Raw genomic sequence first — 54684 nt, 5'->3', positions numbered from 1 at the left:
CCGATCCGATGGCAAACAGCGCGATATCCCAGCCCGTAAAATCAAAGGTATCAAGGTCTTTCGTCGTCAGCGTCTTGTCACCGAACGACACTTCCGTTCCCAAGCTGCGGCGGCTTGCCAGTACGGCAATCTCGTCAACGGGAAACTGGCGTTCAGCCAGAATGTTCAGCATTTCGCGGCCCACGTTACCGGTGGCGCCCGCGACGACGACACGATACCCCATGATGGTCTCCTTTTCGGGTAGGTGGGTGGCCTTTATACCCAAAGCCTATCGGGGGAAAGGGGGCTCAGTCCGCGCTGTCCCGACTGAAGGCATAGAGCAACAGACCAAGCGCAAGCGAGATGGCAAGAAACACGAAAATCGCCACATAGGGCGCTTCGGGCGCGCCGCCTGCATATCCCGCGTGGATACGGCCCGAGGCGAACTGCATGATCCCCACACCGCCAATGCCGAACAGGTTCATCAGGGTTACTCCGCGCCCCGTGAGATGCGGTGGAAAGAACCCGCGCGCATGGGCGATAATGACCGGAAAGCTGGTCCCAAAAAAGCCGATGGCGGCCATGATGGCGATGGACGTCCACGGGTTCGTGCCGCTGAACAGCGCCAGCAGCACCAGCAAAGCCAGCGCGACCATGTTGCCGGCAAACACCACCCATTTGCGGGTGCCGAAAATCCGGTCCAGTGGGCCATAGGCAAAAGTGCCGAAAATCATCGCGATGCTCATCACAAGGGTGGCGACACCGATCTGGGACACAGTGAGGGCGAACACATCCGCCAGATAGGGGCCGATCCACAGCCCGCGAATGGCGGCAATCGGGGCATAGTTCACAAACATCAGCGGCAAGAGCAGCCACAGCACCGGCATCCGCAGCAGATCAAGCAGCGATCCGCGCTCTTCTCCGGCGGGTTTGTCGGGATCGCGCACGGTGGTTAGCACGCCGATGGCGACAAGGGCGCAGGCCGCGGCCAGCACCCACATGGCCGCACGCCAGCCCATCGTCTGCGCGGCAAAGGCCATAGGATAGGACGACATCAGGTTGCCAACCGTGCCGACGCCGATCATCACTGCCGCAAGGGTGGCAAAGCGCGCAGGCGCAAAGCTGCGTGCGAAAATGTAGAAGCTGGCCATCAGGACAGGCGAACAGCCGACCCCGATCAGCAACATGCCAGCATGAATCCACAGCGGCCCCTGCGCCAGCGCGAACAGGGCCGCGCCGCCGCCCCCGCCGATCAGCAGCAGCCATCCGGCAGTGCGGCGCGGACCGATCGTATCAAGCGCCCAGCCCACGGGAATCTGCATCGCCGCAAAGGACAGGAACCAATAGCCCGAGGCGGTAGCAAGGATATCGGGCGTCAGGCCCAGCTCAGCCTCAAGAGGGGCGGTCAGAACCGCCAGAAAGGCACGGAAAAACTGGCTCAGCACATAGGCGAGCGCCAGCAGGATTAATCCCAGTTGCATGACGCCCCTCCCATGGTGTCCGGCATATTTGCCGTGTTCGTGTCATGGCGGCGCCGTTTGCACAAGCGTCATTGCCGCTTTCTCCGGCTGTGCTAGATTGTGGAGCGACATAAGAGGTGTGCGATGTTTTATGACCATGTGCCGAAACGGGCCGCCTTTTCAGACATGGCGCAGCCGCGCTTTTACACCGCGCTGCCGGATGACTGGGTCGTGGGCACCTCTGACATCATCGGATCGACCGAGGCGATTGCACAAGGCAAGTACAAGGTCGTGAACATGATCGGGGCCGCGGTGATCTCGGCCCAGATCAACGCGGCCAAAGTGCGCGCCTTTCCCTTTGTTTTTGGCGGCGACGGGGCGGCCTTTGCCCATCCCGCAGAGTTCGCAGAAGAGGCCCGCGCGTCACTGGCGGCAGTGCAGGTTTGGGCGCGTGAGGAATTCGGCATGGGCCTGCGCGTCGGCCTGTTCAGCATGGCCGATATTCGTGCAGCGGGACGTGATGTGTCGGTTGCGCGATATCAGGTGTCACAAGGTGTGGACTATGCCATGTTCGCGGGCGGCGGCGTTCTATGGGCCGAGGCGCAGATGAAGGCGGGCGCCGATACCGTGCCCCCTGCACCTGCCGGTACGCAACCGGACCTTACCGGCCTTAGCTGTCGGTGGAGCCATATGGAATCGCAAAACGGCACCATTCTGTCCCTGCTGGTCCAACCCCGCGACGGGGTGTCGGATGCGGATTTTGCCGAAGTGGCCCAAGCGGTGCTGGATACGGTACAAGATCTGGAACGCGGCGGGCATCCCGCGCCCAAAGAAGGGCCGGGCACGGGCTGGCCCCCACCCGGGGCGACGCTGGAAGCCCACGCCACGCGTGGCGGCCTGAGCGTGAAAAAGCGCAAGCGGCAGATCCTGATCGAAACGGCGATTGCGTGGCTGTTGCTGAAGACCAAGCTTAAGATCGGCGGCTTTGATCCCGCGCACTATCAGCGGACCGTCGCGGGCAACGCGGATTTCCGCAAATTCGATGACGGGCTGAAGATGACGATTGATTGCGACGCAGACACGCTGGCCCGACTGGAACGGGTGCTGGAAGCGGCGCGCAAGGCGGGCACAATCAGCTACGGGATGCACACCCAAAGCGAGGCGATGATGACTTGTATCGTGCCGTCCATCATGGACGACACGCATGTGCATTTTATCGACGGCGCGGCGGGCGGTTACACTCGAGCCGCCGTAGGCATCAAAGGGGCATAGCGTCCGTCAGCGCGCTTTACTTCACCTTTTCTTTCCACGTTGCGGCCAGCGTGCGCAGGGATTTGGCAAGCATCAGCAAATCGATCCCCGTCGCCACAAAGCGTGCACCCCAATCCAGACAGTCCTGCGTGAACTCGGGCGTTGTGGCCAGCACGCCGGGGGCTTTGCCCGATGCCTCGATCCGCGCAAAGGCGTCTTTCATGGTGGCCTGCACCTCGGGGTGGGTCAGCTCACCCATGTAACCCATGTCCGCCGAAAGGTCTGCAGGGCCGATGAACACGCCGTCGATGCCTTCGACCGCGAGGATCGCGTCAAGATTTTCGATACCTTTGCGGTTCTCGACCTGAATAAGAAGGCAGATCTGGTCGTCAGCGGTGTGGCCGTAATCCGTGATCTCGCCAAAGCGGCTGCACCGCGCGCCGGAATAGCCGACACCGCGCCCGCCTGTCGGGGGGTAGCGGACATCATGCACCAGTTGCGCCGCCTGTTCGGCGGTTTCGACCATGGGGACAAGAACGGTTTGCGCGCCCGCGTCTAGCACCTGTTTGATGATCCAAGTCTCGCCCGTGGGAACGCGCACGGCGGCATGGCTGTCAGAGGCCTGTAGCGCCATCAGTTGCAAACGGATGCGGGTGATGTCGTAGGGGGTGTGTTCGCTGTCGATCAAAAGCCAGTCGAACCCTGCCGTGCCTGCGATTTCGGTGGAGAGCGGATCACCTAGGCTGAGCCAGCACCCGATGGTGGTTTCCTTGTTCTTCAGGGCGGCTTTGAACGGGTTGTGGGGGGCGGGCATATAGGTCTCCTCTTGGTTCGGGGACACAGTAGCCACGCAATCGCCCCGATGGCTACTGGCGAAATGCGGCGCATGCGCGCCACGCGATGTTTTGCATCCGCCTCCGGCGGCCGCGATTTTCCGCTCCGCTCGGGCAGTATTTAGGGCCAAAAGAAGGGTGGGGTGGTGTCAGATGACTTTGATAACGTCTTTTTCCACCGCAAGCATGTAGCCGCGCCGCGCGATGTTCTTGACCAGCAATTCGCTGACGATCTGGTTGCCCAATGTGTCGCGGAGCCGTTTGATCCGTGTGGCGCCTGCGGCCTCGTCACAATCTGCGGCGGTGCGTCCCGATATGACACCTTCGATCTCGGAGCCTGAAAGCACGTCATCGTCCATGCGCGCTTCGGCCAAGACCGACATGGTTTCCATAGCGGCGGCGGTCAGTTTGAAGCCGAGGTTGTTGAGGTAGACGGTGTTTTCCTCGCGGCTGATCAGCAGGGAGTTCACCTGAATGCCCGCGCGTTCGATCTGGGCCATGCGGCGGTTGAAGCCGACCAGTGAGACGAGGAAGGCAAGCGCGGCGATCATCATGGCGCTGGCAAAGACCAGAAGCACAAAGATCACCATGCGGTAGCTGGCCAATGTGTCCGAGAATGCAGTGCCGGATTGGGCGAGAATTTCGAGCAGTTTGATTTCGGCGGGGCTGGTCAGGTCGGAGTTTTCGACAAAGATGCGTTCGACGCGGGCATCGAATGCGCCCGCGTCCGGCAGGGCCAGAAACAGCAGCAGGGCCGCACCGATCAGCAGGGCCAGAATGCCTGCAATACCGAATGTCACCAGTTTGCCGCCCGCGCGGCGCATGTCAGAAGCGGAGGTAGTATTGCCCTGCACTAGCTTTCCTTTGATCGAGGCCTTCGGGGCCGAACACGTTAAGGACCTGAAGAAGGGTCCAGCCTTGGGCGGCAAGCCGCGCTGTCAATTGCTGGCGCGCGGCGGCCTGACTGCATTGTCCCGAGATCTGCGCCACACCGTAGTGCAGGCGCAGTGGGGCGTCCTGTTTTGCCTTGTAATCGGCATAGCAGTCGGCCTGTGCAGCCGCAGCCATCGCAAGGATCAGGGTAAGGGAGAGTGTAAGCGTTTTCATGGGCTGACCCTGCGCCGGATCGTGCCGATATTCAATAACAACAGGGGTTTCGGCGCGGTGTTATTGGATAGCAGGGGGGCGTTATTGCCTGTCCGGCGCGGGTGGGCCGAGGGTGGTGTCATCCACTTCACCCCGTCGATCGGAGGTTCCGATCCGCGCCAGTAAAAGGACTGTTCCTTATGACCCTTCGCATCCACCGCCCCTTTATTGCAACCATTGCCGCCCTTGCGGTGGCGATCACCGGTTTTTCCGCCGCCCCTGCCCGTGCAGGGGATGACGATGTGGCCAAGGCGCTTGCCGTGATCCTTGGGCTTGCCGTGGTTGGCACCGCCATCAACAAGCGCAAGGATGACCGCAAGGCCCGCCAGCACGTGCCGCAGCATCAGCCGCGTACCCATCCCCGTACGGTGCAGCCCAAGCATGGTCATGTGCAACCGCGCCCCCTGCCGCGCCATGTGAACCGCAAGCTGTTGCCGCAGCAATGTCTGTTCAACCTGCGCACCGTTCGGGGCCGCGACATTCAGGCCTTTGGGCAGCGTTGTTTGCAGCAGAACTACCAGTTCACCAATTCCCTGCCGCAGCAATGTAGCCGCGCGGTGCAGACCCGTCGCGGGACCGGCTATGCCTATGGGGCGCGGTGTCTGAACCAGCAGGGATATCAGTTGGCCCGTCGCTAAGAGCGGGACAAGCGGCAGCGCCCCGTTCTGCGGGTGGTGCCAGACTGGGAAGGGCGGTGTTCGGGCACCGTCCTTTTTTATTTCTATGCGCTGGGCCGGTTGATAGGGAGGTGTGTGCATATTTCTGGAACAATGATGGTGGGGCGGCGTGCCTGATTTTGACATGGAGGCCCGCATTGGCGGGCGCGTGGCGGGTGTGGACGAGGTGGGGCGTGGCCCATTGGCGGGGCCGGTAACGGCGGCGGCTGTGGTTCTGGACCCTGCATTCATTCCTGAAGGTCTAGACGATTCAAAAAAGCTGTCTGCCAAGCGGCGTGAACGCCTGTGGCTGGAGATACTGGAACATGCGGATGTATCTGTTGCCCATGCGACGGTGCGCGAGATTGAGGAGTTGAACATTCTGCGTGCCTCGCATCTGGCGATGGAGCGCGCGATTGCCGGATTGCGTCAGCGTCCTGACCATGCGCTGGTCGATGGCACGATGATTCCGCGCGGGCTGGACATTCCGGCGACGCCGGTTGTGCGCGGGGACGCGCGTTCTGTGTCCATCGCGGCGGCCTCAATTGTGGCCAAAATATGTCGGGATCGGATCATGGTGGATTTGGCGCAACAGCATCCGGGTTATGGGTGGGAAACGAACATGGGATATCCGTCAAAAAGCCACAGATTGGCGCTGCAAAATCTTGGGGTGACCCCACACCATAGACGAACCTTCAAGCCGGTCCACAATATGTTGTGACAAGCATTTTTCTTAAGTGATTGATTCAATAAAGAATTTGACCGCGAATCGCCTTTGACTCATCTTGGATGCAACCAACGAGCACAAAATGTGCCGGGGACAGAGGCAGAGAAAATGACGAAACATATGAAGAGCGCCGAGGCGCTTCCGTTGAACCAAATTATTGCAGGCGACTGCATTGATGTGATGAACAGTCTTCCGGCGAATTCTGTTGATCTGATCTTTGCCGATCCGCCTTATAATCTGCAGCTGCGGGGCGATCTGCATCGCCCTGACAATTCCAAAGTGGACGCGGTTGACGACCATTGGGACCAGTTCACGTCATTTCAGGTCTATGACCAGTTCACCACCGCATGGCTGAAGGCGGCGCGCCGCCTGTTGAAGCCGGATGGCGCGATCTGGGTCATCGGCAGCTATCACAACATTTTCCGCGTCGGTGCGGCCTTGCAGAACGAAGGGTTCTGGATCCTGAACGACGTCGTATGGCGCAAGTCGAACCCGATGCCGAACTTCCGCGGCAAGCGCCTGACCAACGCCCACGAAACGATGATCTGGGCCGGCAAATCCGAGGCTAGCAAATATACCTTCAACTACGAGGCGCTGAAGGCGCTGAACGAAGGCATCCAGATGCGCAGCGACTGGGTTCTGCCGATTTGCACAGGGCATGAGCGTCTGAAGGACGAGGCGGGCGACAAGGCCCACCCGACGCAAAAACCCGAAAGCCTGCTGCACCGCGTTCTGGTCGGATCGACCAACCCCGGTGATGTGGTTCTGGACCCGTTCTTTGGCACTGGCACCACCGGTGCGGTCGCCAAGATGCTGGGCCGCGAATATATCGGGATTGAGCGCGAGGCCGCCTACCGCAAGGTTGCCGAGAAACGCATCGCGTCGGTCCGCAAGTTCGACCGCGAAGCACTGACTGTCTCAGCCTCCAAACGTGCCGAGCCGCGTGTGCCTTTTGGCCAGTTGGTGGAACGCGGCATGCTGCGTCCGGGCGAAGAGCTGTTTTCCATGAACAAACGTCACAAGGCCAAGGTCCGTGCCGACGGCACCTTGATCGGCGACGATGTCAAAGGGTCGATCCATCAGGTCGGCGCCCATCTGGAAGGCGCGCCAAGCTGTAATGGCTGGACATACTGGTGCTTTAAACGCGACGGGCAGGTGGTGCCAATCGACGTCCTGCGCCAACAAATCCGCGCCGAGATGCACGACTGATATGCGACTTTATATCCGAACCGCTGCGATTTCTCTGACCATGTCGCTGCGCAGCACTGCACAGCCCATGAGCACGCAAGTCTCGTCAAAACGCACGGTTTCCTGAACACCGCCAGGTGCCTGCGGTCTTGACCCAAGACTGAACCGAAGGCACTTCACCTTAGCCCCGCCTTGTATTTGGCGGGGCCTTTTTGCGTTTGCAGTCCCGATTATATGGCGTGCCCAAGGGCGCACGGGCCTAGCGGGGCAGCGGGTTGGTCGCCTTGTTATAGGCCGTCCAGTCGGTGATCTCGGGATAGTACATCTCGCGCCATTTGCGCACGCGCGGGTTCATCATCTGCCGCCAGATGCGCGGGATCATCGCGGCAATCGACATCACCGGATAGCCATAGGGCAGTTGCGGCGCGTCTGCCTCGGTATAGTTTTGCAGAACCGGAAAGCGTCGGTCGGGCTTGTAGTGGTGATCCGAGTGGCGTTGCAGGTTGATCAGCAGCCAGTTCGACGCCTTATGCGCAGAATTCCACGAATGGCGCGGCTGGACGTGTTCGTATTTGCCTGCGCCCAGATGTTTCCGTGTCAGCCCATAATGTTCGATGTAGTTCACCAGCTCAAGCTGCCAGATCGCCGTGCCTGCCTGTGTCAGGAACAGCGCGACACCGACCCAGCCGCCAAGGATCAGGGCGAAAACGAGGAAGGTCAGTTGCAATGCCGCGTATTTCCAGAACGGGTTTGACAGGTCCGTCGCAGGCAGGCTTTTGCGCGCTAGCATCGACTTTTCCGCATTCCACGCGCTGGCGAGAGACTGGCGCAGAACGCGGGGATAGAACCTGTAGAAACTCTCGTTTAACCGCGCCGTGACGGGGTCGCGGGGCGTGGCCACATAGCGGTGATGCACCAGCAGGTGTTCGGACCGGAAATGGGAATAAAGCACCATGGCCAGCAGGATATCGGCAAGCCAGCGTTCAATCTTGTTCTTCTGGTGCATTAGTTCGTGGCTGTAGTTGATGCCCACCGTGCCGGTCAGCACGCCGACGCCAAAAAAGACGGCGATCTTCTCGAACGCGTTCAGGTGTTCGGCAGGGGCGACATAGGCGATCAGCGCAAACAGCATCACGAATTGCGCAGGGGCCCAGATGATCGTGATGGCGCGATACCAGAACAGATCGTCTTCGGCTGTTTCGGGGTCGGCATTGTCGGTGTTCAGGCCCACCGCAAGGTCAATCACGGAAAACATGTACCACGTGGCGGCGGGCAAAAGCAGCAGCGTCCACCCCCCGAAGATCGCACTGATTACCGCCAGCGGCAGCAAAAGGAAGGACAGGGCAAAAGGCAGCGCGTTTTGCAGTTTGGCCACGGTAGAGGGGGGCAGGGTCATGTCACATCCTTGGTTGTGCTGCGCGAATATAGGATGCGCGCCCCGTCCCTGCCAAGAGCGACGCAGCGCCGCGTCTAGCTGCCGGTCACAAGATCAAGCGCCTTGCGCATCACCGTGGGCAGGTCAGAGGGACGAAATGCCTCGCGCGGGACAAATTTGCCTGCCGTGTCCGGCGCGTTTTCGGCGCGGGTCAGCATGACGTCCAGTATCAGGTGGAAATGGGTAAAGGTATGGCGCACCTCGCCCGCGACCTTGGCCCATTCTGCGGCAAAAGGCGGGGTGTCGGGGCGGGGCAGGGCGGCATCGATCCAATCGGTGCTGGGCCAGCCGCGCATGCCACCCAACAGGCCCTTGTCCGGTCGGGTCTCAAGCAGCCACGCGCCGTCCGTGCGTTGGCACAGATAGACTGTGCCATGGCGGACGGGCTTAGGCTTTTTCGGGGTCTTCTTGGGCAGTTCCCGCGCCGTGCCTTTGGCGCGCGCAACGCAGGGGGCGTACCACGGGCAGATGCCGCAAGCAGGGGATGTGGGCGTGCAGATCGTGGCACCCAGGTCCATGACCGCCTGCGCATAATCGCCGGGACGTGCCGCCGGGGTCAGGCGTTCGGCATGGGCTGTCAGGATCGGCTTGGCCGCGGGCAGGGGCGTGTGTTCGTCAAACATGCGGGCCATCACCCGTTCGACATTGCCGTCCACGACCGTGTGGCGCAGATCGAACGCGATCGAGGATATGGCCGCGGCGGTATAGGGGCCAATCCCCGGCAGTTTCAGCAGGGCAGCGTGATCTGCTGGAAAAACACCGCCATGTTCATCGACCACGGCGCGGGCGCATTTCAACAGGTTGCGGGCGCGGGCATAGTATCCAAGGCCCGCCCACTCGCCCATCACATCGGCATCCTCTGCCGCCGCCAGCGCGTCAACCGTGGGCCAGCGCGCCATGAAGCGCTGGAAATAGGCGGTAACGGTGGCCACGGTGGTCTGTTGCAGCATGACCTCGGACATCCATACGGCATAAGGATCGGGCCGCTGCCCTGCCATTTTATCGGCAGGGGCGGTGCGCCACGGCATGGCACGGGCATGTGTGTCATACCACGTCAGCAGGCTATCGCTCAGGTCACGCAAGAGTTATGGTTTCCTTCAGTGTCTTGGGTGGCTCATGCCTCCCCGTCCGCTATGGTCGCGTTTGAATCACAAGGAACATAGTTATGGCCCCGCGCCGCGCCACCACAAAAGGGTTCAAACGCACAGCAACATTGCTGACGGGCCGGATTCGGACGGCCAGCGAAAGCCGTGGTTTTGCGCAAAGCAGGCTGTTGACCGACTGGGCCGAGGTGGCAGGGGCGGACATCGCCGCCATCGCCCGCCCTGTCGAGGTGAGCTATGGCCGTGGCGGCATGGGCGCGACGCTGACCCTGCTGACCACGGGGGCGCAGGCGCCCATGCTCGAAATGCAAAAAGAACAACTGCGTGCGCGGGTCAACGCGGTCTACGGCTATAACGCCATCGCGCGCATCCGCATCACGCAAACGGCTGCCACGGGCTTTGCCGAAGGACAGGTGGCGTTCCAGCACGCCCCCAAGGACAAGGGGCCAACGCCCCCCGCACCCGAGATGCAACAGGCCGCCAGCGCCGTTGTCGCACCGGTTGCGGATGAAGGTTTGCGGGCCGCGCTTGAGCGGCTTGGCGCACATATACTGACAAAAGAGAAGCAAGGAAAACGTACATGAAACGTATTATCGCAGTGGCTGTCGTCGCCATCGGTGTTGCCGGATATTTCTGGTCCACGACCGGCACCTCGACGCCGCAATCCCCTGATCAGGCGCTCCAGTCGCAACAGCTGCTGGGGGCCGCCACCGCCCAGACAGCCGAAGCCGAAGTCGACACATCGACCGTCAAGGAAATGCAACTGGGCAATCCCGACGCCGATGTGACCGTGATCGAATATGCCAGCTATACCTGCCCGCACTGTGCGAACTTCCACGCCGGTAACTACAAGCAGCTCAAGGCCGACTATATCGACACCGGCAAGATCAACTTCATCTACCGCGAAGTCTATTTCGACCGTTTCGGCCTTTGGGCTTCGGCCGTGGCCCGTTGCGCAGGTACGCCTGAAAGCTTCTTCGGGATTTCCGATCTGCTGTACACTTCGCAGGCCGAATGGAGCCGCGCAGGCGGCGGTGATCCGGCAGCCATCGCAGAAGAACTGCGCAAGATCGGGCGTCTGGCGGGGCTTGAAGGCGACGCCATCGAGGCGTGCCTGACCGATGGCGACAAGCTGCGCACTCTGGTGGCGTGGTATCAGGAAAACGCCGAGGCAGATGGCATCCAGTCCACGCCCAGCTTTGTGATCAACGGCAAGACCTATAACAACATGGCCTATAGCGAAATGTCGGCGCTGATCGACGAAGCGGCAGGCAGCTGATGGCCAGTTCGGGTGCGGGGCCCCTAGCGGGGCTGCGCGTCGTCGAACTGGCGCGGGTACTGGCCGGTCCTTGGGCAGGCCAGACCCTTGCTGACCTTGGCGCGGAAGTGATCAAGGTCGAGGCCCCGCGTGGCGATGATACCCGCCAGTGGGGCCCACCCTTTGTGACACGGGACGAGGACGTGTCAGCCGCCTATTTCCATTCGACCAATCGCGGCAAATCCTCGGTCATCATTGACTTCAAAGACCCCGAAGGGCGCGAACGGCTGTTTGAGTTGCTGGATGGTGCCGATATCCTGATCGAGAATTTCAAGGTCGGCGGGTTGGCGAAATACGGGTTGGACTACGACGCGATCAAAGACCGCTTTCCGCGTCTGATCTATTGCTCGATCACCGGATTTGGCCAGACCGGCCCCTATGCGCCGCGCGCGGGCTATGACTTTATCATCCAAGGCATGTCCGGTCTGATGTCGATCACCGGCGCGCCAGAGGGGCAGCCGCAAAAGTCCGGTGTGGCGATCACGGATATCTTTACCGGCGTCTATGCGACGACGGCCATTCTTGCCGCCGTGCACCAGCGGACAAACACGGGGCGGGGGCAGCATATCGACATGGCGCTGCTGGATGTGGCGGTGTCTGTCACATCCAATCAGGCGATGAATTATCTGACCAGCGGTGTCGCACCGGGGCGGATGGGGAACGCGCATATGAACCTGACGCCCTATCAGGTCTTCGATTGTGCCGATGGCCATCTGATCATCGCCACCGGAAATGATGCGCAATACCAGCGTCTGTGCCGCCTTCTGGGGCTGGACGAAATGGCGCAGGCACCCGAGTTCCTGCATAATTCGGACCGGATCGCGCATCGTGACGAGATGACCGCACGGCTGACCGCCGCCACGGTGTTGCGCACGCGGGATGATCTGCTGGCGGCTTGCGAGGCCGAAGGCGTGCCCGCAGGGCCCATAAACGACATGGCCGATGTGATGGCCGACCCGCAGGTCATAGCGCGGGGTATGCAGATTAATCCGGGCGGTGTGCCGGGTATCCGCACGCCCATCCTGTTTTCGGACGCGGACCTGTCGCTGGACCGCCCTGCGCCCAAACTGGGCGAGGACGACGCCTGAGGCTGCTGTAAAAAGGCGGCGCTGCGCGCCACACGATGTTTTGCATCCGCCTCCGGCGGATGCGATGCGCGCCGCGCGGGGGATTTTTTTAGAACAGAGAAGGGTCAGGTGCGGGGTAGCGCCTTGATCCGTTCGTCCAGCGCGCTGGCATCGTCAAAAGTGAGGCGGACGGGCAAGGTGATGACCTTGCTGCGGAAAGTGGCGGGCAGGCGGACTGCGTCTTTTTCGGTAGTGACCAGTTGGGCCCCTGTGGCGCGCGCTTCGGTTTCGAGACGGGTGAGAAAGGCGGGGGAGAGCGGTTGGTGATCGCCCAATGCCTCGGCCCGTTGAAGGGTCGCGCCAAGCTGGCGCAGCGTGTCGAAGAATTTCTGCGGTCGACCGATGCCTGCAAAGGCGATCAGCGGTGTGTCGGTCCAGTCCATGCCTGTTCGCAACGGCGCAAGTGTGGCGCGCAGGCGGTGCAAGCCGTCGGGCAGTAGTGTCGCATCAAACGCGGTTTGGGCCGCGTCAGAGCCGATGGACAGGAGCAGGTCAGCCCGTTGCAATCCGGTTTGTGCCGGTTCGCGCAGCGGGCCCGCGGGCATGCAAAGCCCGTTGCCAAAGCCGGTTTCAGCATCGACAACCACGATGGACAAGGTGTGTGCCAGTGCCGGATTCTGAAAGCCGTCATCCAGCACAATCACGCTCGCGCCAGCCTCTTTCGCCTTTTGCGCCCCTGCGGCGCGATCACGGGATATCCATGTGCGGGCAAAGGCCGACAGCAGCAAGGGTTCGTCGCCGACCTGCGCGGCAGAGTGTTTTGTGGGATCAACCTCGACCGGGCCTTGCAGGGTGCCGCCATAGCCGCGGCTGACGATGTGGGGGTCGTGGAATGCATCGCGCAGCCGTTCGACTAGTGCCATGACAGTGGGCGTCTTGCCTGTGCCGCCAGCGTTGATGTTGCCGACGCAGATCACCGGAATGCCGATATCAGTGCGCGGCCCTTTGGCAAGTCGCCGCGCGGTCGCCTGCCCGTAGAGCGCGCCCAGAGGGGCCAGCAGCCGTGTGCGCCAGTCCTGCGCGCCCTTGTCCGATGTCCAGAAGTGCGGTGCGCGCATCAGTTCGTTCCGTTCTCTTCGCCGTCAAGCTGTGACTGGACGAGGTCGATGATACGGTCAAGGCTGTGCGCGCCTTGGGTGACCACATCCCATCCGGCCATCGCCATTTGTGCCGCCTGATCCGGTGCAATCAGCTGCATCACGGCGCGTCCGAGGGTCAGTTTGTCTTTGACGATGCGCGCGGCCTTGGCCTGAACCAATCGGGTGAAGGCGGCGGCGTGTTCACCCACATAGGGGCCATAGATCAGCGCGGTGCCATGTGCCGCCGCAGCGTATGGGTCGCAGACCGCGTGGCCCTGTTTCAGCGACCCGCCGAGGAATGTCACCGGCGCTAGGCGCAACCACAGGCCCAACTCGTCGTCAGCATCCGCGATCAGAACCTGACAGGCCTCGTCCGGCATCTGGCCCGCGCCCCAGTTGGCGGCGCGCAGCCCTGCGGTATGGGACAAGTCCATGAGGTGCGCCGCATCGGCGTGCGAGGTCGTGTGCAGGATCAGCAGCAAGCGGTGCGAACTGCGCACGGCGATCCGGTGTGCGCCAAGGATGATCCGCCCCTCTTCGCGCGCAGTGCGGGCCGAAAGCCATGTGGGGCGTCCGGCAAGGGCAATGCTCATCTCGGTGATATCGCTGTCGGCGGCGGGCAGCATTTGGCCAAAGGGTTGCAGCGGTGTGGCCTGTTCGATCTGCGGCAGGGCGCGCCCAAGCTGGGCGAGGCGCAGATGGGCGTCGGAACCGCGGGCAATCACGTGGTGGAACACGGCCATCACACGCCGTTGCACCTCGGGTAGCCAGCGGTCGCGCCGTCCGTCAAAGCCGTCCTTGGCCCCGTCCACCAGCATCATGTAAGCGCCACTTTTCGCGGCGGCGAGGATCAGGTTCGGGCGCAGGCCGCCCCATGCCCAGATCACCACATCGGGTTTCCAGTGCGCGACGAATTGCGCGGCCATATCAGGGTGGTCCCCGTCAAGGGGTTCGATATGTACAGAATCCGACGGCGTCCCGTCAAAGCCGCCCTGATGCGCCGTCAGCACAACATGGGTGCCGTGGCGCATCGTCACCAACCGCAGGGCAAGGTCATGGATGGCGCGGTTATTGCCCGTCTCGCCCGCGTGGATCCACACGACTTCGCCCTCGGGGCGCGCGCCCGCAGGCGCATAGTCCGGGGCCGTGCGTCGACCGGACAGCGTCCGGTAGGCCGTCAGCCCCAGTGATCCGCGCATGGTCGTCCTAGCCCAGTTCTTCGGTCGGGGCGACGGCGTTTTCTTCGTCGCGCAGGCGGTGCAGGTGGGCGATGAAATACCGCATATGGGCGTTGTCGACCGTGCGCTGCGCCTCGGATTTCCACGCGTCATAGGCGGTGTCGTAGTTGGGGAAGATGCCGACGATATGCAGATCGTTCACATCCTTGAACACGTTCTTGGACGGGTCCACCAATTCGCCACCAAAGACGAGGTGCAGGCGTTGGGTCATGGGATAATCCTTTGGAATACTAGGTCAGGGGACGATACGGACCAATGTGCGCATCTGGGCAAAAGGGGTCAAGCGGGCGCGGGCGAAAGCAGTGCCACAAGGTCGGAATGAAGCGGCGCGCCCGCCGCCACGACGCCGTTCAGGGCAGGGCGCGCGTTGTTGAATCGCAGCTTGGCTCCGGTGCGGTCGGTGATGGTACCGCCTGCCTCGGCCACGATCAGCGCACCTGCGGCAATGTCCCATTCCCAGCTGGGGCGCAATGTCAGCATGCCGTCAAACCGCCCTTGCCCCACCAGTGACAGGCGATAGGCAAGCGAGGGGCGGTAATGGCGAACGACCTGAGGCGGTTCGGCCTTCCAGTGGATCGGATCGAAATTGGGGCGCGGCGACAGCACTTTGCTGGCTTCTGACAAAGGTGCATCACTGGTGTGCAGCGCGGTGCCATTCAGTGTCGCGCCCATGCCCTGTCCGGCGGCATAGAGCTTGTCGCGCATCGGCAGATAGACGGCGGCCGCTGTAACCTGTCCGCGATGGGCGACGGCGATTGAAATGGCCCAAGTCTTGCCGCCCTCGACAAAGCTGCGCGTGCCGTCGATCGGGTCGATGATGAATACAGTGTCGTGATCCAGCCGCGTGGCATCGTCGTCGGTTTCCTCGGACAACCAGCCATAATCGGGGCGGGCGGTACGCAGTGTCGACAGCAGCACGTCGTTCACGGCCAGATCGGCCTCGGTCACCGGCCCTGCGCCATCGGGTTTGTCCCAGCGGCGCGCCGCCGGACCGACAAAGCTGGCGGCAACGCGCCCCGCGATCCGCGCGGCGTCGGTCAGAAGGGGCAGATCAGTTGCCGGCAAGGGTCATTCCCGACACCAGCAGCGACGGTACTACGCGGCTTAGATGCGTCCGCGCATCGTTGGCGGGCACCAATGATCGCAGCATCTCGGGCAGGCTGCCAGCGATGGTGCATTCGTTCACGGGATAGGCAATTTCGCCATTCTCGACCCACAGTCCCACTGCGCCACGTGAATAATCGCCCGTATTGGGATTGATCGTCGATCCGATCATCGAGGTGACGAGCAGGCCTGTGCCCATGTCGCGGATGAGGTCGTCGCGGCTGGCAGTGCCTTGGTCCAGCGCGACATTCCAGTTCGACGGGCTTGGCGGCGAGGACGTACCGCGTGCCGCGTTGGCGGTGGACGCCATGCCCAACTTGCGCCCTGTGGCCAGATCCAGTGTCCAGCCGGTCAGAACGCCGTCCTCGACAATGGTGCGGCGGGCAGTGGCTAGCCCTTCGGCGTCGAACGGGCGGGTGCCGTTGGCGCGGGGGCGGTGGGGGTCTTCGATCAGGTTCAGCCCCTCGGGCAGTACCTGTTGGCCCATCAGATCGCGCGCCCATGACGATCCACGCGCCACGGCGCTACCGTTCGCAGCAGCCAGAAGGTGGCCGATCAGCGTCGCGGCGATGCGTTCGTCAAACAGAACCGGATAGGCACCCGTGGGCGGTTTGCGCGCATCAAGCCGAGCGATGGCGCGTTCGCCCGCGCTTTTGCCAATATCGCCTGCATCGCGCAGATCGCCCTGAAAAATGCGGCTGTCCCCGTCATAGTCGCGCTCCATCCCAGTGCCTTTGCCCGCGATGGCGACACAACTGATGGCGCGGTCAGTGCGGCGATAGCCGCCGGAGAACCCGTTGGACGCAGCCAGCCACACATCGCGCGCGCCATAGGCGCCGGTGGCCTGTTGCACCTGCTCCACCCCTGCGACGGCTAGTGCGGCGGCTTCGGCCTGCAAGGCGTCCTGCTGCAGGGCGGCGGGGTCGGGTTCGGGCGTGGGGTCGTAAAGTTCCAGCGCGTCGATGTCCCAATCGCTGGCAAGTTGAGACGGATCGGCAAGGCCCGCATAGGGGTCTTCGGGCGCTTCATGCGCCATCGCGACAGCACGGGCGGCCATCTCGGTGATGGTGCGATCTGAAATGTCCGAGGACGACACGTTTGCCTGCCGCTGCCCGACAAAAACGCGCAGTCCTAGATCAATCCCTTCGGAGCGTTCGGCATGTTCCAGCGTGCCAGCGCGCACATCGACCGAGACCGATGTGCCCTGAACCGCCATCGCATCGGCGCTGTCCGCGCCTGCCGTTTTCGCCGCTTCGATCAGCCGCGCCGTAAGGGTGGAAAGGTCAGATGGGGTCACTGTGTCTGCTCCGCTGGCTTGGTCATGAGGTAGCGGCGCAGGCGGTGACGTGCAAGGGCGGGCCCGTCCAGCCCGCCCTTTTCACAGAACTCAGCGGATGCGCTGCCCGTTTGCCAGCACATGGCCCGCGCCGTTCACCTCGATCCGCGAGGACAGCGTGTCCGGCGCATCGCCCGGTACGGCAAAAAGGCCCATCATCATACGCGCACCCATCGCCTGTTCCTCGGGCAGCAGGCCGATGCCGACCAACTTGTCGAGCAATCCGTTGCCACCAGTCAGCGACAGGTCGATCCCGCCCAAGGGGCGCGGCATGCCGTCGAATGTCACCGTGTCGCTGTTGTCAAAGGTAAAGGAACCGTGCCCCGTCAGCTTGGCCCCCGCCGCATCGAATTGCAGATCGTTCAGGGTCAGTGCCGCCAGTTCACCCGGTGCGGCCCCTGTCTGTTCCAGTACTGCGGCCTGCGCGGGATCAAGGAAATCAAACAGCACCTTGGCCCGCCCCGACAGGTCCACCAGCAACGTCGCAGGATCGCGCGGCAACTGCCCCGAGGGGTCAAACAGCCCCCAGATCACGTCCGACACTTTCAACTCGCTGAGCGAAACGGTCATGCCGAAATCCTGCGGTTCCGGCCCCTTTTGCAGCGGCATCAGGAAACTGGTCCCGACTTCCGCGGCGGAAAAAGACAAGGGCAGGGGGAATTCGGTGACCAACATGTTAAAGTTCACATTGCGCTGCACCACGTCATAGATCAGCCCCGCAGGCCCCATGGCGATGCTAAACGCGCCGCCGTCCGAGGTGCTGTTGGCGGTGCCGCTGCCCTCTGGCCCGTTAAACGACAGATCATAGCTGCCGCCCTTGGTGGTGATCACGCCCGTCACGTCCAGCCCGTCATCCAGCATGGCGTTCATGTCCTGCGGATCGCTGTCCAGCGGCAGAACGCCGTTGCCGTCCAGCACGACCTCTTGCAGCGCGCCTTTCATCTTGAACGCGCCTTCGCCCTCGGGGTCTGCAAAGGCAAAGTCGTAATCGACCGAGGCCGCCGTGATCCGCTGGTCGATCTGGCGCATCTCGTCCACGCCCGTTTGCACGGTGTAGGACAGGTCGTTCATCTTGACATCGACCTTGGCCACCGTGGCCGGAATGACAACGCCGTCTACCGTCAGCGTGTCCATCACAAGGGCGGCGGTTGTCGCGCTGTAGTCATAGGTCAGGTCACCCGGATCGCCCGCAGCAGTCATCACCGGATCGGTCTGGGTTACGGTCACGGTCACATCGACCTTCTCGCCGGTTTCCGGTGCCATCTGCACCTCGACCGAGGTTGTTTCGGGCAGCTCAATCGCCACAGTGCCATCGCCCTGTTCGACAAAGCGGATGTCGTCCATGCCGACGCGGGTGGTGCCATCCGCGCCCTCGGGGCCGAACGGCATCTTTGCCACCAGGCCGCTGATCGTCAGGGTGCCACCGCCGGTGTTTTCCGAGGCGCTGACCTCGTACCCCGAGGCGGTCATATAGGCCTTCCAGTCGGCCCAGACATCGGCAGCGGTCAAATCGGCAAACGCGGCTGTGGCGGGCAGGCAAAGCGCTAGGGCCGTGCCCTGCGCAAGACGGGAAAAATAAGCCATGATCGAGAATCCTTTTGGATGGAATTTGCGGCCATCGTCCGGCAGCAGGGCAAAAGCGTCAAGGGCAGACGCTGGACCTCTTGGTGCGCTGGACGTACCAACGGTCCAAAGCACAGCATGCAAAGGAAGGCAAAGCACATGACGGATATGACAGGACAGACAGTGTTGATTACCGGTGCAAGCCGCGGCATCGGGGCGGACACCGCGCGGGTTTTCGCCAAGGCAGGCGCGAATGTCGCACTGATCGCCCGCAGCGAAGGGGCCATTAACGAACTCGCCGAAGAGATCGGCGCGCAAGCCATCGCGATTCCCTGCGACATCAGCAACTATGCCGAGGTCGAAGCAGCCGTGGACAAGACCGTCGCCACCTTTGGCGGGCTGGACGTATTGATCGGGAATGCGGGGGTGATCGAACCCATCGCTCACCTGTCCGAGGCCGACCCAGAGGCTTGGAGCACCGTGATCGACATCAACCTCAAGGGCGTCTTCTATGGCATGCGCGCGGCGTTGCCCGTGATGCGGGCCAAGGGGCGTGGGTCGATCCTGACCATCAGTTCCGGCGCGGCCCACGGTCCGGTCGAAGCATGGTCGCATTACTGCGCGTCCAAGGCCGGTGCGGCGATGCTGACCGCCTGCGCCCACGAAGAAAACGGCGCCGCCGGTATCCGCGCCATGGGCCTCAGCCCCGGTACCGTTGCGACCCAGATGCAGCGCGAGATTGCGGCCAGCGGGATCAATCCGGTCAGCAAGATCGCGTGGGAAGATCACATTCCCGCCGACTGGCCCGCCCGCACCCTGCTGTGGATGTGTTCATCCGAAGCGGATGCGTGGGTCGGCAAAGAAATCTCGCTGCGCGATCCCGACATCCGCAGCAAGGTCGGCCTCGCGTGATCGAGGTCGAAACACGGGACGGGGTGACAACACTCACCCTGAACCGTCCCGACAAGGCCAACGCGCTGACCGAAGCGATGCTGGAACAGTTGGTGGGTGCGGTGAACGACGCGCAATCCAGCGCGGCGGTTATCCTGACCGGTACGGGCAAGGTGTTCAGCGCCGGTGCCGATCTGGATGCGGCGCGGGCGGGGCTGGCGACGTCGGACCTGTGGGAAGAACTCTCGGGTGCGATTGCCGCGCTTGAGGGTGTGACCATCGCCGCGCTGAATGGCACGGTTGCGGGCGGTGCGACCGGCATGGTTCTGGCCTGTGACATGCGGATTGCGGTGCCTAGTGCCAAGTTCTTTTATCCGGTGATGAAGCTCGGCTATCTGCCGCAACCCAGCGATCCGGCGCGCATGGCCGCCCTGATCGGGCTGTCGCGGACCAAGATGATCCTGCTGGGCGGGCAAAAGATCACCGCCGATCAGGCACTGGCCTTCGGGCTGGTGGACGAGGTGACGGCACCGGACGATCTGCTGGACCGCGCCCGCGCCCTGTGCGCCGATTGCGTCGCTGCCGATCCGGCCACGGCGCGCGCGATCAAGGCGATGTGCCCCTGACCTATCGTGCGAGCCGCGCCTACCTCTTGCGCTGCGGGCCGGGTATTTTCGACGCAAATCCCGGCGGGCGCTTCGCCACCCATGCGGCAAACTTTGCCAGCCGTGGATGCGCTCGCAGCCGTTCAGGCGTCGCATAATCTCGCGCCAGTTCCGCCTCTGTCAGGGTGGCGTGTATCTCGCGGTGGCAGATGTGATGTAGCAGAACCGTCGGCCCACCCTTGCCACCTTTCAGCTTGGGGATCAGGTGATGCACGCTTTGCGGGGCATCAGGCGGGATCGGACGGTCACAGATGGGACAAATCGGGTCGGGCATATTGCGTCAAACCTTGCGTGAACGGGCCAACACGTGACAAGTGGCCTGTGACGCGACCAAGGCAAGGGGGACGCCTGTGGAATTCGATCTGGAAAGCCAGCCCGAGATTGTTCAGACCATAGCAGGCTATGGCGTGCAGGGGTACGATCTGGCCATGTCTTGGCTGCTCAGCCCTGCGGCGTGGTCACAGTTCGGGTTGTTGATCGTGGCCTATGTCGCGGCTGTTCTGGTCACGCGCCGCCTGCGCCCGACGCTGGCGAACCTGCTGGATCCGGGCGATAAGGACAACATGTTCGCGCAGGCCCGTCGATTTGTCGCGCAGTTCCTTCCGCTTCTGCTGCCCCTTCTTGCCTATGCGTTCACCGGTATCGGCGAAAGCGTGGTGCGGTCGCTGTTTGACAGCGGTGCGGTGATCGCCTTTGGCAAGCGCGTGTTCTTGTTTCTGGCGGCGCGCGCGCTGGTGCGCGACATCATCAAGGATCCGTTCCTACACATGCTGGGCCGCTTTGTCCTGATCCCGATTGCGGCGATCTATGCGCTTGGACTGCTGGATACGGTATCCGTGGCACTGACCGAAACCGTGGTCGGCGTGGGCAATATCCGCTTTTCCCTGATGAGCATCGCGCGTGGGCTGATTGCCGGTTCGCTGCTGTTCTGGCTGGGCCAATGGTCGAATTCGCAAACCGCGACGCTGATCTCGCAGCAAAAAGAGATGCGCCCGTCGATCCGACAATTGCTGATCAAGACGGTCGAGTTTGTGATCTTTGCCGTCGCCTTCCTGTTGTTGATGAACATCATGGGCATCAATCTGTCGGCCCTTGCGGTGCTGGGTGGTGCGATTGGTGTCGGGCTTGGTTTTGGTCTGCAAAAGATCGCGTCGAACTTCATCTCGGGTGTGATCCTGCTGGTCGAAGGGCAGGCCACAGTGGGCGACTATGTCGAACTTGACGGGGGAGAGGCGGGCACAATCGTCAAGATGACCGCCCGCGCCGCGATCCTTGAAACCTATGACGGTCGCTGGATCGTTGTCCCGAACGAGGATTTCATTACCACCCGCGTGGTGAACTATTCCGACAGCGGGTCGGCCAACCGGTACGAGGCCGAATTTTCGGTCAGTTACGATACGGACATCAACACGGTGCCCGCGATCATCGAAGCGGCAGTGGCGACCCATCCCGAAGTGCTGGACGCGCCCTATCCACCTGATTGCGAACTGCGCGGTTTCGGGGAAAGCGGCATAGATTTCGCGGTGGAGTTCTGGGTGAACGGCATTGATGACGGACCGAACAAATACACATCCGACGTGCTGTTTCTGATCTGGAACGCGCTGCGCGACAATGACATCACCATCCCCTATCCCCATCGCACTATCGAAGTGTCGGGCGCATTGCGGACACAGTCGGAATGACGCGCGTTGCCGTGATCGGGGGTGGCCCCGCCGGATTGGCTGCGGCCGAGGTGATGGCCGGTGCAGGCCTGTCCGTCACCGTGCACGATGGCAAACCGTCACTTGGACGCAAGTTTCTGATGGCGGGCAAATCGGGCCTGAACCTGACCAACGCCGCCCTGATGGCCGAGGTCGCCGCCGAGTATCAAGAGGCCGAACCATGGCTGGCCGAGGCGCTTGGCAGCTTTGACAATCAGGCCATTGTCGACTGGGCCGCAGGACTGGGGCAAGAGATGTTTGTGGGCAGCACAGACCGCGTGTTCCCGCGCGCGATGAAAGCCTCGCCCCTGCTGCGCGCATGGCTGGCGCGGCTGGACGGCATGGGGGTCGCACGGCGCACGCGCTGGCGTTGGACCGGATGGGATGGCGATGCGCTGACCTTTGACACCAGTGACGGTCCGCAACGCGAGGAATTCGATGCCGTGGTGCTGGCCTTGGGCGGCGCAAGCTGGGCGCGGCTTGGCAGTGACGGCGCATGGGCGGCGCAGTTGGCAGCCAAGGGCGTGGATGTCGCGCCCTTTGGCGCGGCCAATGCGGGGCTGTCGGTGACATGGTCCGAGCATATGTTCCGTCTATTGGGCCAGCCCGTCAAAGGGGTGGCGTGGCGTTCGGGCGCGTATAAGTCGCGGGGAGAGGCAGTGTTGTCGCGGCGCGGTCTGGAAGGCGGCGGTATCTATTCCGTGTCACGGGGCGTGCGCGAAGGTGCACCGCTGTATCTGGACTTGATGCCGGACCTGAGCGTGGACGAGGTCGCGGCCCGCGTGGCGCGCCCGCGTGGCAAGGCGAGCTTTGCGAACCATCTGCGCAAGGCACTCAAGATGGATCCGCTGCGGCTGGCACTGGCACAGGAGTGGGGCAGGCCGTGGCCCGATGATGCCCTCGCCATTGCACGGCGGCTCAAAAAACTGGTGGTGCGCCATGACGGCTTGCGCCCCATGGACGAGGCGATCTCGACCGCAGGTGGGGTGCGCGCAGCGGCGATGGATCACCGTTTCATGCTGCGCGCCGTGCCGGGTGTGTTTTGCGCGGGCGAAATGCTCGATTGGGAGGCCCCGACAGGTGGCTACCTGCTGACCGCCTGTCTTGCGACAGGACGGTACGCGGGGCAGGGCGTAGTGTCGTGGCTGGCCGAAGGCGGCGCGCCCGCCTAGTGGTCGCCCGCCGCGCGGAACTGGGGCCGTGCGCGCAGTCGTTTGGAATAGTCTTTCAGCGGGGCGGGGATCGCAGGGAAATTCGCGCCAAAGGCCCAACCGAGGCAATGCACCGCCAAAAGGTCGGGCAGAGTGATCTCGTCCCCCATCAGGAAGTCGCCACCTGACGCTTCGAGCGTCTGTGCCAGCGTCTTGGCATTCTGGTCGAATTCTTGATGCAGGGTGGGCTTGATGTCGGGCACACGCATGGGTTCGGGCAGGACAAAGCTGTGCTTGGCGGCGGTCCACAGGACGGCATCCATTTCGTCGATCAGCCACGCGGTCAGTGCATCCTGACGCGCCCGCTGCGGCGTGCCGGCGGGGGCGGTCAGACCGCCGTGCTTGTCCGCCAGATAGGTCATGATTGCCACGCTGTCGGTCAACACCTCGTCACCGTCCACAAGGGCCGGAATCTTGCCCAGCGGATTGTATTGCCGCGCCTCGTCCGAGCGCGGGGCGGCAGGTACGACCTCGTATTCCTGTCCCAGTTCTTCGAGCATCCACATGACGCGGAAAGCGCGGCTTTTGACGGTTCCGATAACGCGGTACATGGGCATCCTTTCAGCTTCGGTTCGGGGCAGGATTGCAGCGCGTATCGACAGGTGCAACAGATAATCGGATGTTGCCAGAAACTGTCATCGTTGCTGTGATAGGGTCGGACGCACACCAGCGGTTAAAAGGAGCATTATCATGTCGCATACCGGATCATGCCTGTGTGGGGCCGTGTCGTTCACGGCGCGCACACCGATCACCGAAACCTCGGCCTGCCATTGCGCGATGTGCCGCAAATGGTCCGGCGGTGTTTTTATGGGCGTCGTCGTACCGCAGGACGGGATGGAGATCACGGGCGCGGAGCATATTGCCACTTTCAAATCTTCGGACTGGGCCGAGCGGGCGTTCTGCAAAACCTGCGGCAGCAGCCTGTTCTACCGCGTGACGGAAGAGGGGCCAATGCAGGGCGAATACCATATCGGCCTTGGCACGCTGGACGATGCAAATGGTATTGATTTCAACACCGAGTTTTTTATCGACCTGAAGCCCGACAGCTATCATTTTGGCGATGGTGCGGCGCGCCAACAGTTGAGCGAGGAAGAGGTCATCGCGCTGTTTTCGGGGCAGGGCTGATCCGAAGGACGCTGGCGCGACGAGATTGTTAGGGGGCTTTGCCCCCATCGCTGGCGCGATTCCCCCAGGATTTTCTGGAACAGAGAAGGAGGAGCGTCAGCGTTGTGCCAGCATGGCGAGGCGGATGAAGGTGCGTTCGACGAGGGCGAGCGCAGGGGCGTGTTGACCGGCGGAGCGGAGTTTGAGGTCGGTATCGGTGAGTTCGGTAAGGGCTTGTTCAAGTTTGATCGGGCCCCATTTGCGCGCTTGGGCGGTCATCTTGTCCCTGTTCGGGCCCCAGATTTGCGGACGGCCCGAAGTGTCGAGGGCGGCGCGGTGCAGGGTGCGGAAATGGCGCATGGCGTTGATGCAAAGAGTGACGGCGTTTACGCCTTGGGCCGACAAGCGTTGCATCACCGGACCGATCTGCGCCGCCTGACCATCGCCCACCACCAGCAGCACGTCGTCTACCGCCGCCTCGATCGAGGCGGGGGCGCAGGCGGCGATGTCGTCGGCGCTGAGTGGGGCGGGGTCATTGAGTTTGTACAGGCCGATCTTAGTCAGAGTCTGGCGGAAATCACCGGGTTCGATGTCATTTGCCAATGTGATCAGCAATTGCATCGCCTCTTGGGGCGGGGCGTCGATGCCTGCGGCCTTGAGGTCGCGTTCGATTTCGTCCCGTGTCGGCGGCGTGTCGTAAATGCCTGTGGCGTATGCGCTTTTGTGGGCCTCGAACGCTTTGCGCATTTTCGAGGTCGGTTTCAGTGCGCCTGCTGTGACGATGATGCTGGCATCGCCGGGTGCCCACGCGTCAAGCGCTTGGGTGATGGTCGGGCCGACGGTTTCGGTGGCGTCTTCGACGAGGGCCACGCGCGGTCCGGGGAAAAAGCCGATGGCCTTGACCGCGTCCAGCAGCAGTGCGGGCGTTTTCCGTAGCTCAGCCCCCGAGATGCGTGTCAAGCGCATTTCTTCTTCGCCCGAGGGGCCGATGAGGGCGGCCACGATCTGCTGTCGTTTCAGCGCGATCCGCATCGGGTCGGCGCCGTAGATCAGCATACCGGCAGAATCCGGATCCGGTTTGGCGAAATAGCTGTTGGCCTGACCGGTGGACAGTTTCACAGCGCGCTTGCCTGTAGCCGCAGCACGATCTGGTCGGCGAGGATGGTCATCAGCCGTTCCTGTGCATCCCGTCGCGCCGCAAGGGTTGCGACGTTGGTGCCGGTGGCCGAATAGCCGACAAATGTATCCACCGTTTCGGCGCGCAACACGGTTCCGGTGCCCGCCTCGACAAGGGTGTAGGCAGCCGAGCCGATCAGGTGATAGCGCCGCGTGTCGCCGTCCGAGTCGATGGCACGCGCCTCTTCCGCGACGTTGAGGTCGACGGCAAGGCGGAAGGCGGGATCGCCAGCGCGGCCCAGCCGTTCCTCAAGCCGTTGCACCAGAAGGTAACCAGCGCGGTCGTCGGGCTGATCGACCAGCACGCGGTTTTGCAAGACAGCACCCGCGCCGTTCGGTCCGTAGGCGGGTTCGAATCCGCACGCTCCCACCAGCAGGACCAAAAGCAGTGCGCAGATGCGGGTCATGTTTTTATACCACCACGTTGACGATGCGGCCCGGCACGACGATCACCTTTTTCGGGGTGCCGCCGTCCAGCGCCTTTTGCACAGCTTCTGTTGCCAGCGCCTGTTTTTCAACCTCTGCCTTGTCCATGTCGGCAGGAACCGTCAATTCGCCGCGCCGTTTGCCGTTGATCTGGATCGGAAGCGTCACGGTGTCGGAAACCAGCATTTTGTCATCCGCCTTGGGCCATGGCGCGGTAGTCACAAGCCCTTCGCCACCCTGACGGGCCCAGATGTCTTCGGCCAGATGCGGTGTCATCGGGGCCATAAGCTGGGCCAGTGTCATCACGGCCTGACGTTGTGCAGCATAGCTTGCCTTGGACTTCTGCAGCACGGCGGTAAAGCCGTAGAGTTTGGCGATGGCCGCGTTGAAACCGAAGGATTCGACGCCCACGGTCACATCGTGAATGGCCTTGTGCATGGCGCGCAGAAGGTCTTCGTCGCCCTGGCCTGCGGCGTCTTTGTCCATTTCGGCCACGCGTTCACTGATAGTGTGTACACGGGTGAGGTGTTTGAAGGCGGCTTCGGCCCCGCTGGCGGTCCATTCCACATCCCGTTCAGGGGGCGAATCCGACAGCACGAACCAGCGCGCCGTATCCGCGCCGTAGGCGGCGATGATGCCCAGCGGGTCCACGACGTTCTTTTTGGATTTGGACATTTTGGCCGATGGAATGATCTCGACCTCGGTGCCGTCGGCCAGTTTGCCGTCGGTCACATCCTCGGGCAGGTGGTAAACGGGGCGGCCCTTTTCATCGCGGGTCTGGTAAATCTCGTGCGTGACCATGCCTTGGGTGAACAGCGCGTCGAATGGTTCGATTGCGGTTTCGGGCAGGTGGCCGGTGATTTGCATCGCGCGGGCGAAGAACCGTGAATACAGCAGGTGCAGGATCGCGTGTTCGATGCCGCCGATATACTGGTCGACATTCATCCAGTATGCCGCGTCTTCGGCATTTGTGGGCGTGTCGGCATTGGGCGAGGTAAAGCGTGCGTAATACCACGAGCTGTCCACAAACGTGTCCATCGTGTCGGTTTCACGCTTGGCCGCCTTGCCGCAGGACGGGCAGGGCGTGTCGCGCCATGTGGGGTGACGATCCAGCGGGTTGCCAGGAATGTCAAAGGACACGTCATCGGGCAGGACAACCGGCAGGTTTTCCTTTTTCTCGGGGACCACACCGCAGTCGTCACAATGCACCACCGGAATCGGACATCCCCAATAGCGTTGGCGCGACAGGCCCCAATCGCGCAGGCGGTACTGCTTTTGACCTTTGCCAAGGCCGTTTGCCTCGAAATAGTCGATTGTGGTGTCGATCGCCTGTTGGCTGGTGGCGGTGCCGACGCCCGCGAAATGGTCGATAAAGTCGACGACCTCGGTTTTGGCAGGGACGAGTGCGACGTCTTCGACCTCGGTATGATCGCCGGGCATGTAGAAGGCGTTTTGCACCGGCAGGTCGTATTTCCGTGCGAAATCAAGGTCGCGCTGGTCGTGCGCAGGGCAACCGAAGACCGCGCCTGTGCCGTAATCCATCAAAACGAAGTTGCCGATCCAGACGGGCAGTTCCTGATCCGCGTAAACGGGGTGTTTGACGCGAACGCCGGTGTCGATGCCCTTCTTTTCGGCCTTTTCCATGGCCGCCTCGGTGGTGTCCATATGGCGGCAATCGTCGATAAAGGCGGCGAGGTCGGGGTTGTCCGCCTCAAGCGCCTTGGCGACGGGGTGGTCGGGGGACACGGCAATAAAGGACGCGCCACGCATCGTGTCGGGGCGGGTGGAATAGCATCGGATCGTGCCCGCGCCGTCCGTGCGTTCGAAGGGAATGTCGATGCCGCGCGACTCGCCGATCCAGTTTTCCTGCATCAGACGCACTTTGGCGGGCCAGTTTTCCAGACCATCAAGCGCGGCTTTCAATTCGCCCGCCATGTCGGAAATCTTGAAGAACCACTGCGTCAACTCGCGGCGTTCGACCTCGGCACCGGAACGCCAACCCTTGCCGTCGATCACCTGCTCGTTGGCAAGGACCGTCATATCGACCGGATCCCAGTTCACTTGGGCGTTCTTGCGATAGACCAGATCGGCCTTCAGCATATCGAGGAACAGTGCCTGCTGCTGTCCGTAATATTCGGGATCGCAGGTGGCAAATTCGCGGGACCAGTCGATAGAAAGGCCCAGAGGTTTCATCTGACCGCGCATGTCGGCGATGTTGTCATAGGTCCATGTCTTGGGGTGGCCACCAATGGCCATCGCGGCGTTTTCGGCGGGCATGCCGAACGCATCCCAGCCCATGGGATGCAAAACATTGTGGCCAGTCGACAGCTTGTACCGCGCGATCACGTCGCCCATCGTGTAGTTGCGCACATGGCCCATATGGATGCGGCCCGACGGATAGGGGAACATCTCGAGCACATAGTATTTCGGCTTGTCCGCGCTGCGACGGGCGCGAAAAACATCGGCCTGTTCCCAAGCGGCCTGCCAGCGGGCTTCGATTTCGGAGGGGGAGTATGTGGCCATGATGGAAGTGATCCTGCTGGTAGACATGAAAACGCCGGGCGAGGGGCCCGGCGCTTTTCTTAATGTGGATTTATGCGCGCCGAAAGGCCTCTAAAGACGGTTGTCGGCAATCCGCAATTGGCGGGCGCGGGTCAGAATGGCGTCTTCGACAGCACGCACGGTCGCAGCGTCGGCTGTGCCGCCACGGGTTTGCAGTGCCACGTTCAGCGACCGGGCATCCAAAGCGGGGTCTTGGATAAGAACAGTCGCACGGTAAGCGCGCCCGCCGCCGGGTGGGGTGCCATAGCCTGTGACGATAACGCCGGTGAACGGATCAACCGACTGGATCGGCAGAAAGTCGAGAACCTGCAGCGTGGCGGACCATATATAGCGGTTCACCTGTACGATTGATTCTTGGTTACGTCGCGCGCGCAGCGCCTCGCCCAGTGTGGTCGCCCCTGCGCCGTCGCGCTGGCGTGCAATATCACTGTCGACGTTTTCTTGGTTTGGCGGACCAAAGCCAAAGCGTTGACCGCATCCGGTCAGCAAAACTGCACAACACAATACGGCTACCAACCCTGTGATGCGTCCTGAAGACTTTGATTTGACCATGTAACTGCCCCGCCGCGTTCAATTCTGCCTCTCTGATAGACAAGTTGAATTGACCCCGCAAGGCACAGGACAAGTCGAGGCGCCGATACCGGGCGAAAACATGGGTGTGGCAAAGCTGCACCATCTACCTTGGAATTGCCCCGCGCCGTGACGCGTTGCTTGAGTAGCGCGGTCAAATGGCTCAAACACCAGCCATCCCCTCACCGGATTCCCCGGTCAGGGCGTGTGAATATAAACCCGAGGGAAAACTCATGAAAAAAGTTCTCTTTGCTACAACCGCACTGGTCGCCACAGCTGGCATGGCAGCAGCGGACGTAAGCTTTAGTGGATATGGCCGTTTTGGTCTGTTCCACCAAGAAAACGCAGCTGGCACAAACGAGACACGCATCGAACAGCGTTTCCGTCTGAACATCACTGGCCAAACAACTACTGACAATGGTCTGGAATTTGAAGGCCGCATTCGTTTCGAAACAAACGAAAACGCACTTGGCGCGTCGGACACAGCTCAGTCTTCCGCAGCTGGTTTCGCAGTGTCCACAGGCGGCTTCCGCCTGGACGTTGGCCACGTGTCCAACGTTGTCGACTCCGGTGACGTGTTCGGCTACTACGGTGCCGGCTCCGTTGGTTACACAGGGTTCCTCGAGCAGCAAAACGGCTGGGCAGTTCCAGCAGTTGGCTTCGGTTCGAACACTCAGTTCACGACAGTCGCACCAACAATCAAAATCCGTTACTCGGTCGGTGACTTCACCGTTGCCATGTCCTACACAGACGATGCGGACACTCTGGCAGTCGCAAACGGTGGCTCGGTCGCTGCACCTACAACCACCGCAACCGGCTTCGCGCTCGGTACAGTTACAGCTAATAACGGTGGCGGCAACAGCGACATCCAGTTGGGTGTTGGTTACACGTTCGGCAACTACTCCATCGGTGCAGCTATCGGTCAGTCCGAAACAGCTGGTGGCACGGGCCCAGATGAAGACTACTACGTTGTGAGCTTCGCTGGTGAAGTTGGCGCTCTGGGCTTCAGCGTCCAGCTGGGCGACACAGACTCGCAGCCTGACATGTCCTATGGCTTCGCGATCAACTACGAAGTGGCCGCAGCGACATCCATCCAGTTTGTGTACTCCGAATCCGGTAACGGTGCAGCAGACTCCGACGCGTTCGGTATCGGCTTCAAGCATGAGCTGGGCGGTGGCGTGACACTGGGTGGCGGTATCGCCGACATCCGAGGCGCGACAACTGCTGACCTGGGTGTGGTCTTCGCCTTCTAAGTTGAAAGACACCTGACAGATTTGGGGCGGGCCTTTGGTCCGCCCCTTTTCTTTTGGGCCAGCCTGCTATTTTGTGATCCGCGATCGACATAATACAGGTGCGTCCATGTCCCTTTCTGAAATCACCCAATCCATCGCCAAAGCCGAAGCCGACGCAGGCCGCCCTGAGGGATCGGTGCATCTGATTGCGGTCAGCAAGGTGCAGCCCAATGAACGCGTTGCCTCGGTGCTGGACGAAGGGCAGCGCCTGTTCGGGGAAAATCGGGTGCAGGAAGCGTCGGACAAGTGGCCGGATTTCCGCGATACCTATGGCGCCATCGATGTGCATCTGATCGGCCCGTTACAGACCAACAAGGCGCGGCAGGCGATGGAGCTGTTTCAGGCCATCCATTCCGTTGATCGCCCGAAGCTGGCCAAAACCATCGCCCGTCTCGCCCAAGAGATTGGGCAATGCCCCGACCTTTTCATTCAGGTGAACACGGGCGAGGAACCTCAGAAAGCAGGCGTGATGCCGTCCGAAACGGACGCCTTTGTCGCCGAATGTCGTGCGCTGGACCTGCCCGTCAAAGGGTTGATGTGCATCCCCCCCGTGGACGAAGAACCGTCGCTGCATTTCGCGCTGTTGGCAAAGCTTGCCAAGCGTAACGACCTGACAGGGTTGTCCATGGGGATGAGCAGTGATTTTGCATCGGCCATCGCACTAGGCGCGACACATGTGCGCGTTGGTTCGGCCATTTTCGGGGAACGTGTACCAGCTTAACGCGCGATGTCCGCTGGCACGATAAGCCGTGTGTCGAACCCGATACGCGTCGCAATCCACGCCAGATCTTCGGGGCGCAACCCGATGCACCCTTCGGTCGAAAAGCCCGGTCTGCGCCAGCGGTGGATGAATATCGCGGACCCGCGCCCCGCCACCGCATAGGGCCAGTTCCAGTCCATCAAAATCACCAGATCATACAGCGGATCGGCACGGCGCAACGCTTCGTGACTGTGAGGGTAAGGTGCGCGGGCCATGTGGTTGTAATCTTCGGCCTCGGGATCGTCCGACCACACATCGCAGGGGCGGATCGGCAGCGCCCAATCGGTCGGGCGCGCCATGCGGTCAGGACGGTAAAGCATCCCGACAATCCGGTGCACGCCCACGGGCGTCGCACCGTCGCCTTCGCGTTTGGCTGTGCTAATGCCGCCGCGCCCAATGGTGCAGGGAAACAGACGGTTGCGAAAGCGCAGGCCACGCTTGGTCAGGACCAGATCGTTGGGGGTCATGCGGCCCCCGTGTTGGGTCGTGCAAACAGCGGGGCAGGGCGCGTCAAAACAGATGCCCCGATTTGGCGGCTTTGGTCGCAAGATAGTCAGCGTTGAATCGGTTTTCGCCAACTTGCAGGGCAACACGTTCCGCCACTGCCACGCCGCTTGCCTCCATCATGGCGACCTTGGCGGGGTTGTTGGTCAGCAGGCGCACTGATGAGAACCCCAAAGATTTCAGAATGTCCGACCCAAGCCGGAAATCGCGTTCATCATCCTCGAATCCCAGACGGTGGTTCGCCTCGACCGTGTCAAATCCCTGATCCTGTAGTGCATACGCGCGCATTTTGTTGGCAAGGCCGATGCCGCGCCCCTCTTGGCTCAGGTAAAGCAATACGCCAGTGCCCTCTGCCCCCATCTGTCCAAGGGCTGCGCGCAACTGGGGACCACAATCGCATTTGAGGCTGCCCATCACATCGCCGGTAAAGCAGGCTGAATGCAGCCGCGCCAGCACCGGTTTGCTGCGGTCGGGGCGCCCGATTTCAATGGCATAGTGTTCTTCGCCGCCGTCCTCGGGGCGGAACACGTGCAGCCGCCCTGCTTCGGAGACGTCCAGCGGCAAGCGGGCCGCGACCACTGCATGCAGCGGGCTGTTCTTCGCGAGGATGTCCGCCGCCATCGCGATAGGCACAACCGTCAGCCCGTGCTGCGCGGCGAACTGCAACCCGTCGGCCACGTCCACGCATAAGGCGGCGGGCAACAGGCGCGCGGATTTGCACAGTTGAACGGCCACACGGTGTGCCGTCGGATCGCCATCGCGCAGGGATGACAGTGGCCCCTTCATCGGGGCGGCAAGGTCATCGGCAGGATCGGCCAGCGATTGCAGCCACCCCAGCGTCGCCTCGTCCGGCACTGAAATGCGTGCGATGTTGCCGTCATAGGCCCGCGCTTTCAACGTTTCGGACCGACGCGATGTCAGGGCCAGCACCGGCGCGGTTGCAAGGGCGCGCACCGCGGCCAGCCGTTCCGGCGTCAGCGTCTCGACCGAGGCGGCGAGCAGCGCGCCTTGCCCGACCAGAACAATCGGCACGCCCATGCGCAGGTCGGCCCGCGCCCGCGCCAGTGTCTCAATCATGTCGGGGCCAAGGGTCATGTTACAGAATTCCACGCTTGCTTGGCCCGACATAAGCAAATCACACCGGAATTGAAACATTTCGCGCGCAGCCGACACATGGACGTGAGAGATTTGTGCGAAATCTTGTCCATCCGTGCAAAAGCCACATCTATAGTAGACCGAAACGGAGGCGTATGATGGCACAGCTCAAGAAAATTCTTCTGGTGGACGACGACGAGGACCTGCGCGAGGCGCTGAGCGAGCAGCTTGTCATGACCGAAGATTTCGACGTCTTCGAGGCAAGCAATGGCAGCGACGCCTTGGTGAAGGCCAAAGAGGCGATCTATGATCTTGTGATCCTTGATGTGGGCCTGCCGGATACGGATGGCCGCGAATTGTGCCGTGTGTTGCGCAAGCAGGGGGTGAAATCCCCGATCCTGATGCTGACCGGCCATGATACCGACGCCGATACCATTCTGGGTCTTGATGCGGGGGCCAACGACTATGTGACCAAGCCGTTCAAGTTCCCCGTCCTGCTGGCCCGCATCCGCGCCCAGTTGCGCCAGCACGAACAGTCCGAAGATGCAGTGTTCTCGCTTGGGCCATATACGTTCAAACCCAGTGCCAAAATGCTTGTCACCGAAGATGACAAGAAGATCCGCCTAACCGAGAAAGAGACGAACATCCTCAAGTTCCTCTATCGCTCAAGCGAAGGGGTCGTGGCGCGCGATGTGCTGCTGCACGAGGTGTGGGGGTATAACGCCGGCGTTACGACACACACGTTGGAAACCCACATCTATCGCCTGCGCCAGAAGATCGAGCCTGATCCATCGGCGGCGCGGCTGCTGGTCACCGAATCCGGCGGCTATCGACTGATGTCGTAAAAAAGCTCTGCGGCGATGGAACCAATGGATTTGTCGCGCAGTTACATCTTCAAGAACCGCACATGTCGGGGCCACATTGTGGCAAACATGTCCCTTCCCTCCCTGTTGGACTGACCCGGGCCGCGTGCCCGGGTTTTTTTTGGCTAACGCGATTCCAACCCCCAAACAGCAAAAAGGCCCACCGTTGCCGATGGGCCTTTCCGAATTCTATCTCAAAGCATGTTCCGCCGAGGCGAAACGCTGACCCTTAGGCCAGTGCGATGTTCGACGCGCTTTCGCGGCCGTCACGGCCTGCTTCGATGTCGAAAGTAACTTTCTGGTTGTCGGCCAGACCGGTCAGGCCTGCGCGCTCAACGGCAGAGATGTGCACGAACACGTCTTTGCTGCCACCATCGGGTGCGATAAAACCAAAACCTTTAGTTGTGTTGAACCATTTGACTGTGCCTGTGGCCATGTCATTTTCTCCTAATAGTCTGCCCACGGAATGCGGCAGGTCGGCTAAGTCATTGCAAGATCGAGTGACTGTGCCGTAAGGAGCAGTAAGGCCGATAGTGGTAACGTCGCAAAGTCCATTTAGAGGCGACTCGCATAAATAGCAAGGACTTTGCAGGGCACAGCGGAACGCCGCCTATTTGGGCTGGTCGCGCCCTGCGTGCAAAGATAGGGTCCGCGCAAACCAGATATCCGGAGCTTTTGCATGTCCTTTACCCTCGCCACATGGAACATCAACTCTGTCCGCCTGCGCGAACCGATTGTGTGCAAACTGCTGGCGGAAGAGGGGCCTGACGTACTGTGCTTGCAGGAATGCAAAAGCCCCGTGGACAAGATCCCGCGTGAACAGTTTGCCGCCCTTGGCTATAACCACATGGTTGCGCGTGGCGACAAGGGCTATAACGGCGTGGCCATCCTGTCGCGCCTGCCGATCGAGGAAGCGGGCGCAGAGGATTTTGCCACTCTTGGGCATGCGCGCCACATCGCGGGGCGGCTTGAGAATGGCGTGACGATCCACAACTTCTACGTCCCTGCGGGCGGCGACGCGCCCGACCGCGAGAAGAACGAGAAGTTCGGCCAAAAGCTCGACTACCTTACCGACATGCGCGACCATTTCCACGCCACGGCACCTGCCAAATCCATCCTCGTGGGTGATTTGAACATCGCCCCGCGCGAGGATGATGTCTGGAGCCACAAGCAGCTTTTGAAAATCGTTAGCCACACCCCTGTCGAGGTCGAGCATCTGGCGCAGGTGCAAGATTCGGGCAACTGGGTCGATATCACCCGTCAGGACATCCCCGAGGGACTGCTTTATTCGTGGTGGTCCTACCGCGCCAAGGATTGGAATGCCGCCGATAAGGGCCGCCGCCTTGACCACATCTGGGCCACCTCCGACATCGCCGCTGCAGGTCACAACAGCCGCATTCTGCGCGATGCACGCGGCTGGGAAAAGCCCAGCGATCACGCGCCTGTATTTGCGACCTTTGATCTGTAACCGCTGATTGTCTCGGCGCTGCCCGTATGGACACGGCGTGTGGGTACGCCAAACGGGGTCGCAGGATACTGATAAGGCAGGCGGAAATCCGCCTTTGCCTCTCGTTCCGTCGGGGTCGTTTTGTGGCGCATTGCAGTAGTGCAGTGCACAGTCAGCACGGGCGGATCGCCCTTGAAAACAAGGGCGGATGCACACTTGCCCATGGTATCTGTGCCATCTGTACGAATCCACAGCGCGCCGCATCACCTAAGCCATTCAAAAGTCAACGCTATTCGCCGGAATTCTACCCTTGCGATTGACCGTGGTTAATTTACTTAAGCAGTAAGGTGTTTCGTTTTTAAGGTGTGGGCTTTTGCGTTTTCCCTCGGCGCGTATCTCCGATATGCACACGTGCCCTTTGATTAATCCGGGTCCGGTGCCGCATGTTGGCGGGCCGATTGTGACGGGTGCGGCGACGGTGATCGTGGGCGGCATGCCTGCGGCGCGCATCAGCGATACATGTGTCTGCGTCGGCCCGCCGGACACGGTCGCCAAAGGGTCAACGACTGTGTTGATCGAATCCAAACCAGCAGCGCGCATTTCTGATTCGACGGCTCATGGCGGCGTCATCGTATCGGGCTGTCCCACCGTTCTGATCGGCACCAAGGGCGGCAGCGGCGCGGGCGCGCCCCATGGTCCGATGCAGGGTCTGTCGCGGCAGGCCAATTCCTTGCTTCGGGCGGCGCGGGAACGCACCCCGTTCTGTGAACAGTGCGAGGAGAACGCGTGAACCAGCTCAACAGCTTTGGTGTGATCGACCTTGCCTCTGCTGTGCCCCTGCGCAGCAAGGTAGTTAGCCTGTCGCCGCCCCAAGCCTGTTCACTGCTGGACGCAACCACCTATCTGGATGTGATTCCGGTCGGCCCGTGGCTGATTGATCTGGGGCAGTGCGGTGACCTGCGCCGCCTCTGGATCAAAGAGGTGCGCAATGTCGAATGGGGCTATACCATCCACACCTCTCTTGATCTGACCGACCTGCGTCGCCACTTGCGCAAATTTGCACTGGCCGAGGTCGAGGGCGAGGAAAAGCCGATGCTGTTCCGCTATTTTGATGCGCGGATCATTCGTGCGTTCCTGCTCGAAGTCTTCACGCCCGAAGAACGCCAACGCTTTCTTGCGCCTCTGCACAGCGTCGAGGTGCGCAGCGCCGACGACAACGGCACGTTGGTGTTCCAGCCGGACGCCCCCGAAACCCAAGCATGGCGGGCGCAGGGATGATGCGGGTGTCGAAATCCGCGCTGGCCCCGTTCCGCGAGGCAGGCATCGCCACGTGGGCGATGGAGACAAGCGGCTTTCTGGCCAATACATATGCGGATTACTTCAGCGCGCTTGGCACCCGCACCACTGATCTGGAAGACATGTGCACCGCTGTCTATCGTTGGGCGGATCGGACAGGGTGTTCGTCGAACCGGTTGCTGCGGCAATTGTGCTGCCTCTCGGTATCGCTTGGCCACCAGTTCTGGCAGGACCCCCGCTTTGGCGATTACGTGGCGACCACGGTTGAAAATCGCGATGTGCCGCGTGCCAAGGCGGTTGCCGATCTGATGGGTCATGGCACGGTCTGGCTGGACGCGCTGTGGTCTGACGATTCGATCAACGAATTCGGGGAGCGTTTGTGCACGCTGATCCTGCGTGGCTATGCGGTGAATTCGGACACGTTGCGCTATGCCCTGCCGGGTCATGCGGCGATGTTTACGCCGGACAATGAAACCCGCCTGCTGGTCTGGCTGGGGCCGCGCCTGCCCGAATGCCAGTACAGCCATCAGCGTCTTGCCTATACCTGCCTTGCGTTCGCGCTTGGCGCGGCGTGGTGGAGAGATCCGCAATACCGGATGCTGGCACACCACGTTTCGGCTCAATCCGACGCGCAACAGTTGGTGAACCGGATTTTGCCAATGTTTCGGGCGATGCCCTGATGGGGGGCAGCCCGCATAGCGCCTCCGGCCTCGGCGATGCGTCCGTCGCCGCCGCCACGGGGGCGGACCGGCCGGTCGGGCTGGTGGCCGAACAATGCGCGGCAGTGGGCTGGGTCTATGGCTATTACGATGACAAGTGGCAGTCCCCGCTGACGCTGTTGCCTGTGCGCGTGACGGACATCAACGGCGGGACGATCGACGAAGGCGGTCGCACCATGGGCCTGCCCACGTTCGGCTTGGAAGACGGCCAGCCCATCGATTCGGTCCGCCCCCAGCTTGGCACGCAGACCTATCATGCCCCGCAAGAGGGCCGCGTGATTGTCGAGATCGGCCCCGATCCGGGCGGGCCGGACCCCGCCACACTAGAGGCGCAGATCATCGCCGATCTCGAAAAATTTGCGCGCGACATGGAAGGTGAAATCGAGCCGTGGACCATGCGCTGGCAGGACGAAGGCTGGTGGGGGCTGATCGGCAGCTTCTTCGAGTCGACGGGTGACGGGCTGTCGGCGTGGTGGGAAGGCGAAGGCGAGTTCTGGCAAACCGTCTGGGACTGGCTACGCAACTTGCCGGACCTTGCCGCCGATGCATTCGATGGGGCGGTCGCGGGCTTCAAAGAACTGTGGGACCGGCGCGAGGAAATCCTGTCGCTGATCCAGTATTTGGCCGAAGGTGCGGTGGATCAGTTCGAAGACGGTCTCGAACTGTTGTTGGACCTGCTTGCAGGCATTCCGGGCCTTGAGGAAATCGTTGATCTGTTGCGCGCGGCGGTTCAACAAAGCGCGGAATGGGCGGGTGCCATGATCGAAATGGCGCGCGAAACCCGTGTGCTGACCGTGCTGGCGGGCACGATCATCGGCACGATCATGATGATCCCGCCAAACTTCTGGACAGACATGATCGGGCTGGCCACGGGGTACCTAATTCCCGAAGTGTTCATCGCCATCATCTTTGCGCTGATCGCGTTCTTTTCCGGCGGAACGTTGGGCCATGGATTGGTCGCACGGCTGGTTGCTTTTGTCGCAAAGGTCCAGTCAAAACTGGTCGCAGCGGGTGGCGCAGGCCGCGTTCTGATCGGGATGCTCGAGTTTACCCTGTCCCTGATGGGCAAGATGGTCGACCTGATCAAGGCGCTGAAACGCAGGATTTCAGAAAGAAGCGTTGGCGCCACAGGAGAAGCCACGCCGGTGATCCGCAGCACGGCGCGGCGCGTCAGAGACCCCGATGAAATGCCATGTTTCAACAAGCCGCCAAACGCAACGGACCAAGAGTTCCTTGATCAGCTAACCGAACAGGAAAATGCGATCAACAACACCAACCTTGATGACCTGATGGAACGGCGCGCAGCGGTTGTTGAAAATGGCACTGGGGCCCTTAGGGACCGTGCCGCGCAGACTGCGGCCCGTGACATTTGGCTGGATGAACGTGTTGGCGAGTTGATTGCCATGGGTGAACTTGACGAAGTCGCCATTGAAATGGCGCAGCGGGAAGCCGCCGTACTGGACGCGACACACGTTCTGGATATTGTTGCGGGTGGGAACCCATCTGATATTTCCGGCTTGCAAAACCGATCGGTCAACAGATCTCTGGGGTCGCAATGGCGTGGCAAAGTTGGCGCGCTCGATGAAGCGCTAGCGGCACAAGCCGCCGCAGGTGCGACAAAGCCGAACATTAGACTGAAGCCATGTTAGGAAGCACATGACATATATCAGCGAAATCAGAGGCCGCAGCGGCAAAGACCATATTGATAGCGTGATGAAACGTGCCGGACCGCTGCTTGATGCGCGCCCTGTGGACGAGGCGACATTGCAGACATGGACCGGAATGGTGCCGGACATCCTGATCGACTTTTGGCGCAATCACGGTGTCGGCGCGCTTCAGGGCGGGTTGATGCGCCTGTGCATACCAAGCGATTTTGATGGCCTTCTGTCCCAGATTTTTCACGCGGACCAAGATTTTTCGCACAAGGACTGCCATGTAATCGGATACGGCCCCTTCGGGAACCTGATTGTCTGGAGCGCGCGCCATTGGATCGTCAGAATAGAGTTGCTGCACGGGCGCGTCTCGGCCTCGGGGCTGAGTGATCCAAGCAAAAAACACAACGAGAATGCATCGATTGTCGCCCACCTTTTGGGCCATCAGCCTGACAGTCTGGATGTGGTGGACGACGATGGTAAAAAGCTGTTCAAACCTGCGGTCAGCGCGCTTGGCCCGCTAGAGGCAGGGCAGGCGTTTGGGTTTTTCCCGGCCTTGGCAATGGGCGGTGCGCCGCAGGTCGCCAACCTCAAGATCGTGCCGGCGTTGGAACATTTTCTATTTCTCGCACAGCTCCAACAGTTCCAGCTGGTTAACTATCTTGGCAGCGCGCCCGGCACTGTGAGGCCAATCGGGTAAAATCAGCAGGGGGGGGCGTCCATCTCCGTGACCTCTGGCTTTATGTCTGCGCTGACACGGGCATTTCAGTGGTCCCTGCATTGGGTCTGATTCTGATGTAAGGAACAACTTTCGTGGCGCTCAATAAGAACATTCAGCTTGAACCCAAAGGTCTTGAACAAGGTGAACAGCGCCTGACCGGTGCTGAAACGGAACAGGCGCTTGGCCATACCTTGCCGCAGGGGCTTATTGATCTTCTGGACCCGATTAAATCACCCGCTTTTTTCAACGGTTCCGTGCGCATCAAAGTGGAGGAACGCAATCCCCTGACAGATAAAGAAGGACGGCAAGAGGTTCTTATGCTTTTCGGGTTGACCTCTGGCAAGGACGGGATCGTGGTAAAGTATCAAAACTATAACGGGCGTTTTGCCCGACAGTGCACACCTTTCGCCGAAGACGGTTTGGGCAATCTCTTTGTTATTGATGCGGTTTCAGGCCAAGTTAAATTTTGGCATCATGAATGTATGGATGGCGAAACCAGCCCAAAGGCGCTGACCTTGGTCGCTGAAGACTTCGATAGTTTCATATCCGGTTTGGAACTCACCAAAGAAGAGCACAATCCAGAGCTTTTGCAGGGCGTTAAGAGCTTTCGGTTCGATTTTTGACAATTTGCGGGCACACTCACCCGATGAAACTCAGAGAAATGAAAACCTACCTCGCCGCCCATGGCGTCGAAGATGGAACCGCCTACACACATGGTGGACTTGGCGGCGGCGAAATCCACGGCATCGAAGAAATCGACGGCGTCTGGCACACCTATTACAGCGAACGTGGCAGCAAACGTAATTACCGCGCATGGCCCAGCGAAGAAGATGCGGTGGCTTTTGTCGTGAAAGATGCCGAAAAGTTCGCGCGCGCTTACAAGTTCTGGAGAGAATGAGAGTTCATCAGCCCCGATCAGGTCCATACCTACGTTGCGCGGCACGGACTGGAGGACAAACAGGACTATGTATTGAACGGTCTGCGCCCCGCACGACATCCGCGCCCCGAGGTGCCGGGTTTGGAGCGTCACGGCAAATACTGGTACACCTATTATGCGCAACCCGATGCAAAAGCTTCTCTTTTGCGCCACGCCACATTCGAGGATGCCGCCCAATGGGTGATCGACGCGGCCAAAGCGCACCCCGATTAGGCCGGTGCCGCCAACGGCCCGCAGCGCCAAACGCCTGAAAAACCGCGCCCATCGGGGGCGCGTACAGGGATGCCCCCCTTGGCACGCCCCGCTGACGGGTCCATATACATTTCGAACCGATTAAAAGGACCGCAGATATGACAGATTTGGGACTGATTGGCGGGGCCGCCGGAGCGCCCGCTGCTGCCGACCTGATCAAGGACACCACGGAAGCGACCTTTATGGTCGACGTGGTCGAAACCAGCCAGACGACCCCCGTGATCGTAGACTTTTGGGCGCCTTGGTGTGGCCCGTGCAAAACCTTGGGGCCGATGCTTGAGGACGCTGTGAAAGCGGCCAAAGGCGCGGTCAAAATGGTGAAGGTCAATGTCGACGAGGCGCAGATGCTGGCTGGACAATTGCAAATCCAGTCAATCCCGACGGTCTATGCCTTCTGGCAGGGTCAGCCCGTTGACGGGTTCCAAGGCGCGCAATCAGGGTCCGAAATCGCGGCCTTTATCGAACGCGTCATCAAGGCGTCGGGCGGTGAATCCCCCGAAGAAGGCCTGAACGAAGCCGTCGCTGCCGCCGAAGAAATGCTGAGCGAAGGGGCCGTGGACGATGCGGTACAAACCTTTGCCGCGATCCTTGAAGAACAGCCTGCGCATGCCGGTGCCTATGGCGGTCTGGTGCGCGCGCATATCGCACTTGGCGATCTCGATCAGGCCGAGGCGATCCTGAACGGCGCGCCGGTCGAAATCTCGAAAACGCCGGAACTGGATGCCGCCCATGCGCAACTGGAACTGGCCAAGCAGGCAGCGGATGCAGGCCCCGTGGCCGAACTGCGCGCGGCGGTCGAGGCGGACCCCGACAATCACGAGGCCCGTCTGGAACTGGCCAAGGCACTGCATGCCAGCGGCGAAACCCAAGAGGCGGTGGACGAGCTTTTGACGCTGTTCGGCAAGGACAAGGAATGGAATGACGGCGCGGCAAAGGCGCAACTATTTACCATCTTCGATGCGCTGAAAGCCAACGATCCGATTGTTTTGAACGGGCGGCGTCGATTGAGCTCGATGATATTTGCCTGATCGCTTTGACGGGCTAACTGGCTTGGTATGATAAAAGTGACTGACCTCCCCGGAGCGATTCCGGTGTTTCCACTGTCGGGTGCGTTGCTTTTGCCGCGCTCCCGATTGCCGCTGCACATCTTTGAACCGCGCTATTTGCAAATGCTGGACGACGCCCTGAAAACGCCAGGACGTCTGATCGGCATGGTGCAGCCTAACGAGGTCGCGGGCCGTTCGGGCCTTGGGTTGCACACGATTGGCTGCGCGGGCCGCATCACCCAGTTTTCCGAGACCGAGGATAACCGCTATCTGGTGACACTTAGCGGCATTTCGCGGTTCCGCGTACAGTCCGAAGTCGAAGGGTTCACGCCCTATCGCCGCTGCGAAGTGGCGTGGGACGGGTTCGACCGCGATCAGGGCGAGACGGAGGTGGACGACGTGTTCGATCGCGCGGCCTTCCTTGACCTGCTGGGCCGCTATTTCGAAGCGCGCGCGCTCTCTGCGGATTGGGAAACATTGAACGAAGCCGATGACGAGTTGCTGATCAACTCGCTTTCGATGATGCTGGACTTTGATCCAGAGGACAAACAGGCGCTGCTTGAGGCGCCATCACTCAGCACGCGTCGCGAGACTCTGGTCACCTTGATCGAATTCGACCTGCGCGGCGGAGAAGGGGATATGTTGCAATGACAACCGAAGTGGACCGCCGCGTTCTTGAGGCGCTGATTTGCCCGCAAACCCACGCCACGCTGCGCTATGACGCAGAGGCGCAGGAGTTGATCTCGGAAGCGGCCAGTCTCGCCTATCCGATCCGCAACGGCATTCCCGTGATGTTGGTGGACGAAGCGCGCAAGATCGACTGAAGGCTGCGCGTTCTACCGTTGTTACAGCGGTGCGCCGCGCATCAGGCGAGGCAACTCGCCAGTCAGCCCTGCGGCCTCGCGGATAAAGGCGCGCCGCAGCCCCGGAATTTTGCCGACCACACCCATGCCAAGATCACGGATGCCGCGCACAAGGGCATTGTCGTTGGAAAACAGTCGGTTGAACCCGTCTGTTGCCATCGCGAGCGCAGTGTTGTCAAAGCGCCGCCATTCTTCGTAACGTAACAGAACTGCGATGCTGCCCACGTCTTCTCCGCGACGTGTGGCGTCGGTAATCACCTCGGCCAGTGCCGCAATGTCGCGCATTCCCGCGTTCAGCCCTTGCCCCGCAATCGGGTGCACGCCGTGCGCCGCATCCCCGATCAGCGCGATCCGGTCCGCCACCAGGTCGCTGGCAAGCGACAGGGACAGCGGATAGGTGAACCGCGCGCCTGCGAGGCTAATCTCGCCCAGAAAATCGCCAAAGCGCGGGCGTAACATGGCAAGGTAGTCGGCGTCGGGTAGCGCGTTGAATGCCGCGGCGGTGTCTGCCGTTTCGCTCCAGACAATCGAACTGACATTGCCGGGCAGGGGCAGGATGGCCAGCGGCCCTGCGGGCATAAAGAACTGGTGCGCGATGCCGTGGTGTGGGCGTTCATGCGCGATGGCGCAAACCAGCGCGGTCTGACCATAGCCCCAGCCCGTCCGCTTGATCCCCGCACGGCTGGCTGTGCCACTGTTGCGCCCGTCGGCCCCGACCAGAAGTGCGCCGTGCAACACCTTGCCAGAGGAGAGCGTGACCGACACGCCGCCCGCCGTCGGCGTTTGAGCGGTCACAGTCTCACCGGCTAGGTGGGTGATGCTGTCATTTTCGGCCATTGCCGCCAGAAGGGCAGGGCGCAAATGGCGGTCTTGCACCATATGACCCATCGGACCTTCCTCGATCTCGGCATGGTCGAAATGCATGAAAAACGGCGACGGCCCTTCGCCCGCGCGCCCGTCCGACACCTTGATCTCAAGGATCGGCTGGCTGTGCGCGGCAAGGCTGTCCCAGATGCCAATACCCTGAAGCAACCGCTGCGAAGTAAGCGCCACCGCATAGCTGCGCCCGTCAAAATCGGGGGCGGCACGCGTGTCTGCGGCAAGGGCGTCGATCACGGTGACCTTATGCCCGCTTTGGGCAAGGGCGAGGGCAAGGATCGGGCCGGACAAGCCGCCGCCGACAATCAGGATATCGCTAGAATTACTCATGGTTTTCAATATGGCGGTGCGCTTGGGATTGTCCATGCGTTGCGACGTCGCTACCGTCCCAGAAAAGGACGGCGGAGACAAAAAGATGCAGGACTGGTTGAGCAAAAGCGCGGGCGATCTGGGGCGGGCCATCGCCGCGCAAGAAGTGGATCCGGTCAATCTGGCCCATGCATTTTTTGATCGCATCAACAGCCATCCGCTCAAGGATCGCATCTACGCCCGCCTGACAGAGGACCGCGCCATGGCCGAAGCCCGCGCCGCATCGGCCCGCGCCAAGGCGGGACAGCGCCTGTCGCCGCTGGACGGGGTGCCCGTCAGCTGGAAAGACTTGTTTGATACCGCAGGCACCGCGACCGAGGCGGGATCGAAACTGCTTGCGGGTCGTGTGCCGGAAGCTGACGCAGTGGTGTTGCAGAATGCTTCCGCCCTCGGGCTGGTCTGTCTGGGCAAAACCCATATGAGCGAACTGGCCTTTTCGGGGCTGGGCTATAATCCGTCGACCGCCACGCCACCTTGCGTGAATGATGCCGACGCTGTGGCGGGGGGGTCTTCGTCCGGTGCGGCGGCCTCAGTCGCGTTCGGATTGGCACCGGCGGCCATCGGGTCGGACACGGGCGGGTCGGTGCGTATCCCTGCGGCGTGGAACGATCTGGTCGGGTTCAAGACCACCCACGGGCGCCTGTCCCTAGAGGGCTGCGTGCCACTGAGCCTGAAGTTCGACACGGTCGGGCCATTGACCCGCACGGTCGAGGATGCCGCGCTGTTGATCGGTATGATGGCGGGGCAGGGGGGGGCGGATCTGCGCGGTGCGTCCCTGAAGGGGCGGCGATTTGCGATGCTGCAAACGGCGGTGCTGGAGGACATGAGTGCCGCGCCATTGGCGGCCTATGAAAAGACTGTGGAGCGGCTGCGCGCCGCCGGAGCAATGATCGAACCGCTGGACGTGCCCGAAGTGGCCGAGGCGCTGTCGGTCGCGGGACCGTTGTTGCCGGGCGAGGTTTACGGGCTGTGGCGCGATGTGATCGAAGCAAATCCCGACGCGATGTTTTCGCAAATCCGCGAGCGGTTCCAGTCGGGCAAGGACTTTAGCGCGCCGGACTACAACGCCGCATGGGCACGGCTGGATGCGGCACGCGCGGCGTGGGATCAGGCGACCGCAGGCTATGACGCTGTGCTCGCCCCGACTGCGCCGAACCTGCCGCCCGATCTGGCGCGGTTGAATGCCGACGCGGACTATTACAAATCCGAGAACCTGCTGGCTCTGCGCAACACGCGTATCGGCAATTTGTTGGGGGTTTGCGCGCTGACCCTGCCCACGGGGGTGCCAAGCTGCGGCATCATGCTGATGGGCGCGCGCGATTGCGATGCGGCCCTGCTGCGGGTCGGGGCCGCGGCGGAAAAGGCGCTGGCCTGATCCAGCGGACGCTTGGCAGCGACGCGATGTTTCAGGGGGGCTAGCCCCCCGTCCTTCGGACTCCCCCCAGGATTTTTGGGAACAGAGAAGGCCGGACATTGGCGGAATTGCCACGGGCGGGCGGTTTTGGCGTTGTTTATCTGGACGCGGGAGTCGTGCTTGGGCTATCCTGTGTGAAACGGGGCATGAATGATCCCGAACCTGAGGCAGTTTGATGAAGTTTCCCGAGCGGTTTTCGAACCTTCCGGCGTATGCGTTCCCGCGTTTGCGCGCCCTGTTGGACCATCACCAACCGGGCGGTGATGTTGTTCACATGACCATTGGCGAACCGAAACATGCCTTTCCGGCGTGGGTGACGGATGTGATCACCGAACACGCCGCCGGCTTTAACAAATACCCGCCGAATGAGGGCATTCCCGAATTGCGGGGGGCGTTTTGTGACTGGCTGGCCCGTCGTTATGGCGTTGAAAAAGACCCTGATGTGCATGTGATGCCTTTGAACGGCACGCGTGAGGGGCTGTATAACGTCTGCATGGCGCTGAGCCCCGAGGAAAAGAACGGCCAGCGTCCGGTCGTGTTGCTGCCCAATCCGTTCTATCAGGTCTATATGCTGTCCGCGATTGCGGCAGGGGCGGAGCCGGTTCTGGTGCCTGCCACAGCAGAGACAGGTCATTTTCCGGATTTCCATGCGGTTGATCCGGCGATCCTGAACCGGACAGTCGGATGTTACATGTGTTCGCCTGCGAACCCGCAGGGGGCAGTTGCGGACCGTGCCTATTGGTCGGGTCTGATTGCTTTGGCCGAACAGTATGATTTCCAGATCTTCGCGGACGAGTGTTATTCCGAGATTTACCGTGACACCCCGCCGGTGGGCGTACTGGAGTGTATGGAGGGTGTGGACCCCGAGCGTGTCGTTGCCTTCCATTCGCTGTCCAAGCGGTCGAACCTGCCGGGCCTGCGGTCGGGTTTTGTAGTTGGCGGTCCTGCCAGCATGGCCGAGATCCGTCAGTTGCGCACCTATGCGGGCGCGCCCTTGCCCATTCCGTTGCAGCATGCCGCGGCGAAAGTCTGGGCGGACGAGGCGCATGTGGCCGAGAACCGTGCGCAGTATCACGAAAAATACGCGCTGGCGGACCGTATCTTGGGCAACGTTCCGGGATATATGCCGCCTGAGGCCGGCTTTTTTCTATGGCTGCCTGTCGAGGATGGCGAGGCAGCGGCGCTGAAGCTGTGGCAGGCGAGCGGTGTGCGGGTGTTGCCGGGCGCTTACTTGGCGCGCAATGTCGATGGGGTAAACCCGGGCGATAAGTATATTCGGGTGGCCTTGGTCGCCCCAAAGGCAGAAACGGAACGGGGGCTTATCGCCATCCGTGACACGTTATTTGCCACCTAAAAACGAGGGACGAAGCATGGCATATCAGACACGGCGCGATCCGCTTTTTGACCAGAGCGTACAGGTGGCCATCGAAAAGCGGAGCCGCGAACTTATCGGCATCGCCTTGTTGATCGTGGGCTGCATGGCGGCGGCGATGATGCTGAGCTATACGCCGCACGATCCCAACTGGATGGCGTCGACCGACGCGCCTGTGCAGAACTGGATGGGCCGGACGGGGGCGTCGCTGGCTGCGCCGATGTTCATGATCGCGGGTTGGGGCATCTTCGGGATTGCCATTGTCATGCTGGTCTGGGGCGGACGGTTCATGCTGCATATGGGCCGCGAACGCGCTGTGGGGCGGTTGATCTTTGCGCCAATCGCGATTGCCTTTGGGTCGATCTATGCCGCCACATTGCAACCGGGTGCGGAGTGGAGCGCGACCCATGGTTTCGGCCTTGGCGGCTTGTTTGGCGACACGGTGATGGCGTTCTTGCTGACCGCGATGCCGATCGGGTCGGCCTTTACGATCAAGTTGATGTCGCTGCTAATGGGGATCGGAATCCTTGCCTTTGGTGCCTTTGTGCTGGGGTTCACCCGTGCCGAATTGGCGCGTATTGCACGCTTCCTGCTGGTCGGGCTGGTTGTCGCCTATGCGGGTTTGATGACCCTTTTGGGCCGTGGTGCAAGTGGCGCGGTGCAGGCCGCGCGCGTGATGCAGGAACGTCAGGCGGAGCGCCGCGCCCAACGTGAGGCCGAAGCAGCCGAGGCGGAAGCTTATGCCGCAAGCATGCCGTCGATCCCGAAGTGGGAAGAGGACGATGCCGTCGTTGAGGAGCCGAAGACCGGCCTGTTGGCGCGCATGCCCACCCTGATCAAACGTGCCGAGCCTGTGCCCGAGCCGCAGCAGATGCCGGACATGGAACTGGTGGAAAACTACAGTGATGTGGATGTAGGTGCCGGTCCGGGTGACGAGCGGATCAAGAACAAGATCGCCGATGTGATCAAATCCCGCGTGCGGGGTGGCCCCATTGGACAGCCCAACCCGAGCGCGCCGCTGACCAAGGGGCGCGGGCGTCGCCCTGATCCGCTGGTGCTGAACAACGCGCCACAGCGCGCCCTGCCACCAGAGCCGCCGCTGACATCGCGGGGCGTTCTGCGCCGTGCGGCAGAGCCTGTTGTCGATCCGATGGATGAAGTGATCGAAGCCGAGATGCCAGAAATGACAGCGCCGATGGAGGCCGAACCCGCGCCCATGATGCCGGAACCTGCCACGCCTGAATATATCGCACCGGCACCTGCCGCTGCGCCCGTCATCCCCGTGGCCGAGCCGCGCAAGGTTGTGCAGCAGCCTGTGCGCAAGCCCGTACAGCCCAGCGTTCGTGCGCAGGCCGAGGCGCAGCCCAAGCTCGCCTTCGAAGACAGCCATCCCGGTTTCGAATTGCCGCCGCTAAGCCTTCTGGAAGCGCCAAGCTCGGTCCAGCGTCATCACCTGAGCGATGAGGCGCTGGAAGAAAATGCGCGGATGCTGGAATCGGTGCTGGATGACTATGGCGTGAAGGGCGAGATCGTAAGTGTACGTCCCGGTCCTGTTGTCACCATGTACGAACTTGAACCCGCGCCGGGCCTCAAGGCGTCCCGCGTGATTGGTCTGGCTGATGACATTGCGCGTTCCATGGCCGCATTGTCGGCGCGTGTCTCTACCGTGCCGGGCCGGTCGGTGATCGGGATCGAACTGCCAAACGAAAACCGCGAAAAGGTTGTGCTGCGCGAAATCCTTGCCAGCCGTGATTTTGGCGACAGTAACATGCGTCTGCCGCTGGCCTTGGGCAAGGATATCGGTGGCGACAGCATGGTCGCGAACCTTGCCAAGATGCCTCACCTGCTGATCGCGGGGACCACGGGGTCGGGTAAATCGGTGGCGATCAACACCATGATCCTGTCGCTGCTGTACAAGCTGACGCCCGAAGAATGCCGCCTGATCATGATCGACCCCAAGATGCTGGAACTGTCCGTCTATGACGGCATTCCGCACCTTCTGTCCCCCGTCGTGACCGACCCGAAAAAAGCGGTTGTGGCCTTGAAATGGACAGTGGGCGAGATGGAGGAACGCTATCGCAAGATGTCCAAAATGGGCGTGCGCAATATCGAAGGTTATAATGGCCGCGTGCGCGAGGCACTTGCCAAGAACGAGATGTTCAGCCGCACCGTTCAGACCGGTTTCGACGACGAGACGGGTGAACCGATCTTCGAGACCGAGGAATTCGCACCCGAGGCGCTGCCCTATATCGTCGTGATCGTGGACGAGATGGCCGACCTGATGATGGTCGCGGGCAAAGAGATCGAGGCCTGCATCCAACGTCTGGCTCAGATGGCGCGGGCCTCCGGTATTCACCTGATCATGGCCACACAGCGCCCGTCGGTCGACGTCATCACCGGCACGATCAAGGCGAACTTCCCCACACGGATCAGTTTTCAGGTCACCTCGAAAATCGACAGCCGCACGATCCTTGGCGAAATGGGGGCCGAACAGCTTCTGGGCATGGGCGATATGCTGTATATGGCCGGTGGTGCCAAGATCACGCGCTGCCACGGTCCGTTCGTGTCCGATGAAGAGGTCGAAGAGGTGGTCAACCACCTCAAGGCGTTCGGGTCGCCCGACTATATCAACAGCGTGCTTGAAGGCCCGGATGAAGAGCGTGAGAGCAGCATTGATGCGGTGCTCGGCCTTGGTGGCAACACCGACAGCGAGGACGCGCTGTATGACACGGCGGTTGCCATCGTGATCAAGGATCGCAAATGTTCGACCAGCTACATCCAGCGCAAGCTGGCCATCGGCTATAACAAGGCCGCGCGCCTTGTGGAGCAGATGGAAGACGAAGGTGTCGTGAGCAGCGCAAACCACGTCGGCAAGCGTGAGATTCTGGTGCCGGAACAAGGGTAAGCCAGCGCTTCACCGCCGTTTGATAGGCACTTCGGCGCGCTTGCTATCGCATATCAGCACGTGCGGTCCTATATCTCTGGGTAATGTTAACGACCCCGAGGACGGACCGCACAAATGGTACTGGTTTCACGTATTGCCGCAGTCGCACTGACAGTCATGTTTGCCCAAGCGGCATGGGCTGAAAAATTGCCACTGGGCGAAATTTCGGCCTATCTCAACAAGCTCAAGACCGCACAAAGTGCGTTCACCCAGATCAATGATGACGGGTCAATCAGTACGGGCACGGTGTACATCAAACGACCCGGCAAGATGCGGTTCGAATATAACGCACCTGATACGTCGCTGGTCGTGGCCTCGGCCAATGCGGTCTACATCACCGATTCCAAATCGAACCAACCGCCCGAGACCTATCCCTTGAAGCGCACGCCACTGTCGCTGATCCTTGCGCGCAACGTGAACCTTGCGCAGGCCAATATGGTGGTCGGGCACAGCTATGACGGCACAGCAACCATCGTGAAGGCGCAAGACCCCGAGAACCCCGAATACGGCAGTATCGAAATGAAGTTCACCGGCAATCCGGTGCAATTGCGCCAGTGGGTCGTCAATGACGACGGGGGCGGTCAGACTACGGTTGTGTTGGGAGAGTTGAAAACAGGCGGCTCGCTGTCAAACCGCCTGTTCGATGCGCCACGCGGGCGGAGCAATTAACCCCGACGCCCGCCACAGCTTTGGAGTTGGACGGCGTACATCGCCGAACGCTGTCCAACTTCGCCCGCCACGCGGACCAGCCAAGGTTTGGCATTGTAGGACCCGCGGGCATAGCCTGTGCGCCCTTCGTGATAGGCCAGATACTGGTTGCGCGCGTCGGTGACGGGCACGCCCAGACGCGATTGCGTTTCGGCCATGTACCATCCCATGAAATCGGTGGCATCGCGGATGCGGTCACGTTTGGCTACGCGGGCACCTGTGGCGCGCACGTATTCTTCCCATGTCGCGTCCAACGCTTGGCTGTAGCCATAGGCGCTGGATTGCCGCCCGATCGGAATCACGCCCGCCGCATAGCGAAACGGGGTGCGCGCGTCCGAGATGAATTTGCTTTCCTGATAGATGGTTGCCATCTGCACGTGGACAGGAACGCCATATTTGCGTTCCGCCGCGCGAAAGGCGCTTCGGTATTCTGGGCGCTCGGCCAATATGGAACAGGCGTTGTCCAGCTGACGGGGGGCCGTACCCGACCCGCCACCACAGCTGGCAGCCAAAAGAACCAATGCCATTGCGCGAAAGAGTCTGCTCATCTGCCTCACTCGCTTTGTTTTTTATTTTGTCGGAGTGTAGCGAAATCGGAAACGATTGGAAATCACGAATTCTTATAGAACAGCGGCCAATATCAGGGGCAGGGCGGCCACGGACATCAATGTGGACGTGACCACAAGGCCCGCAACGGCCGGCGCGTCGGCGCCGTATTTCTCGGCCAGAAGGTAGGATGTGACCGCCACAGGCGTCGCAACCTGCAACACCAGCACACCGAACGCCGTCGGGTCCAACTCAAAGAACAGGCCGACACCCCACGCCACTCCAAGGCACAGGCACAGTTTCACCAGCGACAGCAGCGCGGCGCGGACAATCCCGCGTGCAGACAGGCGCGCCACGGCGACACCAAGGGTGATCAGCATGGTGGGAATGGCGATCTGCCCCACAAGGCTCAGCGTGTTTGTCAGGAACTCGGGCGTTTCCCAGCCCTGCCACAGGAACAGCGCGCCCAAGACCGTGCCCCAGACCAGCGGTTCGCGCAGCACCTTGCCGAACGACCCCGCGCCGGCGACCAGCCAGATGCCGTAAGTATAGCTCCACAACGCCATGACGGCGAAAACGATGATCGCATAGCTGAGGCCGATATCGCCGAATGCAAACAGCGCCAGCGGCAGGCCAAGGTTGCCCGTGTTGCCAAAGATCAGCGGCGCCGTATAGGTCCGGCTTTCTAGGCGCAGCACGCGGACAAGGATCAGAAAGGCCAGCGAAACAAGGCCATAGGCCATGACCGACGCCAGCGACAACGCGGTCAGCGCCGCCGGATCAATCTTGGTCTGCATCAGCGACACGAAGATCAGACAGGGCAGCGACAAGGTCATCGCAAGCTGGGTGACAAACTGGATCCGGTACTCCAACCCGACCTTGACCCAGATGAAACCGATGCTGGCCAACAGGAACACAGGTGCGACGATTTGAAGAACTGTTACTGTAAGGTTCACAGACTGTTTCCAGCAAAAAAGTGTTCAATTATTGGACAAATGTCCCTTGCACCGTGTAGTCACGCAAAGTAGGGGGCGCAATACGATGCTTAGAACACGCGCAAAATACCATCTGGGCCAAGTCGTCCGGCACAAGAAGCACCCCTTTCGGGGTGTCGTCTTTGACGTGGATCCCGAGTTCTCAAACACCGACGAATGGTACGAGGCGATCCCCGAGGATAGCCGCCCGAAAAAGACACAACCGTTTTACCACTTGCTGGCCGAAAACGACCAAAGCTACTACGTGGCCTATGTGTCCGAGCAGAACCTCGTTGCTGACTATTCGGGCGAGCCTGTGGACCATCCCGACATTCCGGACTTGTTCGGCCCGTTTCAGGATGGCACCTACCCGCTGCATTTCCAACTGAACTAAGCGGCGCGTTCGTCGCCCGCGCCATGCGCAGGTGACGCGAACCCGTTCAATATCCCATGGCACAGCCGTCTTTGCGCGGATCGCTAGCCCCCTCAAGAACCCCGTCATCGCGGATATGGATCGCCTGCGCGCCGCCGATGGCAGTATCCGGCACCACCACATTATGCCCCATGTCGGCCAGTTCGGCGCGCACCGTATCGGTGTAGCCACGCTCGACCTTCATGTCGCCCTTGTCGCTGAAAGCGCGGGGGGCGTCGATGGATTGCTGCGGATCCATGCCGAAATCGACCATATTGGTGACAAAGCGCGCGTGTCCTTTGGGCTGATACGCGCCGCCCATCACGCCAAACGGCATGAAAGGTTTGCCGTCTTTGGCCAGCATGCCCGGAATGATCGTATGCATGGGGCGTTTGCCGCCTTTAAGCTCGTTCGCGTGCCCCTCTTCCAGCGTGAAACCTGCCCCACGGTTCTGCAGCAACACGCCGAACTTGTCCGACGCGATGCCCGATCCGAACCCGTGGAAGATGGAATAGATGAGCGATACGGCCATGCCATCGCGGTCCACCACGGTGATATAGATTGTGTCCTTGTGCACCTGCTCGGACAATGGCGCGGGGTCGGCAAGGGCGCGTTTCGGGTCGACCAGCGCGGCAAGTTGTGCCGCCGTTTCCGGCGCCAGCATATGTTCCAACCGCGTCGTGTAATCCGCATCACCCAGAAAACGGTTGCGTGCGTCATAGGCGAGCTTGGCGATCTCGGCTTCGATATGGGCGCGCTGGCTACCAACCGGATCCATATCCGCGATGTCAAAATGCTTGAGCATGTTCAGCATCAGGTTGGCCGTGGCACCGTGGCCGTTTGGCGGGTGCTCGAACAAGTCGATCCCTTTGTAAGTGCTGCTGATCGGCGTGGTGTCAGTGCAGGCCGTGGCTGCGAAATCTTCGGCCGTGTGCAAGCCGCCCAGTCGGGTCAGCGCGGTCAATATGTCTTCAGCCACTTCGCCGGTGTAGAACCCGTCGCGCCCCTCGGCGGCAACCTTGCGCAGGACTTTGGCTTGTCTAGGTGCGGCAAAAAGCTGTCCGACACGCGGTGCCTGCCCTCCGATCAGGAAGTGATCGCGCGCCGCGCCTTGCAGGGTACCTTGGTCGTTGTTCCAGTCAAAGGCCGCGCGCGGTGCAACCGGCACACCATGTTCGGCATAGTGGATCGCGGGTGCAAGTACGCGGTCCAGGCCTAACTTGCCCACACGTTCGGACAGGGTGCAAAAGGCGTCAATCGCGCCTGGAATGGTTACGGCGTGCACGCTGTCGGTTGCGACTGCGCTGTGACCCTCGGCCCGCAAAGTGGCGGCGTCCAGCGCCTTGGGCGCGCGGCCTGATCCGTTGAGCGCATTGATCTTGCCGCCCGCATCCGACCAAAGCACAAAGCAATCGCCGCCGATCCCCGTCATTGCAGGCTCGCAAATGCCCAGCAGGACAGCGCCTGCAATCGCGGCGTCCATGGCGTTGCCGCCCGCCTTCAGGGTTTCGATCGCGGTCAAGGTGGCCAGCGGATGCGACGTCGCGCACATGCCCGATGTCGCCAGAACGGGAGAGCGCCCTGGAAGGTGGAAGTCACGCATGTTGGAAAGCCCCTCGGATCATCACAGTCCAGAGTAAACTAGAGGTCCGGTGGTCCGTGTCTACAGCAATGTGGGGGGTAATTTCCTCGGTACCGCGCCTTAGGTGGGGGCTTACAGCGACAGTACCGAGGGAAGCCATATGCAGCTACAGGACTATGTTTGACCTATGATCAAGGCGGGAATGTGGTGGTCAAACGACAGTTTTGCGATTTGTAGCGGTCGGGTTTTGAGTGTTTGCGGTTTGTGGTGGGGCGCGGACCTTGGGTCCGAAAATCCACTGTTGAAGACCGAGAACCTCTGTTGAACTGAGCCGGCCGTTCCTTTTCAACATAGCCGATGTTTCCAGCAGAGGGACCAATCGACATCGGAGCCGGACCACATTGCTCAATAGAAAGGGTCACTCAAGGACGGCCCACCTCAACAAACCGCCACAGCAAGGCGCAGGGTCAACTGGTTCTCGTCGCCAACCCTGCGATAGGTCACGTCCTTTGCCAGATCCTTGATCAGGAACCATCCGAACCCGCCTTCGGGCATGTCGTGCATCGGCAGGTTCACATCCACTTGCGCGCCAATTGGGGTGCGCCCGTCCGGCATCGACCGCCCGCGATCCTTCACCATGATGACCAGACCGTCACTGCGCTCTTCACATGAAATATCAATCGGCCCGGCCGGATCCCCCTCGGGGTAGGCGTGTTCGACAATATTGTTCAGCGCCTCTGCCATCACCAATTCGACCGTTCCCGCCTCTTCAACGTCCAGCGCCAGTGGGCGCAAACCGTCAAGCAGCTTGTACAATGCGTCACGCACGGCGGACTGGCCGCTTTGGACCGATATTTGAAAGGCTGGAAGTGTGGCAACAAAGGACACGGCGCGAACTTTCAACAGCAGGGACAATTCAAACCTTCAACTTCTCAAGGGCACCATCCAGCGTGGAAAAGACATTGAACACGCTGTCCATACGGGTCAGGCGGAACACTTTTTCGACCGTGGGCGTCAGACCGGCCAGCGCAAGCGTGCGGCTTTGCCCCATATGCTTCATCGCCGCCACAATCGCGCCCAGACCGCTGGAATCAATGAACTGCACCTCGCTCAGGTCCAGCACGACCGTATCGGCCCCGCCATCCGTCGATGCGCGCATCGCATCCTTGAACTCGATGGCCACAGCCGC

Annotated in this window: 60 protein-coding genes (2 of these 60 only partly in view); 32 read left to right on the top strand and 28 right to left on the bottom strand. The window is 61.3% G+C overall.

Annotated features, from left to right (window positions below; genetic code table 11):
• Together AC6GQJ_RS09450 and AC6GQJ_RS09445 are read right to left on the bottom strand one after the other, a co-directional pair.
• A protein-coding gene (locus tag AC6GQJ_RS09450; RefSeq protein WP_500767626.1) for an aspartate-semialdehyde dehydrogenase crosses the window boundary here: on the bottom strand, positions 1-223 show its 5' portion. Its footprint begins 800 nt before the window's first position; only the first 223 of its 1023 coding nucleotides appear in the window; it begins with the start codon at positions 221-223; its stop codon lies beyond the left edge, outside the window.
• Positions 224-287: 64 nt separating this feature from the next.
• Positions 288-1460 carry an MFS transporter gene (locus AC6GQJ_RS09445; RefSeq protein ID WP_500767625.1) on the bottom strand — a complete coding sequence of 391 codons (1173 nt, stop codon included), beginning with the start codon at positions 1458-1460 and terminating at the stop codon, positions 288-290.
• A 123-nt stretch (positions 1461-1583) separates the two neighbouring features.
• Here AC6GQJ_RS09445 and AC6GQJ_RS09440 point away from each other — a divergent pair, with 123 nt between their 5' ends.
• A complete protein-coding gene (locus tag AC6GQJ_RS09440) occupies positions 1584-2711 on the top strand; it encodes a DUF3095 domain-containing protein (RefSeq protein WP_500767624.1) in 1128 nt (375 codons plus the stop codon).
• Between the two features lie 16 nt (positions 2712-2727).
• Here the strand turns inward: AC6GQJ_RS09440 and AC6GQJ_RS09435 are convergent, their stop codons facing one another.
• From AC6GQJ_RS09435 to AC6GQJ_RS09425, 3 genes are all read right to left on the bottom strand, one after another.
• Positions 2728-3504, bottom strand: a complete 777-nt coding sequence (locus AC6GQJ_RS09435) for an HpcH/HpaI aldolase family protein (protein WP_500767623.1) — start codon at positions 3502-3504, stop codon at positions 2728-2730.
• Between the two features lie 168 nt (positions 3505-3672).
• Positions 3673-4347: a winged helix-turn-helix domain-containing protein gene (locus AC6GQJ_RS09430; protein ID WP_500773871.1), complete on the bottom strand. Its 675-nt coding sequence runs from the start codon at positions 4345-4347 to the stop codon at positions 3673-3675.
• 1 nt (position 4348) lies between these two features.
• Complete coding sequence (locus AC6GQJ_RS09425) at positions 4349-4630, bottom strand: hypothetical protein (protein ID WP_500767622.1); 282 nt, start codon at positions 4628-4630, stop codon at positions 4349-4351.
• Positions 4631-4809: 179 nt separating this feature from the next.
• Here AC6GQJ_RS09425 and AC6GQJ_RS09420 point away from each other — a divergent pair, with 179 nt between their 5' ends.
• The 3 genes from AC6GQJ_RS09420 (at position 4810) to AC6GQJ_RS09410 (ending at position 7261) form a co-directional block, all read left to right on the top strand.
• Entirely contained in the window at positions 4810-5307 is a 498-nt protein-coding gene (locus tag AC6GQJ_RS09420) for a hypothetical protein (RefSeq protein WP_500767621.1), read from the top strand.
• 163 nt (positions 5308-5470) lie between these two features.
• Positions 5471-6046, top strand: a complete 576-nt coding sequence (rnhB, locus tag AC6GQJ_RS09415) for a ribonuclease HII (protein ID WP_500773869.1) — start codon at positions 5471-5473, stop codon at positions 6044-6046.
• Between the two features lie 114 nt (positions 6047-6160).
• Complete coding sequence (locus AC6GQJ_RS09410; protein ID WP_500767620.1) at positions 6161-7261, top strand: site-specific DNA-methyltransferase; 1101 nt, start codon at positions 6161-6163, stop codon at positions 7259-7261.
• A gap of 238 nt (positions 7262-7499) precedes the next feature.
• On the opposite strand, the gene AC6GQJ_RS09405 is transcribed toward AC6GQJ_RS09410, so the two are convergent.
• Complete coding sequence (locus tag AC6GQJ_RS09405) at positions 7500-8636, bottom strand: alkane 1-monooxygenase (RefSeq protein ID WP_500767619.1); 1137 nt, start codon at positions 8634-8636, stop codon at positions 7500-7502.
• Positions 8637-8710: 74 nt separating this feature from the next.
• Entirely contained in the window at positions 8711-9703 is a 993-nt protein-coding gene (locus AC6GQJ_RS09400) for an A/G-specific adenine glycosylase (protein WP_500773867.1), read from the bottom strand.
• 137 nt (positions 9704-9840) lie between these two features.
• Between AC6GQJ_RS09400 and AC6GQJ_RS09395 the strand changes: the two genes are divergently transcribed.
• From AC6GQJ_RS09395 to AC6GQJ_RS09385, 3 genes are read left to right on the top strand one after another with little or no spacing between them, the layout of a single operon-like run.
• The gene (locus tag AC6GQJ_RS09395; protein ID WP_500767618.1) at positions 9841-10362 is read left to right on the top strand and encodes a DUF721 domain-containing protein; all 522 of its coding nucleotides are present in this window, start codon (positions 9841-9843) and stop codon (positions 10360-10362) included.
• Positions 10359-11057 (top strand): DsbA family protein, encoded by a 699-nt coding sequence (locus AC6GQJ_RS09390; protein WP_500767617.1) that lies wholly within the window; start codon positions 10359-10361, stop codon positions 11055-11057. Before AC6GQJ_RS09395 ends, AC6GQJ_RS09390 begins: the two co-directional genes overlap by 4 nt.
• A complete protein-coding gene (locus AC6GQJ_RS09385) occupies positions 11057-12184 on the top strand; it encodes a CaiB/BaiF CoA transferase family protein (protein ID WP_500767616.1) in 1128 nt (375 codons plus the stop codon). Before AC6GQJ_RS09390 ends, AC6GQJ_RS09385 begins: the two co-directional genes overlap by 1 nt.
• A 104-nt stretch (positions 12185-12288) precedes the next feature.
• Here AC6GQJ_RS09385 and lpxK read toward each other — a convergent pair whose 3' ends face one another.
• The 6 genes from lpxK to AC6GQJ_RS09355 all read right to left on the bottom strand — a co-directional run bounded on the left by lpxK (position 12289) and on the right by AC6GQJ_RS09355 (position 18564).
• Entirely contained in the window at positions 12289-13281 is a 993-nt protein-coding gene (gene lpxK / locus AC6GQJ_RS09380) for a tetraacyldisaccharide 4'-kinase (protein WP_500767615.1), read from the bottom strand.
• Positions 13281-14501, bottom strand: a complete 1221-nt coding sequence (locus AC6GQJ_RS09375) for a 3-deoxy-D-manno-octulosonic acid transferase (RefSeq protein ID WP_500767614.1) — start codon at positions 14499-14501, stop codon at positions 13281-13283. The genes lpxK and AC6GQJ_RS09375 overlap by 1 nt, the downstream gene beginning before the upstream one ends.
• A gap of 7 nt (positions 14502-14508) precedes the next feature.
• Entirely contained in the window at positions 14509-14751 is a 243-nt protein-coding gene (locus AC6GQJ_RS09370; protein WP_500767613.1) for a DUF4170 domain-containing protein, read from the bottom strand.
• Between the two features lie 68 nt (positions 14752-14819).
• A complete protein-coding gene (locus tag AC6GQJ_RS09365) occupies positions 14820-15605 on the bottom strand; it encodes an inositol monophosphatase family protein (RefSeq protein ID WP_500767612.1) in 786 nt (261 codons plus the stop codon).
• Complete coding sequence (locus AC6GQJ_RS09360) at positions 15592-16941, bottom strand: TldD/PmbA family protein (RefSeq protein WP_500767611.1); 1350 nt, start codon at positions 16939-16941, stop codon at positions 15592-15594. The genes AC6GQJ_RS09365 and AC6GQJ_RS09360 overlap by 14 nt, the downstream gene beginning before the upstream one ends.
• 90 nt (positions 16942-17031) lie before the next feature.
• Positions 17032-18564 (bottom strand): DUF2125 domain-containing protein, encoded by a 1533-nt coding sequence (locus AC6GQJ_RS09355; protein WP_500767610.1) that lies wholly within the window; start codon positions 18562-18564, stop codon positions 17032-17034.
• Between the two features lie 138 nt (positions 18565-18702).
• Here AC6GQJ_RS09355 and AC6GQJ_RS09350 point away from each other — a divergent pair, with 138 nt between their 5' ends.
• Both AC6GQJ_RS09350 and AC6GQJ_RS09345 read left to right on the top strand, forming a co-directional pair.
• Entirely contained in the window at positions 18703-19455 is a 753-nt protein-coding gene (locus AC6GQJ_RS09350) for an SDR family oxidoreductase (protein ID WP_500767609.1), read from the top strand.
• Entirely contained in the window at positions 19452-20060 is a 609-nt protein-coding gene (locus AC6GQJ_RS09345; RefSeq protein ID WP_500767608.1) for an enoyl-CoA hydratase/isomerase family protein, read from the top strand. The genes AC6GQJ_RS09350 and AC6GQJ_RS09345 overlap by 4 nt, the downstream gene beginning before the upstream one ends.
• Before the next feature lie 19 nt (positions 20061-20079).
• On the opposite strand, the gene AC6GQJ_RS09340 is transcribed toward AC6GQJ_RS09345, so the two are convergent.
• Positions 20080-20373 carry an HNH endonuclease gene (locus tag AC6GQJ_RS09340; RefSeq protein WP_500767607.1) on the bottom strand — a complete coding sequence of 98 codons (294 nt, stop codon included), beginning with the start codon at positions 20371-20373 and terminating at the stop codon, positions 20080-20082.
• Positions 20374-20449: 76 nt separating this feature from the next.
• On the opposite strand from AC6GQJ_RS09340, the gene AC6GQJ_RS09335 reads away from it, so the two are divergent.
• Positions 20450-21781 carry a mechanosensitive ion channel family protein gene (locus AC6GQJ_RS09335; protein ID WP_500767606.1) on the top strand — a complete coding sequence of 444 codons (1332 nt, stop codon included), beginning with the start codon at positions 20450-20452 and terminating at the stop codon, positions 21779-21781.
• Positions 21778-22971: a TIGR03862 family flavoprotein gene (locus AC6GQJ_RS09330; RefSeq protein WP_500767605.1), complete on the top strand. Its 1194-nt coding sequence runs from the start codon at positions 21778-21780 to the stop codon at positions 22969-22971. Before AC6GQJ_RS09335 ends, AC6GQJ_RS09330 begins: the two co-directional genes overlap by 4 nt.
• Here the strand turns inward: AC6GQJ_RS09330 and AC6GQJ_RS09325 are convergent.
• The gene (locus AC6GQJ_RS09325; protein ID WP_500767604.1) at positions 22968-23561 is read right to left on the bottom strand and encodes a glutathione S-transferase family protein; all 594 of its coding nucleotides are present in this window, start codon (positions 23559-23561) and stop codon (positions 22968-22970) included. The genes AC6GQJ_RS09330 and AC6GQJ_RS09325 overlap by 4 nt on opposite strands.
• A gap of 139 nt (positions 23562-23700) precedes the next feature.
• On the opposite strand from AC6GQJ_RS09325, the gene AC6GQJ_RS09320 reads away from it, so the two are divergent.
• Positions 23701-24135 carry a GFA family protein gene (locus AC6GQJ_RS09320; RefSeq protein WP_500767603.1) on the top strand — a complete coding sequence of 145 codons (435 nt, stop codon included), beginning with the start codon at positions 23701-23703 and terminating at the stop codon, positions 24133-24135.
• Positions 24136-24231: 96 nt separating this feature from the next.
• On the opposite strand, the gene holA is transcribed toward AC6GQJ_RS09320, so the two are convergent.
• From holA to AC6GQJ_RS09300, 4 genes are all read right to left on the bottom strand, one after another.
• The gene (gene holA, locus AC6GQJ_RS09315; protein ID WP_500767602.1) at positions 24232-25233 is read right to left on the bottom strand and encodes a DNA polymerase III subunit delta; all 1002 of its coding nucleotides are present in this window, start codon (positions 25231-25233) and stop codon (positions 24232-24234) included.
• Positions 25230-25697, bottom strand: coding sequence for an LPS assembly lipoprotein LptE (lptE, locus tag AC6GQJ_RS09310; RefSeq protein WP_500767601.1), 468 nt, complete (start codon positions 25695-25697; stop codon positions 25230-25232). The genes holA and lptE overlap by 4 nt, the downstream gene beginning before the upstream one ends.
• A gap of 4 nt (positions 25698-25701) precedes the next feature.
• Complete coding sequence (gene leuS, locus AC6GQJ_RS09305) at positions 25702-28239, bottom strand: leucine--tRNA ligase (protein WP_500767600.1); 2538 nt, start codon at positions 28237-28239, stop codon at positions 25702-25704.
• Between the two features lie 90 nt (positions 28240-28329).
• A complete protein-coding gene (locus AC6GQJ_RS09300) occupies positions 28330-28794 on the bottom strand; it encodes a DUF3576 domain-containing protein (protein WP_500767599.1) in 465 nt (154 codons plus the stop codon).
• 287 nt (positions 28795-29081) lie between these two features.
• Between AC6GQJ_RS09300 and AC6GQJ_RS09295 the strand changes: the two genes are divergently transcribed.
• A complete protein-coding gene (locus AC6GQJ_RS09295) occupies positions 29082-30101 on the top strand; it encodes a porin (RefSeq protein WP_500767598.1) in 1020 nt (339 codons plus the stop codon).
• 106 nt (positions 30102-30207) lie between these two features.
• Complete coding sequence (locus tag AC6GQJ_RS09290) at positions 30208-30861, top strand: YggS family pyridoxal phosphate-dependent enzyme (RefSeq protein ID WP_500767597.1); 654 nt, start codon at positions 30208-30210, stop codon at positions 30859-30861.
• Here AC6GQJ_RS09290 and AC6GQJ_RS09285 read toward each other — a convergent pair.
• Both AC6GQJ_RS09285 and ribA read right to left on the bottom strand, forming a co-directional pair.
• Positions 30858-31367 carry a L,D-transpeptidase family protein gene (locus AC6GQJ_RS09285; protein WP_500767596.1) on the bottom strand — a complete coding sequence of 170 codons (510 nt, stop codon included), beginning with the start codon at positions 31365-31367 and terminating at the stop codon, positions 30858-30860. The two genes, AC6GQJ_RS09290 and AC6GQJ_RS09285, sit on opposite strands and share 4 nt — an antisense overlap.
• A 43-nt stretch (positions 31368-31410) precedes the next feature.
• Positions 31411-32499, bottom strand: a complete 1089-nt coding sequence (ribA, locus tag AC6GQJ_RS09280; RefSeq protein ID WP_500767595.1) for a GTP cyclohydrolase II — start codon at positions 32497-32499, stop codon at positions 31411-31413.
• 158 nt (positions 32500-32657) lie between these two features.
• Here ribA and AC6GQJ_RS09275 point away from each other — a divergent pair, with 158 nt between their 5' ends.
• A complete protein-coding gene (locus AC6GQJ_RS09275; protein ID WP_500767594.1) occupies positions 32658-33344 on the top strand; it encodes a response regulator transcription factor in 687 nt (228 codons plus the stop codon).
• A 247-nt stretch (positions 33345-33591) separates the two neighbouring features.
• Here AC6GQJ_RS09275 and AC6GQJ_RS09270 read toward each other — a convergent pair whose 3' ends face one another.
• Positions 33592-33798 carry a cold-shock protein gene (locus AC6GQJ_RS09270; RefSeq protein ID WP_005851393.1) on the bottom strand — a complete coding sequence of 69 codons (207 nt, stop codon included), beginning with the start codon at positions 33796-33798 and terminating at the stop codon, positions 33592-33594.
• Between the two features lie 243 nt (positions 33799-34041).
• On the opposite strand from AC6GQJ_RS09270, the gene AC6GQJ_RS09265 reads away from it, so the two are divergent.
• The 12 genes from AC6GQJ_RS09265 (at position 34042) to AC6GQJ_RS09210 (ending at position 42256) form a co-directional block, all read left to right on the top strand.
• Entirely contained in the window at positions 34042-34830 is a 789-nt protein-coding gene (locus AC6GQJ_RS09265) for an exodeoxyribonuclease III (protein WP_500767593.1), read from the top strand.
• Positions 34831-35182: 352 nt separating this feature from the next.
• The gene (locus AC6GQJ_RS09260; protein WP_500767592.1) at positions 35183-35599 is read left to right on the top strand and encodes a PAAR domain-containing protein; all 417 of its coding nucleotides are present in this window, start codon (positions 35183-35185) and stop codon (positions 35597-35599) included.
• Positions 35596-36087: a DUF4123 domain-containing protein gene (locus AC6GQJ_RS09255; RefSeq protein WP_500767591.1), complete on the top strand. Its 492-nt coding sequence runs from the start codon at positions 35596-35598 to the stop codon at positions 36085-36087. The genes AC6GQJ_RS09260 and AC6GQJ_RS09255 overlap by 4 nt, the downstream gene beginning before the upstream one ends.
• Positions 36088-36092: 5 nt before the next feature.
• Positions 36093-36785 carry a hypothetical protein gene (locus AC6GQJ_RS09250; protein ID WP_500767590.1) on the top strand — a complete coding sequence of 231 codons (693 nt, stop codon included), beginning with the start codon at positions 36093-36095 and terminating at the stop codon, positions 36783-36785.
• Positions 36785-38473 (top strand): polymorphic toxin type 15 domain-containing protein, encoded by a 1689-nt coding sequence (locus AC6GQJ_RS09245; RefSeq protein WP_500767589.1) that lies wholly within the window; start codon positions 36785-36787, stop codon positions 38471-38473. The genes AC6GQJ_RS09250 and AC6GQJ_RS09245 overlap by 1 nt, the downstream gene beginning before the upstream one ends.
• A gap of 7 nt (positions 38474-38480) precedes the next feature.
• Positions 38481-39176 carry a GAD-like domain-containing protein gene (locus AC6GQJ_RS09240; protein WP_500767588.1) on the top strand — a complete coding sequence of 232 codons (696 nt, stop codon included), beginning with the start codon at positions 38481-38483 and terminating at the stop codon, positions 39174-39176.
• Positions 39177-39289: 113 nt separating this feature from the next.
• Positions 39290-39820 carry an SMI1/KNR4 family protein gene (locus AC6GQJ_RS09235; RefSeq protein ID WP_500767587.1) on the top strand — a complete coding sequence of 177 codons (531 nt, stop codon included), beginning with the start codon at positions 39290-39292 and terminating at the stop codon, positions 39818-39820.
• Positions 39821-39843: 23 nt separating this feature from the next.
• Positions 39844-40095, top strand: coding sequence for a hypothetical protein (locus AC6GQJ_RS09230; protein WP_500767586.1), 252 nt, complete (start codon positions 39844-39846; stop codon positions 40093-40095).
• Positions 40096-40167: 72 nt separating this feature from the next.
• A complete protein-coding gene (locus AC6GQJ_RS09225) occupies positions 40168-40347 on the top strand; it encodes a hypothetical protein (RefSeq protein ID WP_500767585.1) in 180 nt (59 codons plus the stop codon).
• Between the two features lie 137 nt (positions 40348-40484).
• Positions 40485-41414 carry a thioredoxin gene (gene trxA, locus AC6GQJ_RS09220; protein ID WP_500767584.1) on the top strand — a complete coding sequence of 310 codons (930 nt, stop codon included), beginning with the start codon at positions 40485-40487 and terminating at the stop codon, positions 41412-41414.
• Positions 41415-41441: 27 nt separating this feature from the next.
• On the top strand, positions 41442-42083 hold the full coding sequence (locus tag AC6GQJ_RS09215; RefSeq protein WP_500767583.1) for an LON peptidase substrate-binding domain-containing protein: 642 nt from the start codon (positions 41442-41444) through the stop codon (positions 42081-42083).
• Positions 42080-42256, top strand: coding sequence for a Trm112 family protein (locus AC6GQJ_RS09210; protein ID WP_500767582.1), 177 nt, complete (start codon positions 42080-42082; stop codon positions 42254-42256). The genes AC6GQJ_RS09215 and AC6GQJ_RS09210 overlap by 4 nt, the downstream gene beginning before the upstream one ends.
• Before the next feature lie 21 nt (positions 42257-42277).
• Here the strand turns inward: AC6GQJ_RS09210 and AC6GQJ_RS09205 are convergent, their stop codons facing one another.
• On the bottom strand, positions 42278-43540 hold the full coding sequence (locus tag AC6GQJ_RS09205; RefSeq protein WP_500767581.1) for an FAD-dependent monooxygenase: 1263 nt from the start codon (positions 43538-43540) through the stop codon (positions 42278-42280).
• A 49-nt stretch (positions 43541-43589) separates the two neighbouring features.
• On the opposite strand from AC6GQJ_RS09205, the gene AC6GQJ_RS09200 reads away from it, so the two are divergent.
• The 4 genes from AC6GQJ_RS09200 (at position 43590) to AC6GQJ_RS09185 (ending at position 49942) form a co-directional block, all read left to right on the top strand.
• Positions 43590-44918 (top strand): amidase, encoded by a 1329-nt coding sequence (locus tag AC6GQJ_RS09200; RefSeq protein ID WP_500767580.1) that lies wholly within the window; start codon positions 43590-43592, stop codon positions 44916-44918.
• A gap of 214 nt (positions 44919-45132) precedes the next feature.
• A complete protein-coding gene (locus tag AC6GQJ_RS09195) occupies positions 45133-46311 on the top strand; it encodes an aminotransferase class I/II-fold pyridoxal phosphate-dependent enzyme (protein ID WP_500767579.1) in 1179 nt (392 codons plus the stop codon).
• Positions 46312-46327: 16 nt separating this feature from the next.
• Positions 46328-49234: a DNA translocase FtsK gene (locus tag AC6GQJ_RS09190; RefSeq protein ID WP_500767578.1), complete on the top strand. Its 2907-nt coding sequence runs from the start codon at positions 46328-46330 to the stop codon at positions 49232-49234.
• 114 nt (positions 49235-49348) lie between these two features.
• Positions 49349-49942 (top strand): LolA family protein, encoded by a 594-nt coding sequence (locus tag AC6GQJ_RS09185; protein ID WP_500767577.1) that lies wholly within the window; start codon positions 49349-49351, stop codon positions 49940-49942.
• Here AC6GQJ_RS09185 and AC6GQJ_RS09180 read toward each other — a convergent pair.
• Entirely contained in the window at positions 49939-50529 is a 591-nt protein-coding gene (locus AC6GQJ_RS09180) for a transglycosylase SLT domain-containing protein (protein ID WP_500767576.1), read from the bottom strand. The genes AC6GQJ_RS09185 and AC6GQJ_RS09180 overlap by 4 nt on opposite strands.
• Before the next feature lie 72 nt (positions 50530-50601).
• Positions 50602-51483, bottom strand: a complete 882-nt coding sequence (locus AC6GQJ_RS09175) for an AEC family transporter (protein WP_500767575.1) — start codon at positions 51481-51483, stop codon at positions 50602-50604.
• An 85-nt stretch (positions 51484-51568) separates the two neighbouring features.
• Between AC6GQJ_RS09175 and hspQ the strand changes: the two genes are divergently transcribed.
• The gene (gene hspQ / locus AC6GQJ_RS09170) at positions 51569-51895 is read left to right on the top strand and encodes a heat shock protein HspQ (RefSeq protein ID WP_500767574.1); all 327 of its coding nucleotides are present in this window, start codon (positions 51569-51571) and stop codon (positions 51893-51895) included.
• Between the two features lie 46 nt (positions 51896-51941).
• On the opposite strand, the gene AC6GQJ_RS09165 is transcribed toward hspQ, so the two are convergent.
• The 3 genes from AC6GQJ_RS09165 to AC6GQJ_RS09155 form a co-directional block, all read right to left on the bottom strand.
• Complete coding sequence (locus tag AC6GQJ_RS09165; protein ID WP_500767573.1) at positions 51942-53516, bottom strand: gamma-glutamyltransferase family protein; 1575 nt, start codon at positions 53514-53516, stop codon at positions 51942-51944.
• 417 nt (positions 53517-53933) lie between these two features.
• Positions 53934-54323, bottom strand: a complete 390-nt coding sequence (locus AC6GQJ_RS09160) for an ATP-binding protein (RefSeq protein WP_500767572.1) — start codon at positions 54321-54323, stop codon at positions 53934-53936.
• 88 nt (positions 54324-54411) lie between these two features.
• Positions 54412-54684: the 3' portion of an STAS domain-containing protein gene (locus tag AC6GQJ_RS09155; protein ID WP_500767571.1), read on the bottom strand. The gene runs 66 nt beyond the window's last position; 273 of the gene's 339 nt are visible here — the last part of the coding sequence; its start codon lies off the right edge, out of view; it ends in the stop codon at positions 54412-54414.

Source organism: Tateyamaria sp. 7Alg 36, assembly GCF_059882455.1.
The sequence above is the reverse complement of the archived record's forward strand: the minus strand, read 5'-3'. Positions and strand labels throughout refer to the sequence as shown.

Excerpts from the sequence above, each read along its gene's own strand:
- AC6GQJ_RS09445 (WP_500767625.1), bottom strand. The coding sequence starts at position 1,460 with ATGCAACTGGGATTAATCCTGCTGGCGCTCGCCTATGTGCTGAGCCAG.
- AC6GQJ_RS09440 (WP_500767624.1), top strand. The coding sequence starts at position 1,584 with ATGTTTTATGACCATGTGCCGAAACGGGCCGCCTTTTCAGACATGGCG.
- AC6GQJ_RS09435 (WP_500767623.1), bottom strand. The coding sequence starts at position 3,504 with ATGCCCGCCCCCCACAACCCGTTCAAAGCCGCCCTGAAGAACAAGGAA.
- AC6GQJ_RS09430 (WP_500773871.1), bottom strand. The coding sequence starts at position 4,347 with ATGCGCCGCGCGGGCGGCAAACTGGTGACATTCGGTATTGCAGGCATT.
- AC6GQJ_RS09425 (WP_500767622.1), bottom strand. The coding sequence starts at position 4,630 with ATGAAAACGCTTACACTCTCCCTTACCCTGATCCTTGCGATGGCTGCG.
- AC6GQJ_RS09420 (WP_500767621.1), top strand. The coding sequence starts at position 4,810 with ATGACCCTTCGCATCCACCGCCCCTTTATTGCAACCATTGCCGCCCTT.
- rnhB (WP_500773869.1), top strand. The coding sequence starts at position 5,471 with ATGGAGGCCCGCATTGGCGGGCGCGTGGCGGGTGTGGACGAGGTGGGG.
- AC6GQJ_RS09410 (WP_500767620.1), top strand. The coding sequence starts at position 6,161 with ATGACGAAACATATGAAGAGCGCCGAGGCGCTTCCGTTGAACCAAATT.
- AC6GQJ_RS09405 (WP_500767619.1), bottom strand. The coding sequence starts at position 8,636 with ATGACCCTGCCCCCCTCTACCGTGGCCAAACTGCAAAACGCGCTGCCT.
- AC6GQJ_RS09400 (WP_500773867.1), bottom strand. The coding sequence starts at position 9,703 with ATGCCGTGGCGCACCGCCCCTGCCGATAAAATGGCAGGGCAGCGGCCC.
- AC6GQJ_RS09395 (WP_500767618.1), top strand. The coding sequence starts at position 9,841 with ATGGCCCCGCGCCGCGCCACCACAAAAGGGTTCAAACGCACAGCAACA.
- AC6GQJ_RS09390 (WP_500767617.1), top strand. The coding sequence starts at position 10,359 with ATGAAACGTATTATCGCAGTGGCTGTCGTCGCCATCGGTGTTGCCGGA.
- AC6GQJ_RS09385 (WP_500767616.1), top strand. The coding sequence starts at position 11,057 with ATGGCCAGTTCGGGTGCGGGGCCCCTAGCGGGGCTGCGCGTCGTCGAA.
- lpxK (WP_500767615.1), bottom strand. The coding sequence starts at position 13,281 with ATGCGCGCACCGCACTTCTGGACATCGGACAAGGGCGCGCAGGACTGG.
- AC6GQJ_RS09375 (WP_500767614.1), bottom strand. The coding sequence starts at position 14,501 with ATGCGCGGATCACTGGGGCTGACGGCCTACCGGACGCTGTCCGGTCGA.
- AC6GQJ_RS09370 (WP_500767613.1), bottom strand. The coding sequence starts at position 14,751 with ATGACCCAACGCCTGCACCTCGTCTTTGGTGGCGAATTGGTGGACCCG.
- AC6GQJ_RS09355 (WP_500767610.1), bottom strand. The coding sequence starts at position 18,564 with ATGGCTTATTTTTCCCGTCTTGCGCAGGGCACGGCCCTAGCGCTTTGC.
- AC6GQJ_RS09350 (WP_500767609.1), top strand. The coding sequence starts at position 18,703 with ATGACGGATATGACAGGACAGACAGTGTTGATTACCGGTGCAAGCCGC.
- AC6GQJ_RS09340 (WP_500767607.1), bottom strand. The coding sequence starts at position 20,373 with ATGCCCGACCCGATTTGTCCCATCTGTGACCGTCCGATCCCGCCTGAT.
- AC6GQJ_RS09330 (WP_500767605.1), top strand. The coding sequence starts at position 21,778 with ATGACGCGCGTTGCCGTGATCGGGGGTGGCCCCGCCGGATTGGCTGCG.
- AC6GQJ_RS09325 (WP_500767604.1), bottom strand. The coding sequence starts at position 23,561 with ATGTACCGCGTTATCGGAACCGTCAAAAGCCGCGCTTTCCGCGTCATG.
- AC6GQJ_RS09320 (WP_500767603.1), top strand. The coding sequence starts at position 23,701 with ATGTCGCATACCGGATCATGCCTGTGTGGGGCCGTGTCGTTCACGGCG.
- lptE (WP_500767601.1), bottom strand. The coding sequence starts at position 25,697 with ATGACCCGCATCTGCGCACTGCTTTTGGTCCTGCTGGTGGGAGCGTGC.
- leuS (WP_500767600.1), bottom strand. The coding sequence starts at position 28,239 with ATGGCCACATACTCCCCCTCCGAAATCGAAGCCCGCTGGCAGGCCGCT.
- AC6GQJ_RS09295 (WP_500767598.1), top strand. The coding sequence starts at position 29,082 with ATGAAAAAAGTTCTCTTTGCTACAACCGCACTGGTCGCCACAGCTGGC.
- AC6GQJ_RS09290 (WP_500767597.1), top strand. The coding sequence starts at position 30,208 with ATGTCCCTTTCTGAAATCACCCAATCCATCGCCAAAGCCGAAGCCGAC.
- AC6GQJ_RS09285 (WP_500767596.1), bottom strand. The coding sequence starts at position 31,367 with ATGACCCCCAACGATCTGGTCCTGACCAAGCGTGGCCTGCGCTTTCGC.
- ribA (WP_500767595.1), bottom strand. The coding sequence starts at position 32,499 with ATGACCCTTGGCCCCGACATGATTGAGACACTGGCGCGGGCGCGGGCC.
- AC6GQJ_RS09275 (WP_500767594.1), top strand. The coding sequence starts at position 32,658 with ATGGCACAGCTCAAGAAAATTCTTCTGGTGGACGACGACGAGGACCTG.
- AC6GQJ_RS09270 (WP_005851393.1), bottom strand. The coding sequence starts at position 33,798 with ATGGCCACAGGCACAGTCAAATGGTTCAACACAACTAAAGGTTTTGGT.
- AC6GQJ_RS09265 (WP_500767593.1), top strand. The coding sequence starts at position 34,042 with ATGTCCTTTACCCTCGCCACATGGAACATCAACTCTGTCCGCCTGCGC.
- AC6GQJ_RS09245 (WP_500767589.1), top strand. The coding sequence starts at position 36,785 with ATGGGGGGCAGCCCGCATAGCGCCTCCGGCCTCGGCGATGCGTCCGTC.
- AC6GQJ_RS09240 (WP_500767588.1), top strand. The coding sequence starts at position 38,481 with ATGACATATATCAGCGAAATCAGAGGCCGCAGCGGCAAAGACCATATT.
- AC6GQJ_RS09230 (WP_500767586.1), top strand. The coding sequence starts at position 39,844 with ATGAAACTCAGAGAAATGAAAACCTACCTCGCCGCCCATGGCGTCGAA.
- trxA (WP_500767584.1), top strand. The coding sequence starts at position 40,485 with ATGACAGATTTGGGACTGATTGGCGGGGCCGCCGGAGCGCCCGCTGCT.
- AC6GQJ_RS09215 (WP_500767583.1), top strand. The coding sequence starts at position 41,442 with ATGATAAAAGTGACTGACCTCCCCGGAGCGATTCCGGTGTTTCCACTG.
- AC6GQJ_RS09210 (WP_500767582.1), top strand. The coding sequence starts at position 42,080 with ATGACAACCGAAGTGGACCGCCGCGTTCTTGAGGCGCTGATTTGCCCG.
- AC6GQJ_RS09205 (WP_500767581.1), bottom strand. The coding sequence starts at position 43,540 with ATGGACAATCCCAAGCGCACCGCCATATTGAAAACCATGAGTAATTCT.
- AC6GQJ_RS09200 (WP_500767580.1), top strand. The coding sequence starts at position 43,590 with ATGCAGGACTGGTTGAGCAAAAGCGCGGGCGATCTGGGGCGGGCCATC.
- AC6GQJ_RS09195 (WP_500767579.1), top strand. The coding sequence starts at position 45,133 with ATGAAGTTTCCCGAGCGGTTTTCGAACCTTCCGGCGTATGCGTTCCCG.
- AC6GQJ_RS09190 (WP_500767578.1), top strand. The coding sequence starts at position 46,328 with ATGGCATATCAGACACGGCGCGATCCGCTTTTTGACCAGAGCGTACAG.
- AC6GQJ_RS09185 (WP_500767577.1), top strand. The coding sequence starts at position 49,349 with ATGGTACTGGTTTCACGTATTGCCGCAGTCGCACTGACAGTCATGTTT.
- AC6GQJ_RS09180 (WP_500767576.1), bottom strand. The coding sequence starts at position 50,529 with ATGAGCAGACTCTTTCGCGCAATGGCATTGGTTCTTTTGGCTGCCAGC.
- hspQ (WP_500767574.1), top strand. The coding sequence starts at position 51,569 with ATGCTTAGAACACGCGCAAAATACCATCTGGGCCAAGTCGTCCGGCAC.
- AC6GQJ_RS09165 (WP_500767573.1), bottom strand. The coding sequence starts at position 53,516 with ATGCGTGACTTCCACCTTCCAGGGCGCTCTCCCGTTCTGGCGACATCG.